At 31.7% G+C, this 57,671-nt stretch carries 51 protein-coding genes, 1 tRNA gene and 1 pseudogene; 26 read left to right on the top strand and 27 right to left on the bottom strand.

Annotation, left to right across the window (positions count from 1 at the left end):
- Positions 1 to 55 precede the first annotated feature (55 nt).
- Positions 56 to 2,383 carry a T9SS type A sorting domain-containing protein gene (locus HM985_RS09430; protein WP_179376028.1) on the top strand — a complete coding sequence of 776 codons (2,328 nt, stop codon included), beginning with the start codon at positions 56 to 58 and terminating at the stop codon, positions 2,381 to 2,383.
- Between the two features lie 384 nt (positions 2,384 to 2,767).
- Here the strand turns inward: HM985_RS09430 and HM985_RS09425 are convergent, their stop codons facing one another.
- Positions 2,768 to 4,096, bottom strand: a complete 1,329-nt coding sequence (locus tag HM985_RS09425) for a sodium:proton antiporter (RefSeq protein WP_179376027.1) — start codon at positions 4,094 to 4,096, stop codon at positions 2,768 to 2,770.
- 282 nt (positions 4,097 to 4,378) lie between these two features.
- Here HM985_RS09425 and HM985_RS09420 point away from each other — a divergent pair, with 282 nt between their 5' ends.
- Both HM985_RS09420 and HM985_RS09415 read left to right on the top strand, forming a co-directional pair.
- Positions 4,379 to 5,068, top strand: a complete 690-nt coding sequence (locus tag HM985_RS09420; RefSeq protein ID WP_179376026.1) for a hypothetical protein — start codon at positions 4,379 to 4,381, stop codon at positions 5,066 to 5,068.
- A 13-nt stretch (positions 5,069 to 5,081) separates the two neighbouring features.
- Positions 5,082 to 5,483, top strand: coding sequence for a hypothetical protein (locus HM985_RS09415; RefSeq protein WP_179376025.1), 402 nt, complete (start codon positions 5,082 to 5,084; stop codon positions 5,481 to 5,483).
- Positions 5,484 to 5,639: 156 nt separating this feature from the next.
- Here HM985_RS09415 and HM985_RS09410 read toward each other — a convergent pair whose 3' ends face one another.
- Positions 5,640 to 6,035 (bottom strand): hypothetical protein, encoded by a 396-nt coding sequence (locus HM985_RS09410; protein WP_173588619.1) that lies wholly within the window; start codon positions 6,033 to 6,035, stop codon positions 5,640 to 5,642.
- 151 nt (positions 6,036 to 6,186) lie between these two features.
- Between HM985_RS09410 and HM985_RS09405 the strand changes: the two genes are divergently transcribed.
- Complete coding sequence (locus tag HM985_RS09405; protein WP_179376024.1) at positions 6,187 to 7,179, top strand: hypothetical protein; 993 nt, start codon at positions 6,187 to 6,189, stop codon at positions 7,177 to 7,179.
- Between the two features lie 57 nt (positions 7,180 to 7,236).
- Here HM985_RS09405 and HM985_RS09400 read toward each other — a convergent pair whose 3' ends face one another.
- The 10 genes from HM985_RS09400 to HM985_RS09355 all read right to left on the bottom strand — a co-directional run bounded on the left by HM985_RS09400 (position 7,237) and on the right by HM985_RS09355 (position 19,289).
- Positions 7,237 to 7,872: a response regulator transcription factor gene (locus HM985_RS09400; protein ID WP_179376023.1), complete on the bottom strand. Its 636-nt coding sequence runs from the start codon at positions 7,870 to 7,872 to the stop codon at positions 7,237 to 7,239.
- 5 nt (positions 7,873 to 7,877) lie between these two features.
- Complete coding sequence (locus tag HM985_RS09395; RefSeq protein ID WP_179376022.1) at positions 7,878 to 9,845, bottom strand: tetratricopeptide repeat-containing sensor histidine kinase; 1,968 nt, start codon at positions 9,843 to 9,845, stop codon at positions 7,878 to 7,880.
- Positions 9,846 to 9,868: 23 nt separating this feature from the next.
- Complete coding sequence (locus tag HM985_RS09390; protein ID WP_179376021.1) at positions 9,869 to 12,118, bottom strand: tetratricopeptide repeat protein; 2,250 nt, start codon at positions 12,116 to 12,118, stop codon at positions 9,869 to 9,871.
- Positions 12,115 to 12,774, bottom strand: coding sequence for a DUF1266 domain-containing protein (locus HM985_RS09385; RefSeq protein WP_179376020.1), 660 nt, complete (start codon positions 12,772 to 12,774; stop codon positions 12,115 to 12,117). Before HM985_RS09385 ends, HM985_RS09390 begins: the two co-directional genes overlap by 4 nt.
- Before the next feature lie 3 nt (positions 12,775 to 12,777).
- Entirely contained in the window at positions 12,778 to 15,264 is a 2,487-nt protein-coding gene (locus HM985_RS09380; protein WP_179376019.1) for a hypothetical protein, read from the bottom strand.
- A 56-nt stretch (positions 15,265 to 15,320) separates the two neighbouring features.
- Positions 15,321 to 16,382: an SMI1/KNR4 family protein gene (locus HM985_RS09375; RefSeq protein WP_173588626.1), complete on the bottom strand. Its 1,062-nt coding sequence runs from the start codon at positions 16,380 to 16,382 to the stop codon at positions 15,321 to 15,323.
- A gap of 92 nt (positions 16,383 to 16,474) precedes the next feature.
- Positions 16,475 to 16,891, bottom strand: a complete 417-nt coding sequence (locus HM985_RS09370) for a hypothetical protein (protein WP_179376018.1) — start codon at positions 16,889 to 16,891, stop codon at positions 16,475 to 16,477.
- A gap of 47 nt (positions 16,892 to 16,938) precedes the next feature.
- Positions 16,939 to 18,072, bottom strand: a complete 1,134-nt coding sequence (locus tag HM985_RS09365) for an adenylosuccinate synthetase (protein ID WP_179376017.1) — start codon at positions 18,070 to 18,072, stop codon at positions 16,939 to 16,941.
- Positions 18,073 to 18,936 (bottom strand): hypothetical protein, encoded by an 864-nt coding sequence (locus HM985_RS09360; protein WP_179376016.1) that lies wholly within the window; start codon positions 18,934 to 18,936, stop codon positions 18,073 to 18,075.
- A 2-nt stretch (positions 18,937 to 18,938) separates the two neighbouring features.
- On the bottom strand, positions 18,939 to 19,289 hold the full coding sequence (locus HM985_RS09355; protein WP_179376015.1) for a hypothetical protein: 351 nt from the start codon (positions 19,287 to 19,289) through the stop codon (positions 18,939 to 18,941).
- A 162-nt stretch (positions 19,290 to 19,451) separates the two neighbouring features.
- On the opposite strand from HM985_RS09355, the gene HM985_RS09350 reads away from it, so the two are divergent.
- The 19 genes and pseudogenes from HM985_RS09350 (at position 19,452) to HM985_RS09260 (ending at position 33,704) form a co-directional block, all read left to right on the top strand.
- Entirely contained in the window at positions 19,452 to 20,357 is a 906-nt protein-coding gene (locus HM985_RS09350; RefSeq protein ID WP_179376014.1) for a DUF6892 domain-containing protein, read from the top strand.
- Between the two features lie 21 nt (positions 20,358 to 20,378).
- On the top strand, positions 20,379 to 20,915 hold the full coding sequence (locus tag HM985_RS09345; protein ID WP_179376013.1) for an HD domain-containing protein: 537 nt from the start codon (positions 20,379 to 20,381) through the stop codon (positions 20,913 to 20,915).
- Positions 20,916 to 21,049: 134 nt separating this feature from the next.
- The gene (locus HM985_RS09340; RefSeq protein WP_179376012.1) at positions 21,050 to 21,691 is read left to right on the top strand and encodes a hypothetical protein; all 642 of its coding nucleotides are present in this window, start codon (positions 21,050 to 21,052) and stop codon (positions 21,689 to 21,691) included.
- A 45-nt stretch (positions 21,692 to 21,736) separates the two neighbouring features.
- Positions 21,737 to 22,993: a hypothetical protein gene (locus HM985_RS09335; RefSeq protein WP_179376011.1), complete on the top strand. Its 1,257-nt coding sequence runs from the start codon at positions 21,737 to 21,739 to the stop codon at positions 22,991 to 22,993.
- A 197-nt stretch (positions 22,994 to 23,190) separates the two neighbouring features.
- Positions 23,191 to 24,324, top strand: coding sequence for a hypothetical protein (locus tag HM985_RS09330; RefSeq protein ID WP_179376010.1), 1,134 nt, complete (start codon positions 23,191 to 23,193; stop codon positions 24,322 to 24,324).
- A 76-nt stretch (positions 24,325 to 24,400) separates the two neighbouring features.
- Positions 24,401 to 25,150 carry a DUF1963 domain-containing protein gene (locus tag HM985_RS09325; RefSeq protein WP_179376009.1) on the top strand — a complete coding sequence of 250 codons (750 nt, stop codon included), beginning with the start codon at positions 24,401 to 24,403 and terminating at the stop codon, positions 25,148 to 25,150.
- Positions 25,151 to 25,183: 33 nt separating this feature from the next.
- Positions 25,184 to 25,609, top strand: a complete 426-nt coding sequence (locus HM985_RS09320) for a DUF2262 domain-containing protein (protein WP_179376008.1) — start codon at positions 25,184 to 25,186, stop codon at positions 25,607 to 25,609.
- A 14-nt stretch (positions 25,610 to 25,623) separates the two neighbouring features.
- Complete coding sequence (locus tag HM985_RS09315; protein WP_179376007.1) at positions 25,624 to 26,343, top strand: DUF1963 domain-containing protein; 720 nt, start codon at positions 25,624 to 25,626, stop codon at positions 26,341 to 26,343.
- A gap of 14 nt (positions 26,344 to 26,357) precedes the next feature.
- Entirely contained in the window at positions 26,358 to 26,879 is a 522-nt protein-coding gene (locus HM985_RS09310) for a hypothetical protein (protein WP_179376006.1), read from the top strand.
- Positions 26,880 to 26,903: 24 nt separating this feature from the next.
- The gene (locus tag HM985_RS09305; protein ID WP_179376005.1) at positions 26,904 to 27,659 is read left to right on the top strand and encodes a DUF2314 domain-containing protein; all 756 of its coding nucleotides are present in this window, start codon (positions 26,904 to 26,906) and stop codon (positions 27,657 to 27,659) included.
- 20 nt (positions 27,660 to 27,679) lie between these two features.
- Entirely contained in the window at positions 27,680 to 28,087 is a 408-nt protein-coding gene (locus HM985_RS09300) for a C40 family peptidase (protein ID WP_173588639.1), read from the top strand.
- 19 nt (positions 28,088 to 28,106) lie between these two features.
- Positions 28,107 to 28,712 (top strand): SMI1/KNR4 family protein, encoded by a 606-nt coding sequence (locus HM985_RS09295; protein WP_179376004.1) that lies wholly within the window; start codon positions 28,107 to 28,109, stop codon positions 28,710 to 28,712.
- Positions 28,713 to 28,801: 89 nt separating this feature from the next.
- Complete coding sequence (locus HM985_RS09290) at positions 28,802 to 29,407, top strand: SMI1/KNR4 family protein (protein ID WP_179376003.1); 606 nt, start codon at positions 28,802 to 28,804, stop codon at positions 29,405 to 29,407.
- Positions 29,408 to 29,431: 24 nt separating this feature from the next.
- The gene (locus tag HM985_RS09285) at positions 29,432 to 29,887 is read left to right on the top strand and encodes a hypothetical protein (protein WP_179376002.1); all 456 of its coding nucleotides are present in this window, start codon (positions 29,432 to 29,434) and stop codon (positions 29,885 to 29,887) included.
- Positions 29,887 to 31,110, top strand: coding sequence for a hypothetical protein (locus HM985_RS09280; RefSeq protein WP_179376001.1), 1,224 nt, complete (start codon positions 29,887 to 29,889; stop codon positions 31,108 to 31,110). Before HM985_RS09285 ends, HM985_RS09280 begins: the two co-directional genes overlap by 1 nt.
- A gap of 17 nt (positions 31,111 to 31,127) precedes the next feature.
- The gene (locus tag HM985_RS09275; RefSeq protein ID WP_179376000.1) at positions 31,128 to 31,913 is read left to right on the top strand and encodes an alpha-ketoglutarate-dependent dioxygenase AlkB; all 786 of its coding nucleotides are present in this window, start codon (positions 31,128 to 31,130) and stop codon (positions 31,911 to 31,913) included.
- Between the two features lie 19 nt (positions 31,914 to 31,932).
- A pseudogene (locus HM985_RS09270) lies at positions 31,933 to 32,445 on the top strand (endonuclease V); the annotation flags it as partial.
- A gap of 20 nt (positions 32,446 to 32,465) precedes the next feature.
- On the top strand, positions 32,466 to 32,897 hold the full coding sequence (locus HM985_RS09265) for a hypothetical protein (protein ID WP_179375998.1): 432 nt from the start codon (positions 32,466 to 32,468) through the stop codon (positions 32,895 to 32,897).
- 390 nt (positions 32,898 to 33,287) lie between these two features.
- Complete coding sequence (locus HM985_RS09260; protein WP_179375997.1) at positions 33,288 to 33,704, top strand: DUF4168 domain-containing protein; 417 nt, start codon at positions 33,288 to 33,290, stop codon at positions 33,702 to 33,704.
- Positions 33,705 to 33,937: 233 nt separating this feature from the next.
- On the opposite strand, the gene HM985_RS09255 is transcribed toward HM985_RS09260, so the two are convergent.
- From HM985_RS09255 to HM985_RS09190, 14 genes are all read right to left on the bottom strand, one after another.
- Positions 33,938 to 34,708: a hypothetical protein gene (locus HM985_RS09255; protein ID WP_179375996.1), complete on the bottom strand. Its 771-nt coding sequence runs from the start codon at positions 34,706 to 34,708 to the stop codon at positions 33,938 to 33,940.
- Positions 34,709 to 34,741: 33 nt separating this feature from the next.
- The gene (locus HM985_RS09250; protein ID WP_179375995.1) at positions 34,742 to 37,117 is read right to left on the bottom strand and encodes a leucine-rich repeat domain-containing protein; all 2,376 of its coding nucleotides are present in this window, start codon (positions 37,115 to 37,117) and stop codon (positions 34,742 to 34,744) included.
- A 68-nt stretch (positions 37,118 to 37,185) separates the two neighbouring features.
- Positions 37,186 to 37,560, bottom strand: a complete 375-nt coding sequence (locus HM985_RS09245; protein WP_246284988.1) for a hypothetical protein — start codon at positions 37,558 to 37,560, stop codon at positions 37,186 to 37,188.
- 77 nt (positions 37,561 to 37,637) lie between these two features.
- On the bottom strand, positions 37,638 to 38,261 hold the full coding sequence (locus HM985_RS09240) for a hypothetical protein (RefSeq protein ID WP_179314256.1): 624 nt from the start codon (positions 38,259 to 38,261) through the stop codon (positions 37,638 to 37,640).
- Positions 38,262 to 38,477: 216 nt separating this feature from the next.
- Positions 38,478 to 39,110 carry a DUF1444 family protein gene (locus HM985_RS09235; RefSeq protein WP_173588650.1) on the bottom strand — a complete coding sequence of 211 codons (633 nt, stop codon included), beginning with the start codon at positions 39,108 to 39,110 and terminating at the stop codon, positions 38,478 to 38,480.
- Between the two features lie 183 nt (positions 39,111 to 39,293).
- Positions 39,294 to 39,908 (bottom strand): DUF1444 family protein, encoded by a 615-nt coding sequence (locus tag HM985_RS09230; RefSeq protein WP_179317837.1) that lies wholly within the window; start codon positions 39,906 to 39,908, stop codon positions 39,294 to 39,296.
- 199 nt (positions 39,909 to 40,107) lie between these two features.
- Positions 40,108 to 40,809: a hypothetical protein gene (locus tag HM985_RS09225; RefSeq protein ID WP_179317838.1), complete on the bottom strand. Its 702-nt coding sequence runs from the start codon at positions 40,807 to 40,809 to the stop codon at positions 40,108 to 40,110.
- A gap of 90 nt (positions 40,810 to 40,899) precedes the next feature.
- Positions 40,900 to 41,517, bottom strand: coding sequence for a hypothetical protein (locus tag HM985_RS09220; protein ID WP_179375994.1), 618 nt, complete (start codon positions 41,515 to 41,517; stop codon positions 40,900 to 40,902).
- A 261-nt stretch (positions 41,518 to 41,778) separates the two neighbouring features.
- On the bottom strand, positions 41,779 to 42,294 hold the full coding sequence (locus tag HM985_RS09215; protein WP_179375993.1) for a GNAT family N-acetyltransferase: 516 nt from the start codon (positions 42,292 to 42,294) through the stop codon (positions 41,779 to 41,781).
- 108 nt (positions 42,295 to 42,402) lie between these two features.
- Positions 42,403 to 43,134, bottom strand: coding sequence for an SIMPL domain-containing protein (locus tag HM985_RS09210; RefSeq protein ID WP_179314251.1), 732 nt, complete (start codon positions 43,132 to 43,134; stop codon positions 42,403 to 42,405).
- 66 nt (positions 43,135 to 43,200) lie between these two features.
- Positions 43,201 to 43,686 carry a phosphoribosylaminoimidazolesuccinocarboxamide synthase gene (locus HM985_RS09205; protein ID WP_179317841.1) on the bottom strand — a complete coding sequence of 162 codons (486 nt, stop codon included), beginning with the start codon at positions 43,684 to 43,686 and terminating at the stop codon, positions 43,201 to 43,203.
- A gap of 24 nt (positions 43,687 to 43,710) precedes the next feature.
- Positions 43,711 to 44,034, bottom strand: coding sequence for a hypothetical protein (locus tag HM985_RS09200; protein WP_179314249.1), 324 nt, complete (start codon positions 44,032 to 44,034; stop codon positions 43,711 to 43,713).
- Between the two features lie 8 nt (positions 44,035 to 44,042).
- A complete protein-coding gene (locus tag HM985_RS09195; protein ID WP_179317842.1) occupies positions 44,043 to 44,456 on the bottom strand; it encodes a hypothetical protein in 414 nt (137 codons plus the stop codon).
- Between the two features lie 118 nt (positions 44,457 to 44,574).
- Complete coding sequence (locus HM985_RS09190) at positions 44,575 to 49,578, bottom strand: DUF4132 domain-containing protein (protein ID WP_179375992.1); 5,004 nt, start codon at positions 49,576 to 49,578, stop codon at positions 44,575 to 44,577.
- A 243-nt stretch (positions 49,579 to 49,821) separates the two neighbouring features.
- Here HM985_RS09190 and HM985_RS09185 point away from each other — a divergent pair, with 243 nt between their 5' ends.
- The 3 genes from HM985_RS09185 (at position 49,822) to HM985_RS09175 (ending at position 57,543) form a co-directional block, all read left to right on the top strand.
- Positions 49,822 to 52,335: a leucine-rich repeat domain-containing protein gene (locus HM985_RS09185; protein ID WP_179375991.1), complete on the top strand. Its 2,514-nt coding sequence runs from the start codon at positions 49,822 to 49,824 to the stop codon at positions 52,333 to 52,335.
- Positions 52,336 to 52,413: 78 nt separating this feature from the next.
- The gene (locus HM985_RS09180; RefSeq protein WP_179375990.1) at positions 52,414 to 54,936 is read left to right on the top strand and encodes a leucine-rich repeat domain-containing protein; all 2,523 of its coding nucleotides are present in this window, start codon (positions 52,414 to 52,416) and stop codon (positions 54,934 to 54,936) included.
- Between the two features lie 81 nt (positions 54,937 to 55,017).
- Positions 55,018 to 57,543 carry a leucine-rich repeat domain-containing protein gene (locus HM985_RS09175; protein ID WP_179375989.1) on the top strand — a complete coding sequence of 842 codons (2,526 nt, stop codon included), beginning with the start codon at positions 55,018 to 55,020 and terminating at the stop codon, positions 57,541 to 57,543.
- Between the two features lie 55 nt (positions 57,544 to 57,598).
- On the opposite strand, the gene HM985_RS09170 is transcribed toward HM985_RS09175, so the two are convergent.
- A tRNA-Gly gene (locus HM985_RS09170) sits at positions 57,599 to 57,671 on the bottom strand.

The following is a 57,671-nucleotide window of genomic DNA, read 5'->3' as shown; positions in this document are numbered from 1 at the left end:
GTGCTAACGATTCGTTGTATCTATATTTATCGCCCTAACTTAAATACAAGATATTATGAAACAACGAATTACTTTACTATTTTTTTTCTTAAGCGTTATTATTTCAATCAAAGCCACTGCTCAAATTGAATTTGAAGGAGCAAACGCTTATGGACAATTACTTGATGTTACTTATAGTAAAACGCAAGAAGATGTCATTTATGCGCTTACCTTAACGAATCATATTGTAACGTCTACGGATGGTGGTGATACTTGGACTGTTTTGTATTCAGACCCTTTAGATAATTATGCAAGATTATTAGATCTTAAACTTATTAATGAAGGGGCTGCATTAAGTTTTAATGTTAGAGCAGAAGGTACTGATTACAACAAGATAATCATATTTGATTTAGCTACAGCTTCTATTGTGCAGACGTTTTCACCACCAAACTCATATGAATTTGATATTTTAATTGAATCCTATGATATTTCAAATTCTAATAATGATGTGGTGTTAATGCATACGACCTATTCTTTGGCAGGTGCCTATACTCATGAGGTGTTTTATACTTCTAATGGTGGTTTAAACTGGAGCTCTGTTTATTTTAGTACTATTAACGATCATGTTGCTGTAAACAATGTAAGTATTTCTCCTAGTGATGATAACAAGCTATTTCTTATGCGAGGTGGTTCTACAACTAGAGAGTTAGGTGGAGTCTTTGTTTCCTTAGATGCAGGACAAACTTGGGAAAATAAAATACCAGGAAACACTTATGATGCTATAGCTTTTAACCCAGATAATTCAAATGATATATTATTGGGAACGGGTTATGGTTACGACACTCATATAGAAAACTTATACCGTTCTTTAGATGGCGGATCTACTTGGGCCATTGTACCTATTACGTGGACCACAATGTCTACTGATAATATTAATAAGATTGAGTTTAACCCAACCAATGCTAATGAAATCATCGTTTTAGAAGAAAATGAAATGGTTGTGTCTTCAGATAATGGAGCTACTTGGGAAAACTATGTTTATAGCGAAATAGATCCAGAAGCCTATTACTATGGTCTAGCAGCATCTTATAATCCTTTTGTGGCTAATGAACTCTTAATTACAACTAATTTTTATCCATTCTTAACGACAGATGGAGGTTTAACGCTTAGTAAATTAGAAAACCCTTTTATTAATTCAACAGGAACTATTGCCGCTTTCTCTTCTGAGAGCGAAAATCACGTTTATCACGGTATGCGTTTAGGTTACATGCATAAAGATTTACAAAATGATACTGAAGAAGGCTATTTTCTTCAATCGTTAACTCAAGGATTTGGATCTGGTGTAAAAGTGTTTGCTGATCCTGTTGTACCTGGTCGTGTATTTATCGGTAATAGATCATCGAATACATCATATATTAACGTGAGTTCAGCACATGGTGCAGATTTAAAATTGATTGCGAGTTCAATGTTCTTCTTAATTTTAGAGGACGTATCTACATCTATTGCCAACCCAAATATTAGTTGGATATCTACAGGTATAGAAGTACATAAAGTAGATTTAACCGATTTGGATAATATTATTGATGAGAATATTGCTGTCCCTGATTTAGGCGAGGTTATAACGGCAGTACAAGTAGATAGTGATGCTGCAACTACTATTTTCATTGCACAAGGTGTTGATTTTTATAAATCGACTGATGATGGTGCCACTTGGAATATAAGTACTGTTGGTTTAGAAGCTTTAGAAGTTGGTGATCATTTAATAGTCGATATAGAGCAAAACCCTTTAAATGCAAATCAGTTGTTGTTATCTACTACTGCAGGTATCTATTTATCTGAAGACAAAGGAGATTCTTGGGTTTCTATTTCAACAGAATTTACGGATAACGTTGCCTTTTCATCTGTTACAGAGAATACCATAGTAGGAGTTACACATTACTCTGATGGATTTAACGTGCCGTTGCCAGTGGCCAAAGCAAAAATTATCATCAGCACGGACTTAGGAGGTACTTGGACTGAAATATCACCAGGGAGGTTAAACTATCCTTTTACAGAGTCTTCTGCATTTATTTTTACTGAAGATGCAGTAAGTGTTTATTTGGGAGTACACGATTTAGGTTTAATAAAATATGATATTGATTTAGAAACCTTATCCGTTAATTCTGAAATATTAAATGATACCCCAATTCAATTATACCCAAACCCAACCAAAAATAGCTTTTCAGTACACAGTGATGCTAACGTAATAGCTGTTACTATTTATACTTTAACTGGTCAAGACGTTAAAACTGTTAAGAACCCTAATGATGAGATTAATGTTAGTGATTTATCACCAGGAGTATATTTGGTAAATGTAAAAACGACTAAAGGTAGTATTACTAAGCGATTACTAAAGTCTAATTAGTGTTATAAGCTTTCCCTAAAAGTTTTATAGCTTATTAGTTTTTGTATCACTTAAGAACTGAAATTGATTAGGAACCCATTTTATGTAATGATCATCTCATTATTTAGAATAGGGTTCCTTTCTATATCATATAGTTTGTGGTTCTATATACTATATTTAATTTCACAAGGACTTAAAAAACAATGCAACTTCTTCTTCAAAGATAACCATCGGAATACACCGTAATAGATTATTAAAGTTTTAGATAGATTATTCAAATTTTGTTGTTACTTCAAGAATAATTCGATTTTTATTGATTTAATATTAATTCACTTAAATAGATAAAAAAAGCTCATATGAAAAATAGGAGCTTTTTTTTATAAACGTTCTGCATTATAATCACTACTACATAAATATAAGTTGCGTAAGTATATATATAGGTAATAAAATAATTAATGAGAATTTAATCATATACCCAAAAAAGCTGGGCATTTTAATCTTATGATCTTCGGCAATAGATTTTACCATAAAATTAGGTCCATTACCAATGTAGGTTAATGCACCAAAGAAAACAGCACTTGTCGCTATAGCACTTAGAATACTTTCTGCTACATTAGCAACCAATGGAATACTATCAGCATAAGGAATGCTTGAAGCTACACTATGAAAAGCTACAGCCGTTGGTGTATTATCTAAAAAGGCACTAAGAAAACCTGTAGCATAATAGTAGTGCCAAGGATCAGTAAGTCCCATATTTGGGGCGTGTTGACTTAGAAATATTAGGGTTGGTGTCATAGTAATAAATATACCAATGAATACAACAGCAACTTCTACAATAGGTCCCCAAGAAAATTTGTTACTTTCTCGTATTTTATTTGGTGTTGTAAAGTAAGCAAGTGCTGTTAATGCTATTAAAACAATTTCTCTTAAATGCTTAAGCCAATAGGGAGCATTTTCTTCACCCATTTCAGGAATTACATCATGATTAATAAAGGCTACAGAAAAAACAACACCTAGTAAAAAAATGAAATTAATAGCACCTGTAATACGTATAGGTTTTATTTCGGTTGCATCAGCAGATAAGTTTGCTGCAGGTTCTTTTTTATAATAGTAAGCGTCAATAAAATAATAAGCTGTAAGCAATAATACACCTACAAAAGCCCATTCTGGTAATAAACTAAAAAACCAAGTAAAACTAGCGCCTCTTAAATATAGCATAAGTAATGGAGGATCTCCAAGCGGAGTTAAAAGCCCACCACAATTGGCTACTGCAGCTATAAAAAATAGAATAGTATGTACACTAAATTGTCTTTGTTTGTTAATATTTATAACAGGTCGAATTAATAACATGGCAGCACCAGTAGTTCCCATAAAAGAGGCGAGAAGAAATCCAATTCCTAAAAAAAAGGTATTTACTTTTGGTTTTGCTTTTATATCTCCACTTAGGTGTATACCGCCTGTAATCACAAATAAAGATGTTAATAGCACAATAAAAGGCAGGTAATCTCCCAATATCTGATGCTTTAAATGTTCAGTGAGATCCATGTGTACTAGATAGTATATTGTAGGTACACTCAGCACTGTAGAAATAATTAATTTGTTCTTATTATTTTCCCACCAATGCTCAGCAATTAATGGTCCGACGGCTATTGCTAATAAGATTATAAAAAAAGGAATTGAGGGCCAAAGAGGGATTTCTGTGGCTAACTCAGGGTTACTATTTATTAACAACATAGGGTGTGTTTTAATGGACTATTTTATGTAGTACTAATTTAAGTATTTTAACTTAAATGATCTTGACATTGAATATTTAATTTTAACACTTTTGATTAAAAAATTAATTTATTTAATAATTGTTTTCTAAATGTTAAGATTTAAGTGTGTTTTAAGTTTTTTATTAATATTTCGTTCTTTCTAAAACACTTTTAATTTCTACATGTTTACAATATCCCTGAAAACAGTTAGAAATATTTAACGCTATTACTCCAACTTTGTATAAAATAAAAAAATACAATTATGGATTTTAAAACAATGTTACAATTACCAGTATTAGATACTAATGCCGTTTTAAAGATAGTTCAAGAAATAGCAGACATAGAAAGAAAAGAAGATAGACCTCGTATGCCTAAAGTTTCAATATCTACACATTCAGGTAGTGCTTCTGGTTTTTTTGTAAATCATGATGCCGAAAAGAAAGTTGTTTTATTATGTGATATTTATGATCGTGATGCACAATTTCAATATATAGAAGTAAATTCAATTTCTTCGATCTCTTTGAGTAACATTAATAAGTATGGTTACCTTTTATCGGATGGGAAAATTCCTTTCGTACCAAGCGCAGATGAAATTCCTACTGTACTTCAACTTAAAAAAGATATAAAAGCGTTAGAATTAGAAGTTAAAGCAGTTTTAGAAAAAGAAATTTCTATAGTTTATATCCATGAAGGTACTCCCGAAGATCTTGATAAATTTTATGCTTTAAAAATAGTTTCGTTATTAAAAGAAACGCTTTCTAGTATAGCAGCTGATAATTTAGCAAAAGAAGCATTTTCAGAATCTATTTCAACAATAAATTTTAATTTAGGTAGCGAAAATAAATCAAGTTTAGAAAAAGATGTACTTTCGATTACTGTAGATACATCTAAAGGTTTAAAAAGCTTCCCGAAGGCAAAAGAATTACAAACACAAATAGAAAAGCAATTGTAAAAACACGAATGATATGAAAGAATTAAATGTAATTCAGCGTATAGAATTAAGAATTAAAAAAGACGAACATAAAGAAGAGCTATTTAAGCTTTCGCAATGTGATTATAGCTTTTCGTCTACATACTATCCAAACGAAGAACAAGAAAGAGGGGTAGATGTAAATTTATCTGGCGCTATGAGGAACGAGATGAGCACGCTATTTTTAGAATGGTTATCTCATAAACCAGGCGATTGGTCAGGTAGTTTGAAAATTTATTATCAAAACCAAGAAGAACCTGTTGTTAGTTTTGTATTTGATAATGCTATAATTCATAATTACAGTCAGTCATTTTCAGAGAACAATGTACAGTCTCAAGATTATTACTTTAGTGCGATATTAACAGGTGTCGTTTTAAATGATGTAAAACTAAATTAAGCACAACATATTACAATAAAAAAAGCCTTTAAGAGATAAATCTTAAAGGCTTTTTTATTTCAGATATCAAAAAATATTGAAGTATACAAAAAGGGAAAGCGTATTACGTTTTCCCTTTTTGTATTGATACTTAGACGTTATAAAAAAAATATAATTCTATAAGTTGTTTTCTAAATACTCACGAATGGTTAAATCTATAAAATAACCACTGTGGTGCCCTCCCCAACATGCTGTTAATGAAAATACGCCATCTTCTAATTTTAATTCTTTTTTAGCTTCAGCACCTTCGTTTGGGATGCAATAGACTTCAATAGCGTTTATACTTTCTGCGACAGCTTCTTTTCCCATGTCGTCTTTGCAAACTAATTTTAGTCCGTCTGTAAGGCGTTGTAAACATACACTTGGTACAAATTTAATAAAATCCATTTCAAAGGTATCCCAATTGATATTTATTGGTAATTCTTTACCAACAATCTCATTAATTTCTTTTTGGTAATTTCCTAAATATTGGTCTTCTATTGATTTTGCAGCTCTTTTTTCCTGTAATCCCATAATATGTGGTTTTTAGTTTTATTAATGTCTCAAAGGTATAGGATGTATTAATAGTAAAAACACCACTATTAAGGGAATGTGCAAACTCACTGAATTCCGTGAGTATTTGCTACGCGTGTTATGCTACATTTATTTTTTAAACAAAGAAAGGATGAAAATTACAATTATAAGTATTATTTGTATTCTAATTATAGGACTTATTGTTGCAGGCTGTGCAAATTACATCGGAATTCCTAAAAAGAAAGCTGCTGCTAATTTAGAAGAATATTTACAAAAAAAATATAAAGGAAGACTTACCTTTAGTGATTTAAGCTTGTTTTTCAATGCAGCAACTATGGATCCTAATATGTATGGTATGCTTATCTATGATAAGGACATCCCTGAAATTGAATTTTATACACATCTTAATCTAAAAAACATATTAGAAAACGACAGCTTGCCAATGTACCCTACTGTAGATTCAATGACTGTTGACGATTTATATAAAGGTGCCGTAAAGCGCTATGAAGCGAGACAAGCTGTTAAAGCCGATTTTAAAAATGAAATTCCTGAAATACATTTTTCTACAGAAATTATTGATTTAAATTTTAAGGCAGATGTAAAACCAAATGAACTAGAAGCTATCGTGGCACGTTTTATAGATCGGTTAAGTCAATCTATAGAAGAGTTAGATTCTGCATATCAATTTAGTTTACGGATTAGAACAGCGAGTCATCCAGAAGGTTTTATGATCATTCCGCTAGAAGTTGAAGATAGTAAATGGCAAGCTAACCCAATGTTATTGTCCGAAAAAGCAGTGGGTTTTGAAACTTTAAAAACAATGATTCTAAAAAATATACAGGCAAAAATAGAAATACCATACCCTTATTTTAAAATTACTGAAAGCAGCAAAATTTATATGGATAAATCTTCTTTGTCTAGAGGTGCTTGGATACAATATTTAGAAGATAAAAGAATTGTAAATAATAGAAAAGAGAAATGGAGAAATCCACAGACCGGAATTTATGTTGTCTATTTTGATTTAGATACCAAATTTATTTATCGAGGAGAATTGCTAACAGAAGAAAATGATAAAGATTCTTACGTTGAAGAACTAAGACAATTAATAAAGACGGTAGAAGCAGAGGGGATAAGAACAAAATAAATGATCTTTTAGTGTAAATAAAAGCGGCTTGAAAGTGGTATTCAAGCCGTTTTTATATTAATCAAATAATCCAGATTCTATAGCGTATTTTACAGCTCCGGTTGTGGTTTTAGAGCCTGTTTTTAAAAGAATATTTTTTCGGTGTGTCTCTACGGTATTAACAGAAATAAATAACTTTTCTGAAATTTCTTTAGACGTTAGCTCATCTGCCAAAAGCGCTAATACTTCTTTTTCACGAGGCGAAAGTTCTATGTTTTTATACTTTTTACGTTCAAAAACACTTTCCATATAACGTTGCTTAATCAATTCTGAAAAATATTGTTCATTACCTAAAACGGTAAGCACTGCTTTTTGTAACTCTTCTTTACTCGTAAATTTAGGTACAAATCCATCTGCACCTTTCTGAATGACTTTATGTACCGTTCTGTGGTTATCTAGCATACTCAGCATTATAATTTTTACACTCGTATGTTTTTTCTTAATCTCGGTAAGTAACTCTATGCCGTCCATTTTTGGCATACTAATATCACTTATAATTAAACCAATTTCAAACTGATTGAGTAATCTAATTACTTGTTTGCCTTCGGTAGCTAAATGTATCTCACCAATTTCTTCCATATCGCTTAATATGGTATTTATGCCTTCTAAAAACATAAGATGATCGTCTGCTATAATGATGTTTGTTTTCTTCAAAATCTTTAAATTATAGGAATATTTATGGTAATCGATGTTCCGTTACCAGGACTACTATCAATATCTAAATCACCTTCAACTTTGTGTAAACGTTCTTTAATATTACGAAGTCCTATACCTTGTTTTTTATTCTTTTTAAAGCCTTTACCATTGTCATTTATTACAATATTTAAATGGTCTTCATGCTTGGTCAATTGTACGTCTGCATGTGTAGCCTCTGCATGTTTTAAAATATTATTTATAAGTTCTTGCACAATACGATAAGCATCTGCAAGAAGTAATTCTGGTAATTGATCGATTTCTTCTTCAGGAAAAAAGAAGGTCTGAATTTCGATAGGTGATTTTGTTGAGATTTGATCAATAAAATCATTTAAGAAACTGGTAAATCCTATTTTCGAGAAAGAGAGAGGATGTAGTTGATGAGAAAGACTACGTACATCTACACAAGCACTACTTATAGCTTTTGCTATTCTATTTGATTGTGATTGATCGTGATTACTTTCAACATAATGTTCAAAAGCTATTTTTATTCCTGCTAAATCACTTCCTATGCCATCATGTATTTCTCGTGCTAATCTAGAGCGTTCTTCATCCTGGCCTTCTTGGTAACGCTCAATAACAGATAGTTTATGATCCTTCATCATTTCACTAATCTTTTGCTTGGCATTTTCTTCCTGTTGTAGGCTTAATTCTTTTTGCACACGCAAACGTTGAATATAGAAAAGTCTTAAAATTATTAAGGTTAGTAACACTAGGCCAAACCCAGCAATAAGCACATTTCTAATTAATTTTTGTCGTTTTACAGTCAGCTCTACTTTTTGCAACTCGGCATCACTTAATTTTTGCTCTTTTTCTAAAAGTTGAATGCGGGTTTCCTTTAATTCGGTTTCGTAACGTTCTTGAATGTTAGCGACATATTTTTCTTTGTCTAGTGAGTTTTGTTCTTCTCCAGTAATAACCCCTTTTTGATAAAATTTTAAAGCATTTTCGTAATCGCCATCTTCTTCGTAAAGTTGTGCTAAATTTTTATAAATATCAGAATTATAAAGCTGAAGCGATTGGTTTTGGCCTATAGATAAGGCTTTTACAAAGGCTGCAATAGCTTCTTTTCTATGTCCTAATTTACTTTCGCATAATCCTAAATCATTTAATACAATAACAAGATCTGAATTAAATTTAAGGGCTTCTAAAAGCGACATTGTTTTGCGTAAAGCAATCACTGCTTCTTTACAACGGCCTTCTTCAACAAGCATTTGCGAAAGGTTAATATTAACATAAGCAATTACGGCTTTATTACCTTCTTTTTCTCTGTAGCCTAAAACCGTTTGGTAATGTTCTCTTGCTTGGTCAAATTTCCCTTCTTCTTTTAAAATATTAGCAAAATTAAATAAGGTAGTAAGTACCCCATCATCATCGCCCAACTCTCTGTAAAGATTTGCTGCACGATCTAAGTTTTCTGCGGCTTTTTTATATTCTTTTTGAAGTAAATAAAGTGTTGCTATATTTTGATAGGCATTGGATTCTTGTACTTTATTCTTTGTTAGTTTAGCATAATTTAAACACTGAATAAAACTATCCATAGCTTCAGGATATTGCCCTAGGTTTTTGTAGCCTAAGGCTAATATATTATAGCAAGCTGCTAATCCTTTTTCAACTTTAACAGCTTTAAGTAAGGTAATTGCTTCGGTAGTGTACGTTATAGTACTTTTATAATCGCCTGAAATATTTCCTAAATTTCCTAAAGCATACAAGGCGCGAGCCACTTGTAAGTCCATTTCTAAAGCTTTACTCTGTTCTAACCATTTTAAAGCTGCTTTTTTAGCGACTTGTGGGCTTTTATATAGATTATTGCTGTAAACAATAGAAAGTGAGTCTATTTTTGATGTATTCTGTGTTGTTTGTGCAACAACGACATTAAATACGTTCAAAAAAAAGAATAAAATAAGTAGGTTATATTTTGAGTGAATTTTCATTTGACGAGCGAAATTAATGACTTTTAAACGAAATAGTCTGCTCTTATTCTAGTTTTCATTTCATTTAACATTTCTAGCTCTCCGTTTTCAAATTCTATATTTCGTTTAGAAATGCTTTCTAGTAAATTATGTTGAAGAAAGATATCCTCTTTATGATGTTTTTGTGCAATTTCTAAATGCTCTAATAGGGCCGTTTCAGACGGATTGTCTTTACTTAAATACATGGCATTGTATTTTGTGTAATCTTCTACATTATCCAAACCTTTATCCATGTTTTTTATAGCTCTTAACATGACATGATATTGGTCTTTTGGGAAATTAATAAATGTTTTTTTAGGATAACTTTGCAATAGATTTTTATACGCAATTTTAGCATCTTTATATCTTTTATCTTGTTGTAAAGTATTGGCATAATCAAAATCTAGTTGCCAATCTCTGGCTTCTGGCACCTCTTTTTTGATGGTTTCACAAAGGGCAATAGTTGTTTTATTATCAAAACCTGCTGTTAAACAATCTAAGGCTAATTTTAAATAACAGGCTTTGTTAGTTGAAAGCTCTGCTGCCATTTTTAAAGATTCTGCCCCAGCAGTATTATCTCTTAACATCCATTGAATGAATCCGTTATTTCTGTACTCACTGAATGTTGTTGGGTTATCTATTAAATCATCGGCAGTGGCTTTACCTAATTCTTCTGGGTGTTCTAAAAACGTATAATAACAAATCCATTGAAAAACAGGTTTTAATTCTGTCGGTAACTGCTCTTGCTCAAAATTATAAATGGCGTATTTATGGCATTCTTCGTAATCTCCCATTTCTACAAGTACTTCAATACACATATTCATTGTACTAAAATAATCCGAATCATCATCCTCATAAAAGTTGATTTCTTCTTGCATATCTTCAAAAAAGGCCGTGTAATTATGGTTTATTCTATGAATATTCATTCGTAAATTATACAACCAAGGCGCAAAAGAATGTTTTGGTAACGGAAAATCTGCAAGCGCTTCATTAATCACCTCTAGCGCTTCATCAAATCTATGTAATCTAAATAATGCTCGTGCTTGAAAAAATAAGGTTTTAAGCGTTGGTGTTTCTCTGCGATGAAACTGTACAACGATATCTAAAATACCTTGCCAGCTTTCTATTCTACCATTAACCTCTAGTAAATATTGTAAATATTCACTCATTCTTAATCCGTTTCTAAAAGCCTCGTGGTAGGCAACTCCTGTTTGGTTATAGTCTTTGTCAAGGAAATAAGATTTTGCTTTTAGAACATGAAGTAACGGGTTTTTAGGGTTTAAAGCTAAACCGCGTTCTACACAAGCCTCAATAGTTGGTTTGTGTTTTGTATGATAATATCCTGCATTTCCTATCAACACATATTGATGCTGTGCCGATTGCCAACCTGAGTTTGCTAAGGCTTTCATATAGGTTTGATACTCCTCAAAATTGCTGTAGTTTTCCTCTGGAAATTCCGGTTCAGGCGGTGTTGCTACTATTTGAGATACAAAATCATATCTCATAAAATTCTTAGCAAAATCAGCTAATAATAAGCGTGTGTGATCTGTTAAATCGAAATGTTTCCATTCTTTATCCCATAGCTTTTTTATTTCTGCCGACCATTTTGACCAAATCTCGACTTGTATCATTGCTAGGTTTTTACCAGCTTGATCTAAACGATCATCTAATTGTAAGCCTTTTAGAACCGTTTTATTATGGGTAGCCGATGCTAAATCTAATAATTCAAAACAATCTGCTTCTTCGGAAGATGCGCATAACTGTTCTAACTGAGCCGATTGAATATCCCAAAGTAATAAACGTGCTTCTGTTAACGCAGGATAACATTCTAAAACATATTTAAGTGTGATAATAGCTTCTTCAAATCGTTTGTCTTCTTGAAGTTTTAACGCGTAATGGATATGTAAGGTTTCATTATATGAATACGTCATTAATGCCGTTTCATATACCCATTCTTTACACTCTTTATAGTAACTACAAACATATTCGTAATCGGAAGGTAATACTTCATTTATATCTATTAAAGCTTGTAAATAAGACTCCATAACGTCCATATTCATTTCTTCAAAAGCACCAAGATAAAGCATGTAAATACGATAATATCTGGCATTATCGGCAAGATTGTTATCTCCTAATACGTCAAAATTTTCTTGAATATTGCTTATTACAGATTGTAAAGGCGCATAAAGGTTAGCTTTATAAAGTGCTTCTGCATGCTCAATTTGTTTTATAACTTCTCTTCTTGTTAAACTCATTTTTTCCATGTTTTAAACCAGTCGGCATGTTCTATATGTAAACGTTGGTAGCAGTCCCAAAGCGTCGCTGTTCCTGGAAATTTACTCACATCTTGTTCTGTTGCTCCCAAAGCGTATTCGTCTCCTAAACATACGTTACGATGAAAATCACTCCAACTAGAAAAGGTCGATTTTATAGTGTCATTAGCTTCTTCTAAACGTAAAATCATTTCATCTGTATCCATAAAACCTAATACGTGACCTAAACGCATTTGAAAAATATAAAAGGCCATTTCGTACCCCATAAGTTTTTCTTTTTTTAGACTAAAGCGGTATTTCCATACCATTTTATAAATGCCTTTGGTTCTTGGGCTTTCTTCGGCATTATATTTGGCATCAAAATCGGTTGTGGTAATCATACGAAACTCTGAAGCCAATTTTTCAAAATTATGAGATACCATTTGTCCGTTTTCATAGCGTTGTAAACTATTGCGTAAGTGCAAACCAGATTTTATGCCAAATAAACTTAAAAGGCGTTTGGCTTGCTTTACATGCATTTGGTTTTCTAAATCGAAACCAGACCAACTTGTTAAATCTGCGTTTTTATAATTTTTCTTTAAAATCAAGGCCGATAAATTTAATTGGTCTTGTATTTCGGGTGTGATCTCTTGTGTCATTTTCTAAGCGTTTAAATCATCAACGACTTGTAATAAAGCCGTCGTTAAATCTTCTGAATAGGCTCCAGATTTTGCCATTGCCTGTAATCCCATGCCATATGAAGCTGCCATTTGAGTACCTTTTACTAAGTGTACAAATAAACTTCGGCAAAGATTTCCGTAGGTTTCTTGTGCTGTTCCTGGCGCTAAATTGGTGTTTAGTAAAGTCATATAAAGTGCTTGCCCCATCCGTACTTGCATTCCTGTTTCATCATCAAGTAACCAGGTTTTAAATTCTTCTATTTTTTCATCCAAAGGCTGTAAAAGTTCGGTGTCGTAACTTCCAGTTTCACTATAATGTTCTAGATTATGAAGTACAGCATCTACATATTTTTGGTTAATTTCTGTAACTTCCATTTCAATTGTAATGGTTTGAGAGTTATTAACAGCTGTGGGTGTTTCTGTGGTTGTTTCTTCTTTAAAATGAAAATTATAAAAAGCTTTAATAGCAGTTACTAATTCTGTTTGATCATTAAAATCGGCTATTGTACTTTGACTATAATCAGAAAGATATTTAGTGGTGTTTACGTTTAGTTTATCTTTTTTTAACGCCCCTAAAAAGTCGGTTAAATACACTTCAATTTCTGTTGAAATTTCAGCTAAAGCGACATTTTCAGAAGCTTTAATTTTACATTTTTTATGAAAAGTGATGATACGATTGATCGCCTTATCTAAAAAATAACTAAGGTCATCTTCACGATCATTAAAATAGGTAGCTGTCCTTACGCCTTGGGTTGTTAAAAGATTAGAAACCCAAACGGCTTCTTGTCTAGAACTGTAATAAAAATCGCCTAAATAATTAAACCACGCTTGAATTATATTTAGTTCTAACGGACGCGCTTCATTGATATAATGTCCGCCAGCAAACGTGTTACAAATTTTGGCCACACAAGCATCAATACTTTTAAGAGCGCCAATTTCGTTTACACGAGAATAATTTCCTGGTTCCGCACATAACGTAATGAGCGTTTTTGTGATTAAAGGCAAGTTTTGTTTTCTAATATCATCTCTAACATCTCTGGTAGAATAGGCCATTTCTAACAAATACAATTGTAAAATCTCTTGTTGTTCTGCGTTGTATAAATTAAATAATTCCTCGCGAGCATCGTAAAACGTACGAACTAAAAACTGATTTAATGGATTTTTAATACTTTCTTTAGTAAAACCATGAAGGAACCCCTTTAAGTTATCTTTAGTTTGAAAAACGTTTTTAATTAAAAATTCACCCGTCATTTGAAAACCCTTGTGATCAAAACGCATTATAGGAAGTTTGCCTTGGCGTTCTTCAATCAATAGATCTGAAAAAATGGTATTGTATGTTTCTGTTTGGTTTTTAATACCTGTTTCTGGATGGCATGTATTAAACCAAAACGGAATGCATTGCAGCGGAAGTGCTTCTGCTGTATTTTCTGTGAAAATGAGTTTGCCATAATCTTTAAAAGCTTCCGTATAAAAATTACTTCCGCCATCGGCAGTTAACCAATCTATAAATCTTAAATAGCAAACGTCTAATTGTTCTTGTGGTATGTTTTTATCACGATTATTAAATAATAAGGTATCGCCAGCATCCCAAACTTTAGGACCTAAAGCAGCAATTAATGGGTAGAAACCTTCAGCCGTTTTTAAATTAAGTAATTCTAAACTTTTAACGTCTCCAAAAATCAAGCGTTCTTTTATCGCTTTATGTGCTTCATAAATAACTTCTAAGCTATTATAATAATAGGCTGCTAAATCAGTGGTAAACCAAGGCAGCATTAAATCGTAAGCACCAGTAACGTATACGCGACCGACGGGTAATATACGATGAAATTGAGTGATGAATTTACTCCAATCATTCTCAAAAAAATACTGAACAAAATCGTTGTTTATTTTGAACGGAAATTTAGTAATCGTTTTATCTGACTGGACAACGGAATATGTTTCGTTTAAAATTTGATATCTAATACAAAACTGAATTAAAAAATCGGAACTCAATACATCTCGAATATCAAAAATCCGGTCGATTAAAAAGCGGGCGATAGGAAGAGAGGCTTCCGATTCACTTTGTACGAGCATTTTTAAAACCTGAAAAATTTGTGTTTTTAAATCTTCAGAAACGGCATCGGTTTGTAAATAACTTAGACTAAAATTTAAAAACTCGACGAGCTTATTCGTGCTTTTTTCATCAGGAAATAATCCTTTTTGTAATAGTGGGTACCAAGACCCAATAAGCTCTAAACCTTCCTGTTCATTGGCAAAAACCTTAGGGTGAAAATAGAGGTGTTGCGCTGTGTTTTCTGTGAATTCATCAGTTACACCTTCGTGTTTACTACTGTTTACAGTATTTCTGTAAACATCGGTATCTGTAGCGTCCATTATCTCTAAAACTTGAAGCATTGCTTTTACTTCAGGTGGGGCTAATGATTCTAACTTTAATTTTGGTACTATTTTTTCTTTAAAAATCGCAGACATGTGCTGGGTATTATTCAAATTATATTGTAATGTGTTTTATTCTTTTTAAGATGATTCTATTCGACGTAAAACCATTCGTTTTCTTCAATTTCGCCTTCGTTACCCATTAAACTTTTCAAGAAGGTATTTAAATCTTCGGCTTCAATATATCCAATTTCTTGATCTGCACCATAACGAATAATTTGTCCGGCTTTTCCTTTTGTATTTGGTGCAAAATCGAAAGCTAAAAAATTACCATTTTGTAAATCGAAAAACGGAATCCAATAGGGTGTGGTGTACATTAACAAGGCTTTACCTTGGTTGGTTGAGTAGGTGTCTAACAGGTCTTCTTGCGTCCATTCATCGTAAATATCTTTCCATTGTTTCCATTCTTTATATATAGCTTCTGCGCCCATTATAGCACATCTATCAATACCATTATGCAACGTTAAGTATTCTTTTATTATTGTAGGAAAAGGAAAACCGGCCTCTTTTTCAAATTGAGCAAAAATGGCATCATTGTTAATTGGTGGCTTTAACTTTAATCTTTTTTCTGTAATTAAAGCGATAAAAGATTGTGTAACCTCTTTCATATTAATTTCAGCTTCTAACTGAATAAAAGGCTTTAAGAAATCGGCTTTTTCTTTTGCTAATTGTTCTGCTATAAATTGATTAGGAATAAATTCATTAATAAAAGCACCTGTGTTGTCTTGAAACGTAATATCTTTAAAATTAGAAACAGGCTGAGAACTATACAAACTCGTACTAAAGTTATAAACAGATTCTACAAAATTTTTAACGACGTCATCACTTCTAAAACGCTGAATATTTATAAACCATGCTTTAAATAGTGGCGTATTTTCTATTTCAAAAGTAGCAACAGTTCTGTCTTCTAAAAATCCAATTCCGTAAAATTTGGTATTAAATTTATAATCTGGTGTAATAAGTGATAGTTTGAATAATTTTTTCCCAGAGCGGGTTTCAATAGCCTCTAAAAGTGCATCTCTAAACGTAAAAGAATTCTTGTAATGTTTTGGATCTTCAAGAGTTGGAAGTGTCTCTATTTTGATAGGTTCAAAATTGAAATCATCCCATTTTAATAATTTGAAATCTTCTGAATACGTTACGTAATTATTCATGTTTTCTTAATTTTTGGCAATGCTAAAGTACTCTAGAAAACTAAAATTTTTATCCCTGAAACTAGTGATTTTATAAAAATGAAGGTATTGGTTTAAAACCTAATCTTACTTTTTAAAATGTCTTCTAATAATGGAAATTGTGTTGGTTCAATTTGACTGACCTGAATTCTTATCTTTTTTTCTTTTTCATCCGGGGTTTGATAGGTGATAATCATAACCTTTCTCTCAACAACATAAGATTTAAGGGCACTATAAGACACCTCTTTTTTACCTATAATTCCGGCTTGAAATACAAAGTGATGTTCTGAAAATTTAAACACTTTAAGATTTTTGTTGAAGGCATATAGACTAAAAAATATTATACAAAATGCTATTGGAAAGACTATTTCTATTGATGTCGCTTGTAGAGTTATTAGGCTTAGTCCTATCATAAATAGTGCAAAAATCAAAGGTTTGTTTTTTGCTTTAGAACTTAGTTCAATTTCAGATTTAGTGTTTGTTTTGTGCATACGTTATAATATATCTTCTTAGATATTTTTATTATGGTTTTATAAAATCAATTTTGAAGTTTCTCTATGCATTCTCGTCTAGGGCCGTAACTTCCGTGAACAGATTTGAATGTTGTATCTAATTTTTGAAGTAAATTCTCGTAAGAAAAACCAGGTAACTGGTCGAGACAGGTAATCATTACATGCTTTTGAGGTTTTAAATCTTGATGATGAATGGCATCAGAACTTAAAGCATAATTAAGTAATTCTGGATCTAAAGCTTGTGTTCTAAACTCCCCTTGAAACTCGTTAGTTACATTCGCTTCATTTTCATTATTCTGAAGTGAAACAGGTTTTATGTTAGACATTGGTCCGTTGCCATGTCGTGTTTGGTAACAGCGCGTTATGTAATAAATATCTATTTCTACTTCAGCTTTTAAATGTGTTTTTATAAGCTGAATAGCGTTTTTAGACGTGGTATAACTCCACGTGGTATGCGGATGAAAACCATGTTGTGTATCTAATAAAATACCTTGACTGCCTTCAAAAATAAAATGCTCGAATGTTTTTTTTAACTCTGAAAGAGAGGTTAAACTATAATACTTTTTAATATCTAAACAACTGTCAGTAAAATAATCTTCGTTGTAATCTTTAAGTTCGTTTTTGTAATAATCTTGAATCGATTTTGGCTGACTTTCTAGTTTCGTTTCATAATACAATTTTATACTTTCTAAACGTTGTTTTAAAATCCATTGAAATTGTAAGTCGTTAGCATAAAGATATACTTCTGCTTTATTTCTAGCGATGGTTGTACCGAAACCCAAGCCGCAAGAGCCGTGATTTTGTTGTTTTTCAATCGCTCTATTATAAGCAATATCGTAAAACGTAGTAATCATCGCCAATGGATGAAAATACAATTTTGGCTTGTAGGTTTTTAAGAAATCACCTTCGTCTAAAATGGCAGGAGGAAATAGGGTAGTGTGCTCCGAATAATAAGTTGGCACACCCAATAAAGTCCCAGAACCAAAATTACTGAACGTATGGGTAAGCGTGTCTGTACTTACTGTATGCCCAATTTGATGACCTCCTGAAAACCGAACCACTACACTTTCTTTAGGATTTTGTGATGCCAGGAAATCGGTCGTTAACCCTTTTCCAGCATCACCAAAACCTAAATCTATAACCAAACTACACTTTGTCATTTATAGCATATTTTCTACTTCTGTAGTGTCAGAAGACGTATTTGTATTTATTGTAGCACTATATGGTTTATGATTTTGAATCACCACCTCTGCAATACGTTTTGCTACGGTTTTAAAATCAGGAACTTCTATAAAGTTTTCTCCCAAAAGTGTCTTCCAATTACCTTTACGACTATCTTGTTTTGACCATTCGTTATGCTCTAAATGCATATGGAAAACATTATATTTTTCTTGTGCTTCTGTAATAATAGCTTCTGTAGTTATGGTTTCTGCTTCATTTGTACAGGTATATCTTTTAATGATTTCGGCTGGAATAGTAGGGAAAACAGGTTCATCTCCAATAGTGAATAAAAAGCCTTTTTGTTGTCTTTTTTCCCAACAATCAATAGCGGTATGACGTGCAGCAAACAAATGTGCCAAGTTATACCCTTCTTGATTGTTTCCTCCACCGCCACCTTCTAAATAGACGCGTGTTAACCAACGGTCTAACAATTCTGCTGATGATTCAAACTGTCCAACTTGTAAAGGTGCTCTATCATAAATAAAATCTCCAATGCCTAAAAATAGTACTTGCGGATCTTCAATTCCAGCTTCCATTAATGAGCCAATAAGATCTGGTAAGGCTTCTTTTACAATATGTTCTGGTACAAAACCCATACTTCCAGTCACATCTAGAGCGACAATAATAGATACTGTTTCTGGATGCTCTTCAGAATCTCTTGATTCTCTGACAAGTGCTTTTGTAGGATCCATTTCTGGATCTATGTGTCTGGATGTAAATATTTCTTCTCTAGACTTGTTACCATAGTCTTTCATTTTCCGTAAACGCTTATAGGCGTCGTTACTAAATCTTCCTCCTCCCATAATTATAGTTCATTTATTATTCCACCAAATAAGTGTGTATAGCGCTTTTTGGCTAATTCTAATTTAATTTCAAAATTTCTAATTTTCACTGACATTTCTAAGTCTTTGGCTACATAATCTTTGGCATCAAAATCTGAAGCTAAGACCAAACTATTTGCATCTGTAGGGCTCATATCTAGCATATTTTCTTGCTCACGTTTTAAACGTTTTAAAGACAAAGCTAAATCTTCTGTTTCGCGTTTGTACATGAGTTGTGCATCTTCTGCAATAGCATTGGCACGATCATCTCTTATTTTTTCGTTATTACGTTTTAAGGATTCTAAAAACGCAGCACTTTTATTTTGATCTTCCATAAAAAAGGTTTTCAACAAAGTTAAAAGAAGCTATTGTTTTTTTTATCCCTGATAACCGTGATATTGTTTTGAGCTTTCTTATTCCGAATAAAAAATCACGGAAAACAGCCATTTAAACTCTTAAGGATGTTGTTATCTTTGGTCTTTTAAAAGCATGTAATTATGACGACAATACATTTATCTTCAACAGGTTTAAAAATTAATTTAGTGTCTATAGAATTTCCAGTTTCAATAGAAACTTTAAAAGATGGTTTAGATGCGAATTACAGAAGTGTAAAACTAAAAGAGAACACCATTTTTACTTGGGATGATTTAGGGATTTTAGGCTATTCAGGCGATGGAGAACATATCGATTCTCTAACGTTAGAGTTAGAACCTGATGCTTTTGAATTTAGTCCGAAAACCAAATTTTCTGGAACATTTTATTTTAATGATGAAGAGATTGTTAATTATTATAAAACTCACAAAGCAGAACGCGTAGAACTTTTTGAAGGTGACGATTGTGGTGCTTTGGTACAAAATAATATAAGTGCTTGGTTTGATGTTAATGATAACCGTATTAGTGCCATTGAAATAAGTACTTATGAAATTTATAACCGTTGGGAAGGTATTCCAGAAGATAAGTACAGTATTAAACCACTGAATGAAGAAGAAATCACCTTTGTAGATTTTGGATTTAAACTGTCAATTATTGAAGAACTGATGTATGTTAAAGGATTATTAAAACCTCTATTTGATATACACGAATTTGCAAGATGGTATAAAGAACGTGACATTGATATTAATGAAGAAGGCTACGAGCCGATTGCAGAAGTAGAGCAATATTTTAAAGATTTACCCATCCCAAAACGTTTAGCTTCAGAAATCACGGAGATTTATCAAGATGGTGGAAACGATATTTATATGAATTTATCTCCATTTTCAGGTGGGGCAGTAGAGTATTGGGATATAGAATCTGCAGAAGATGCTAAACAGTTTCCTAATTTAAAAAAAGCAACATTATGTTATGCTAAAGATTGTGTTTATGATGAGTTTTCAGCACTAGGAATTGATGCAGAATCGTTATAGAATATTAATAAATTAAAGCCTATGATTCAAGATTTATATCAAAAAGCCATACAATTTGCAGGAGAAAAACATCACAATCAAAAGGTGCCAGGAAGTAATTCAAATTATGTATTGCATCTCTCTAATGTGGCGATGGAAGTTTTAATGGCTTATCAAAACGAACCAGATTTTAATTTGGCTTTAGCCATACAAATAGCATTATTACACGATACGCTTGAAGATACTGATACGAGTTTTAATGACTTAGAAACTATATTTGGTTTTAGTATAGCCGAGGGTGTGCAAGCATTAACTAAAAATAATACCATTCCGACTAAAAGTGAGCGCATGCTTGATAGTCTAAACCGAATAAATAGTTTAGAGAAAGAAGTTGGTCTTGTAAAATTGGCAGATAGGATTACAAATTTACAGCAACCCCCAAGCTTATGGAACCCTGAAAAGATAAAAGCTTATCACGAAGAAGCCATTTTGATTGCATTTAAACTTCAAGATAAAAATAACTATTTAAATGTCAGGCTTCAATTTAAAATTGATGATTATGCAAAGTATGTTCATTAGGCGTGAGAGGCTTTTTTTAGTAACGAAAAAATGAAACAGACTAAATTCAGTAAAAATAAATATCACTAGTTTCAGGGATAAAACAAAAAACTATTAATTCTAATTTTGTCTTGTAAAATAAAAACAACAAGATAATGGGATTAGCAATTACAAGTGGAATATTAGTAGATTTCAAGGAAAACGAACCAGAAGGTTACGAAGCTTATAAAACATACTTCAACAATATAAATATAATATTAGCAAAAAATAATGTAACACCTCACCAAGAACCAGATGTTTTAGAAAGGGCACCTCTATCCTCAGGCGGTTTTCCTTATAGTTTTTTGCATTATTTAAGACGTTTTGCTGCACATGTATGGGAGAATGAAGGTAATGATAATTGGAAGCCAATACTTTTTTCACAAGATGATGAGCCTGGTGCAGATTCAATTTTAGAAGATCACTATTCTTATATGTCTAGTCATCTTTTAACACATTCAGATTCAGAAGGTTTTTATATTCCTGTAGAATTACCAGAAATTCTTTTTGATAACGATGAAGCACCCGTTCCTGGGGCAATGATTGGTTCTTCCTACGATCTTTTAAGGGAATTAAAAAGCCTTTCAAAGCATTTAGGAATTACATTAAACGAAGATGATATTGTCTCAAATTTACCAGAATTGAATGAGAAAATTCAAGCTAAAGGTGATTTTTGGGTAGAGACATTGGTTTGTGCTACACTTTTAGATGCTTCAAAATTTAGCATCACTAACAACACAGCTATCGTTTTTAATTAAATAGAAACGCTTTAAACTAAAGATATTTCTAAGTAAAAAGGACAAATGGAGTTAATAAATAAAAATATAGAAAACACTAAACAAGACTGGAATACTTTAGGAAGTAAATATGCTTCTGATGTAAATAAAATGGTTGCCTTTGGTGAAACTAATGGATGGGGAAATTGGAAAGGGGAAGAACCTAAAGATGAAAGAGATCATTTGGCAGATATGGTCTATCAATTTTTAAAAGAAGCTAACAAAAATAATACGGTTGCTCAATTTAGAACAGATTTTCCGCCCGCACACACTCCTTTTGTTCAATTTATGAAAGAAAAAGGACAAAGTGTAGAGCAATTACATTTTATAGATCATCAGAAAATTGTTTTTTTAACCGGAACAGCTTATCAAAAAAGGCAAGCTTATCTTCTTAAAGACGGTGAGACTTTAGAGCTTGATTCATCTATTAATGCTATAGGGAAGTCTAAGCAAGATCATGTTTTTGCCATTGCCGCAAATAATACGATTGTAACTACACAAGGTTGGGAAGGTGAAATTATTGCAACTTTTACTTTAGATAAAGCTAAAAATATAGGAATTACAGAATTGATTCCTTTTAACGACGGACTCAAAGTTCTTTTAGTATCAGCAGACGGTATTTATATTATTTCTAACGATACTGAAAATTTAATTCATCCTTTACCAGACCCAGAAGATGATGAGTGGGAGCCTTATTTGGATATGGAAAATGCAACGCTTTCTAATGATAATAAGTATATCGTTGTGGGCGATCAGTGTTACGATCATAGAATTTTAGATCAGAATGGAACTGAAATTGGGGAAATTGGTCCGCAATCTTCTTATCCGGATTTTTGTCTTTTTTCTAAAGACGATAAACAGTTAATTACAAATTCGTGTCACTTTTATAATGGTATAACTATTGGTGTAGATACTTCAAGTTTAAAAAAACTTAGTATACCTGCTTATGACGGAAGTGAAGATAGCATAACTATAGATTCGGAGATGAGAGTTTATTGCGGCGTTTCCACTTCAGAATTCTATATTTTAGGAGATGCATTCGGGTATATTAGAGCTGTAGATACCAAGGGTAATTGTATTTGGAGATATTTTTTAGGATCTACAATTACAGGTATTACCATTTCTGAAGATGAAAAGACGCTTTGGGTTGGTTCTGCTTCAGGAATGCTTCATAAATTACAATTAGAAAAGGGACTTAGAGATAAGCACACTATAGGGACTGGTAATCATTACGAAGAATTTAGGCTTATTTTATGGAAAGATGAACCTATAATGAAATGGTAAAAAGGAATCCATAATTATTTCACTTTACTAATCGTATTTAGAGAAAAAAGCACGTCTATAAAAGCGTGCTTTTTTTATTATTTGCTAGAGAAAAAATAAAACAACCTGAATTCAGTATGCATAAATCTCACTAGTTTCAGGGATAAAATAAAATGGCATTAGTTCTAATTTTGAACTGTAAAACAAATACATTCAAAATGAAAAATACTCTACTTTATTTCGTGCTAATGTTAAGCCTATTATCTTCTTGTAGCAAAAAAAGCTATACAGCTTTATATAAAGAAGGTAGTACATTAACACCTAATGAAACTAAATATCACTTGTCTAAAAACCTTTTAAAACTAGAAGTAATTTATACGTTAAATGAACCTAGAGTTTTAAAAAATGGTATAGATCAAGCATTAACATCAAGTTCTACTAAAGTTACGATTGAAGACCCTATTAAAATCACAAAACTTTTAGTTGCTGATCAGTCACAAACATTTGTGGTTACCGGTAAGCAATTGTCTGAAACATCATTTGTAAATACAGGAATAAATGGAAAGAATAGTATTCAAGAACAAACAATAAGTATTCCTTCTTCAGAAATAATGGCACGTAATACATTGCCAGCAGCTTCGCTTACAGATTCTAGTATTGAAGCAGAAGCTTATTCTGCAATTTTAGAAATGAACGATAAATTAAATAAGGTTACTACTAAAGATCAGGCAGAATTAGCTTTAAATTTAATCTCTTTCTACAAAAGTCAATTTAAAATGTTAAATGAAGACTTTAAACCATACGTTAAAAAATCGAAAATAAAATACACAGTAATTATAGATCCAACAGCATTATATTCTGAAGAAAATCGTTGGTCAAATATCAAAGATGATAAGATTTATCATACCATTTACCCAAAGCATATCTTTGAAAATAAAGGCGTGTTAAAAGATATCTTAACATTAGAAATTCCAAAACCAGAAGCTTTATCAACACCACCTTTAGAAAATAAAGAAGGTATTATCTATCGTAGTCCGTCTACAGTGAATTTTACGCTATCGTTAAAAGATGTGTTTATTGCTTCAGATTCTTTAGCATTAGCGCAGTCCGGAACTGTTAAAACAATTTCAATTAAAGATTTAGAAAATGCAGAAGGCGTAGCGGTACTATTATTTAAGTCTAAAAAATCAGAAAGCACTCAAGGATTTCAAGAAAAAATAGAGCCATTAGATTTTGATTATAACGAAACTATAGAAAACTCGCAAGAAGTAATTAAAAGCGAATACGAAGAAAAATTAAAAAATATAGATTTGTTAATAGATAAACTTCAAGAACGTCAAGCAGAATTATAATATCACTGAAAACCGTTACTCAAAAACCTAAGCAAAGCTTCATTTTTGTAATATATCAATAATAAAAAATAACTTTATGGACAAAGCTAAATTTGAAGAGATAGTTAAAATTGAAAAATACGATTTATATAAAAAAGAAGCGTATTTAAGATCTGTAATGTTACCCTCTATTAAAATAGTAGGAGAAAATCGCAGTAAAGAAAATGTAGGTTTAAGTAAACAAGGAGGCTATCCAGAAGTACCTGAAGATTTTAAATGGCCTAAACACGAGTTTGGTGATTATCGTTTTGCATTACAAATTAATTTAAGTGAAATTAAATTTGAAACGCCACTACCAAAAACAGGAATGTTAAGCTTTTTTATTGCTAATGATGATGACAAAAATGTATTTTTTGGAGCAAAAGATTATGCGAAAGTCTATCATTTTGAAGAAGGTACACCCTTAAAAACCTATGTAAATCCTAATTTAGATTACTTCTATGTAGATCATTGTATACGCATTGATTTACTCGAAAATGTAGATATACCTTACAGAGAAGAGTTATACAAAGATAAAGGATTAAATAAAAGGCAACTAGATTACGTTTGTAGCAAAGTACCAGATATGGTAAGCAAAAAAACGTTCAGCTATTTATTTGGATACCCATATTTCAACACCTTAGCTTATGATCCTCGTAAAACTGATGAATGGACGTCTTTACTTACTTTGCGATGGAATAATGTTTTTTCTTGGGACTGGGATATGGATGAGTTTCTAATGTTTTTTATTGAAAAAGATAAACTTGCCAAAGAAGATTTCTCTAACATTAGAACCGATTTAGGTTAATAATGCAGCGGTAATTTTTAATAACATGCACTAATGAAAATAACCAAAGATACGCTCAAAAAAGATCCACGAAGCGAAGATTGTTATAGAACAACAATTTTATTTGGGCAAAATAAAATTGATATCAGCCTAAATATCGAAGACATTAGTTTAGATGACATGATTGCTTTAGGAAATTCATTTTTAGAAGATTTTGAAGATAAAAAGAAAAAAGCCACAGATGAAATCGTAAATGCGTTTTACGAAAATTACAATGAAAACTGGGTCGATGAAGACAATGGATATCCAGAATTAAGCAAGCCAGAATTCAGACAAAAATTAACCATAACAGCTATTCATTTTTACGCCAAAGATTTGATAGATGTCATTTATAATGAAGATGGAATGTTCGGGAATCATTATTTAATCGCGCAATCTTACGATGGTGAAAATTTTGACGATAGCACCATGTTTGGTTAAAAAAAACACGAAAAATGACAGTAAAAGATCTTAAAAATAAAATATCTAAACCGGTTACTAAATTTAACACAGGTGGCTTTAGACCCAAAAATACGATTGAAGAAAGTTGGATCGGTAAAGTCTTTGCTTATAATGAAGATGAAGACATTCCGTTAGATAAAAACGGAGATCAAATGTTTCCGTTGGCGCAATTTTACCTTCCTAATTTGCCTTACGTTCATCCAAGTCTTAAGGATACCAAACTCATCACTGTTTTTGTTTCTGCAGAATGGCCAGAATGTTTTGACGATATGGGAGACCATTGGGTGATAAGAGAATATAACAACTTAGAAAATATTCAAATTAAAAATATAGAAAATTCAGACTCGTTTATAAATGCTTTTCCGTTACACGCAGAATTAGACGAAAATGATTTCCCGTTATGGGATGGTGGCGGTTTATCTCTAGAAGATGAAGCAGAAATTTTAAAACTAGAAGACGAAGGTGTTATCGACGATTATTTTGATATCACAGATGAAATTACAGCACATATTTACGACCACAAAATAGGTGGTTATCCTTCTTTTTGTCAATCTGGAATAGGCGATGCTGATGGTTTTGGAAAAGGCTTTCAGTTTGTGTTTCAAATTTCATCAGATGAAAAAGCAAATTTTAACGTGGTAGATAATGGTAGTTTAATGTTTGCTAAAAATAACGACACCAAACAGTGGAGTTTGTATTACGATTTTTATTAATTGAAAATTTCAAAATGGAAAACATAAAAATAGAACAAGCCTACCAAAATACATTTTCAGGTTTAACAATGTATTATAGAGATTGTGAGCTTTCAGAGGATTTGGTTACGCGCTATAAAGTAGACCAAATTATACAAGAACGTGGTTTTACAGATGTCTCTAACCAGGCAGAAGGTTTAGCTAAAAATGTACGCTTTGCTATCGCCTCTAATTCGGCTTCTAACTTAGGAGAAATAAATCCGGATGTAGCAAAATATGGGTTTCATTTAATTGCTTCTGGAGCTTATTTTAAAGTGCTAGATATTTATACAATTGAGAATAAAACACAGATAATGCTAATGCATTTTAATGAAGCCTATTTAGAAATTTTCAACAGTACTAAATCTAACATAGAAGACAAAATAGTACTTGTGGGTAGAAAAAGTTTAGATACCAAAATAGAAATGCAACCTAATGCTATTTTGAATAACGAAGAATGGACAGTACGTACGCAACACCCTATCGGAATGTCTGAAACAGGTACATTCTTTCTTTAAAAACATAAATAAAAAACAATTACTATGAGTCAAGATAACAATATCGTTTTTGCTAAACAAAACGAAAAAATGAAAGCGGCTTACCTTAAAGCACAAGACACGTTTAACTATTTCTGGAGAGAAATATATTGGGAAGCAAAACGTGTGGTTCCTGCGCATAATTTGTCGTTGGTAAAAATTCCTTTTCAACAAATGGCTGAAGGTGATGACCAACCTACTGTAGAACATATGTGGATTAGCGAAATAGCTTTTGATGGAGAACATATTACAGGTGTTTTAATGAATTCACCTAACCTATTAACCAATGTTGCCGAAGGTGATACCGTAACTAGAAAAGTCTCAGAAATATCAGATTGGATGCTAGCTATAGACCGAAAAACTTATGGAGGTTATACCATACAAGTCTTACGTTCGGATATGACGGAGGAAGCAAGAAAACAACACGATGAGGCTTGGGGATTAGATTTTGGAGATCCTAATAATATTCTAGTGGCTTATCAGCAAGAAGACAATGAAGAGCACCTTATTGAACACCCAATGAGTAAAGTAATGGAACAACCTGCTAGAGATTATTTTGAAGCTAATCTAGACGTAGTAAAGGCTGTAGATGAAAATGGAGTTACTAGATTACACACAGAAACCATTGCAGGAAACAAAACAGCAGTAGATATTTTATTGGAATTAGGCGCGGATAAAACGGCTAAAACCAATACAGATAAAACCGCTTTAGACTTTGCTACGGCTTTAAATTGGTCACACCTTATACCTGTTTTAAAATAATGTAACGCATCATTTTTGAAATGAAAACCACATTTACATCCATTTTTATAGGAATTTTATCCATACTTGCACTTTCTTGGTTGTTTATTAACCATCAGGAAGATGTAAGCATGGATTTAATTTTTGATAAAAAAATTATAGATGGAGACCTTGTTTTTCGCTCTGTAAATACTGGAACTTTAGACGCAACACATTATAATGAATTTGGAATTATTGAAAAATCTTTAGGAAAACTATATGTTTGGGATAACCAAAATACAATGAAAAGAAGTTTTCAAGACTGGGTGAAAGAAGGAAACGGTGGGCATATTAAAGTTTATAGTATAAAATCTTCAAACTTTAATATCAATACCTTAGAACTTCAAAACGGAACTTATAGCCATGTTATGAATTCTGAAGCCTTAGAGTTCGTAACTGAGAGTAAGTGAAAAATTTAAAAAATCTAAAATGGATACGATAGCAAATAAATACATAGCAACACTCAAATGCGCTTATTATAATGCAAAAGGAAAAGACATTTGGGATCATTTTGAGAGCGTAAAACACGGTGCTGCATCCGAGCATTTAGATCAGGTAAAACTCATCTTTCCTGAGGTTCCTGAAGCACTATTGCATTTACTAACGTTTGTAGATGGCACGTATTGGAGAACGTATGGTGATGACGATATTATTTTGTTCTTTTTAGGTTCAGACATGGCTGAATATCCGTATTATTTATTGTCTTCAGAACAAATTATTGAAAATGAAAATGTAGCAGCAAGCTATTATTCAGATTATATAGAAAGAGCTTATGAAGGTGTCGATATTGATGAAAAAATCACCAATAAATCAGAAAATCTAAAGTGGCTTCATTTTTCAGATTGTATGAATAATGGCGGAACGTCTCAGTTGTTTATCGATTTTAGTCCTTCTGAAAAAGGAACAAAAGGGCAAGTTGTGCGGTTTCTTCACGATCCAGATGAATTTAAAGTAATAGCAGATAGTTTTGAAGACTATTTACAAATGATGATGGATAATGAAATAGGGTTTATTAATGAGGATAATTTAGAATAAGTCTAGTTTTTAAATCCATTTTAAAACGGAACTTATAGCCACACAATGAATTCTGATACCTTAGAATTTATAATTGAAAAAACAATAGAATGAATAGCATTGCAGATAGATACATTTCAGAACTTAAAAAGGCCTATTATAAGGCTAAAGGCAAAGCTATTTGGGACCATTTTGAGAGCGTAAAACACGGTGCATCTCAAGATGACATTAATGAACTTAAAGCCGATTGTCCTGCGATTCCTGAGGCCTTAATTCATCTATTACAGTATGTAGATGGTACGTATTGGAGAACGTATGGCGATGAAGATATTGCGTTAACCTTATTGGGGTCAGATCTGTTTAAACTTGATTATTATTTATTGTCGTCTCAACAAATCTTAGAAAATCAAGGTGATGCACCATATAATTTTCAAGATTATTTAGATGGAGAATACGATGGTGTAGACAGAGATGAGAAAATCTTATCAAATGCAAAAGACCTGGATTGGCTTCATTTTGCAGATTGCACAAATTACGGCGGAACCTCTCAGCTTTATATAGATTATAGTCCTTCAGAAAAAGGAGAAATGGGTCAGATTGTGAGGTTTCTTCACGATCCTAATGAGTTTGAAGTCATTGCAGATAGTTTTGAAGCCTATTTACAAATGCTGATTGCTAATGAATTTTCTTTTATAAGAGAAGGCTATTTAGAATAGAATAATCTTTAAGCAAGTCATAAAATGAATTTAGAAAACGCCATCACACAAATTAAAAACTTCCAAGTTAGTGACGCTATGGAAGATTATGATATTAGTGAATTCTTTGATGCTATTGGCGATGAATTAGAAGCTATAAATCGTTTTACAGATTCACAAAAGCAACAACTCATTCAAACACTTTTTAATTTTTTAAAACGTCAAGATCCAGAATTAGATGAAGATTTTTCTTTCATTCATTTCATAGAAGCTCTAGATCAACCCGATTACAAAATTTATAATGCTGAATTGCTGAAATTCAATACAGAAAACGGTACGATTACTTCGACACTTTTATTGAACCGGTTTATTAATGGTTTAAAAGAAGAAGAACGTATAGAACACATCGATTTATTAAAATCGATTGCAGATAATGCGAATTACACCGATTTAGTGAGAGCTGAAGCATTAAGTTATTACGAACATCAAATGGAAAAATAATGTACATAGAAAACGCACTCTCAAAAACTAAAAATATTTTACTTAATTTAAGTACTTCAGAGACTAAATCAGAAGCATTAGATTACTTGTTAGCCAACTTTAACGGATGTGTAGTAACACGTTTTTCTGATATTGAAAACACAGAAAAATCAATCCGAATTTTTGCTCTGGGAGATATAACTTTGTTAGACGTTAAATCTGAAGACGTTTTCATTATCAAAGAATTTTCTTCTCATTACGAAAACCATTCTACGTCAAATTTGAAGATGATTAGTGAAGGACAAGTCCCAATAAATGTACACAATGCAGGTGTGTTTTATCGTCAGTTTTTTGAAGACGAGAATTACTTTTCTAAAATAGAGACAGAGCATCAATTTCAACATTTAACAGAATCTACCAAACAATCTGTAGCTTTAAGAAAAGGCATTTATTTAAGTGAAATCACCAAAGAAAAATCGACTAAAAATGAAGAGCAACTTCATTTTAAATTATTACGATGTTCTACCAACTTAACAGGACCAACAGATAATTTTAGAGCTACAGATACGTATATAGTCAACAAAATTAATGAAGCGGTAAAATTTGATTTTGAAAAAGAGACCGAATTAAACCACGTATTAGCTCAGATTTACGAGAATAAAAAGAAAGATAAAGACCATCCAAAAGATGTAAAAGCGAAGATAAAAGCACATTCCGACAAAACGAAAGATATGCCAAAAGAAGGTTTAATTGCCTTCTGTACGTTTTATGATACAACTAATTTTGATAAATTGAGTCCTTCTAAAACGAATAAGTTTGATAGAGTTTATGGCAAATCTAGCGGATTAAGTCGCTTACTTTTCAAACTTAAATCGTCTGTAAACGATGCTACTTTAGTTAAAGAATTTTCGGTGACTTTATATCCGAATTCTGTGTTTTTAATTCCGTTGTCTACCAACAGATTATACACGCACGAGATAAGACCATCGGTTTTAGATATCGATTTAATTCCGATTAGAATGGGGTATGTTATACGCTGTTCTAATCTAGAGGCTGTTTATACAAACGGTCAAACCTATATTAAAAATGAAGACGAACGGATTAAGTTAGAACCAATGATTTCCGAAAATCTAGAAGATTTAAGAACGTCTTATTACGAAGAAAACAAGACCGTAAAACGTGTAGATTATGGTAAAGTTCACTTTAGTATGAATACAGGAGATTATAAAAAACCAATCTATTAATCTGAAAGCATTATTGTATGAATACGTATCCGTTTTATAAAACGACACTTCCTTTAAAAACCAATTGTTTCGAATCTTTATCTAAAGAAATCAGTTTTGAAGCCTTAGGCAAAGGACGCGTTGGAAATACTATAATAAAGTGCTTAGATAAAGGTATTCCTGTAGTAAGAACAACAACGAAGTTTAGTATTCCTGCTCATTATTTTACTGTAAATCATCTTGATATTTTAAATCATATTAATAACACATTAGAAGCCGAAAATCAACCAAAAACAGCTTTTAACTGTGGACTTATTGAAATATATGACGAGAATTATACCAAAATGGGCTATCATTCCGATCAAAATTTAGATCTAGAACAGAACTCTTATATTGGTTTGTTTTCATGTTATAAACATCCTGAAACGCTTACAGATGCATCCATTCGTATTCTCAGAATTAAAGATAAATCTACCGAGGAAGAATTTGATATTAAGCTTACGCATCATTCTTTCATTTTGTTTTCTGTGGAAATGAATGCTAAATATTCACATAAAATAATTTTAGAAAACCCAAACCGCGAAGCACTAAAATTAGCCGATAACAAATGGTTAGGCATCACTTTTAGAACCTCTAAAACCTTTATTGAATTTAAAAATAACAAGCCTTATTTTGAAGATAGTGCAGTAATGGAACTCGCAAATGAAACGCAAGAAAAAGAATTTTACAAATTGCGGGGTCAAGAAAATAGAAGTCTAGATTTTACATATCCAGAGATAAAATATACGCTTAGCAAAGCTGATTTAATAAAGCCTATTAGCTAATAATAAAACTAAAAATGAACTTATGATACTCGCTTTTGACACTTATTATTACGACGGAAAAGCCAAAACCATAGCGGTAAGTTTTAACGATTGGGAAGACGACGAACCAACAAAAATTTACACCGATATTATTGAAGGCGTAGAACCGTACGAGCCAGGATCTTTTTATAAGCGCGAATTGCCGTGTATTTTAAGTTTACTAAAACAAGTGAATTTAGATGAGGTAGAATTAATTATTGTAGATGGTTACGTGATTCTAGAAGAAAAACATTTGGGTTTAGGTGGCTATTTGTACCAAGCTTTAGAGCATAAAATTCCGGTTGTTGGAATTGCGAAATCTGAGTTTGTATCTAAAACTTCTGTATTTAAAGAAGTGTGTCGTGGCGAAAGTAAAAAACCATTGTATGTGACCTCTATTGGTACAGATAGAGATGAGGTTTGTAACGCCATAGAATGTATGCACGGTAAATACCGAATGCCAACGCTATTACAAATTGTAGATACAAAGACCAAAGAAAATACTAAGAACTAATATTAAAAAAAAATATAATTATGAGTACAGATTTTATTATAGAAAGCATTGATCTTGCTAAGAACCTGTTTAGAAAAAATTATAGAGATTTTATTACAGAAAAACAGATAACGGTTACTATAGAAGATGAAGATTTTAAACTATATAGTTTTGATAAAATGATTTCCTTAACAAATATTGATGGTATGGAAGTGAGTGAAGCTCGTGCCTTAAGAGCTTATGCCACTACATTAAATGATGTTATGGGACCGACAATGTACGACCAAAAAGGAAAAAAATGGCAGACGGGAATGTTATCTGCGAGCATCACTATTGGAAAAAATTCAGAAGGGGATTTGTTGTTTGTTGATATACACGATGGTAAAACACTTTATATTTTTCGTCACGATGACGGAGGTTTATTTAAAACCAAAATGACGTTATACAAACTTATTAAAGCCTATTCAGAATAAATTTAAATTTATAGAATATTCTTTATAAAAAAAGCTCAATTACAAATTTATAATTGAGCTTTTTTATGTGCTTTAATAATCAAATTTGGAACAATTAAAAAGTTGATTTTTTTTATCTATACCGTCGTTGATTCATTCTTTAAGCTAGAAAGAAGTTGTTGTTTTTTATGATAAATATTCTCAAGATCATCATCGTTAGTTTAGATGACTCAGCGTTTCCTAAAAAAAATATAAAATCGCGATAAAAATTATAAAGTAACGTTAAGAGGTCAGTTTTAATTGGAGGTGTATAATTTAACTTATAAGTTTGAGTCAATCTTTAAAACAATAATTATGATCAAATCATGTAAAATCAAAAGTTTATTTTTATTTATGTTTGTTTGTGGATCGATGAGTCTTATGGCTCAAGTGGCTCAGGAGCAAGATGTTTCAGATAAGGAATTAGGTCAGTTTGCTGATGCCTATACAGAGGTTCAAATGGAAAATCAGAAGTCTCAGCAAAAAATGATAGCTATTATAAAAGATGAAGGGTTAGAGGTAGAGCGTTTCAATGAAATTCAACAAGCTGAAATGGATCCAAATAAAGAATCGGATGCTACAAAGGCAGAAAAAGAAAAGCATGGAAATGTAACTACTAAGATACAAGAGTTGCAGCCTGAAATGGAAAAAAAGGCAATTGCTAGTATTGAATCTACTGGGATTACCTTTGAGGACTATGAGTCATTAGCTGCAAAAATACAAAATGATCAAAGTCTTCAGCAAAGGCTACAAGCTATTATAGTAAAGCGACAAAGTGATAAGTCTTAATATTTAAAAAATATTCTAATTTTTTTTATTTAATTATAAATGCCAGGTTTCTTACTTAATAAAGAAACTTGGCATTTATAATTTACATAAGTTTTAGATCGAAAATAAATGAATGTTTCAATTCAATTTTAAAGAACCTGAACGCCCATCTCCTTTATTCGATTCCATTTATCCAAAATTTTCGATTTATAAACAACGAAGATATTTGTTATCTACTATTTTTAATCCTCAAATTATTCGGTGTATCTTAAAAACAAATGCTTTTTATTTTTAATGATGTCTGCTAGTTTTTCAAATTCTGATTCGGTGGTGTTATACAACTTTGCCAAGTCGGTTACCAATGCTTTTAATTCATTGTCTTTTAAGGGGTCATTTTTAATAAACCCTAAAAAGGAAGCGCCTATTCCAAAAAGTTCAAGATTATAGGTGTCAAATAAGTGTTTAGATAGCGCGTAATTCTCAAAAGGACTAAAGTCGGCATCAAAATAACCATTCGGAAACCCGGTAAGTCCTTCGTATGGTTGTTCTACAGGAAGAATCTTCAGGACAACCTGTTGGTCTAAAAATGCTAAAGGGGATTCATTAATATTTTCTAAATCTAAAACATCGTCTTCAGAATTGCTAATGTCTTTTTTACAAACGGTTTCAAAATCAATTTCTTTTGTTTGTTTTAAAAAGTTTTCTCTTATAATGAAATATTCAGATGGTGTAGACAAATGCCCCAAATGCTCGTTATCTTCATCATAGCACGCTTTATCAAGTCCAGATAAATCATAACCTTCTGTATCCAGCAGAGAATTGTAATCACAAGCGTGCCCACTAGTATATTCGGCTTGACCTAAATCATCAAGGGTTAAAATTATAGTCTTGTCAGGATGATTTTGTTTATAGGTTTGATAAACCTCCATAAGTTCCTCGTACGATTTTATTTTTTCAATTAAGAAACTGTCAAATAACCTTTCTTGGTAAGGCTCCCGAGTTCTAATTAATTTTTCTATATTCATAGCTTTGGTTTAAATACTAAATAGCATCAAAAATTACACATTTGATTCTTTACTGAACTCTTTTTTCAATTGGGTATAACCTGGCGTTATTAAGTTCTTGTATTTTTCTGGATTCATATTATGTCTGCCAAAACCAGAGAGGTAATATTTTAGTTCTTTCAGTTTTAGTTTCTGAAAATATTCAGGAACTGCATTTTCAAATTTACAATTGTCAATATCTAAGCGTTCTAAATGAGGTAAATCGGCTATCCAAGTCGGTAAATCTACAAAGTCATTTCCGCCTAAGGATAAGGTTTTTAAAGTTTTAATCTGCTGAATGAATTCTGGCAATACTTCAAACTTATGGTTGATTAAAAACTCGGTTAGTTTTAATTCTGAAATACTTTCAGGAATGCTGTTTACATCGTCGCCAATGCCCATAAAACTTAATTTTTTCAAGGCTTTAAACTGATTTAGTTTTGCATAGCCTGCCATTCCAAATTGATAACTTAAGGCAATATATAGAGATTCTAAAACGGGTGCTTCTAGAGTTTCAAGGCTTTCAAAGCTGGTGTAACTTAAATCTAAAGCTTTTAAATTCGGCAATGTCACTTTAGGAAACGTAGTTGAAACGTCATAATGTGCCATATTTAAGCCCTCTAAATTGGGCATATTTTTAATAATAGATTCTAGGTTATCACCTCTATAAAAGTCTAATTTTAAATATTTTAATTGAGGCGTGAGTTTAGGTGTTAAAGCCACAGCGCTAGCTTCATTATTATCTAAATGTAAATGCTCTAAATTGGTACAATAGACCAATACATTTTGAAAATGACCTGTATTTGTATAGGCTTTTAGGGTGGTTAACACTTCCGGTTTTGGTAAGTATTGTGTTATATCTTCTTGGGTGTTTTCGCACTCGTTAATACCCGAAAAATGAAGTGATGTCGTGATTAAATTTTGAAACAAAACTTGAGGTGCTTCAATCGCTAAATTCCCAAAATAAGCTTGTTCTGTTTCTAATAATTTTTCTGTGGCAACATATTCTTTAATGTCAAATAGATGCAAGTCTTTAATCTTTGAAGGCAAATTCTTAGCTTCTAAAACTAAATCACGACAACTGTTAAAACTTAAATATTCTAAATGCTGTAAGTCTTTTAAACCTTCAGGTATGCTTTCAATAGTAACACCATACAATTTTAAATAGCGTAATTGCGTACAGTTTTCAATATTTTGAAACAGGGTTTCGGTATGACTTCCTTGATGAATATCAATAGATTCAAGTGTTGTTAATTGTCCTAAGTTAGCTGTAACCTCATAGAAATTAGTGATGTAATGAATTTTTAACTTTTTTAGATCGGTAAACCGTTCAGGGTGCAATAAAACGTAATTTAAAATTTTGACATCTCTGATTAATAATTCAGAATTTGAAATTGGTGATGTACTAGGTATTATTTCTATGTTGTCATCTAACGTAATATACTCGCAATTAGAAGTAAATATTTGACTGTCTTTAATGGTTTTAATTAAAGGAACTGCTTTCAATTTAAATACAAAAAGCTTGTGCAATTTATCAAATCCGCTAGGTATCTCATTCAGATTTGGACATTTAAAGAGGTTGAATTTTTCGAGATGCATTAGTGTTGAAATGCTACTTGGTAGTTTGGTTAAATGTTCTAATCTTATAAAATTCAATTCCTTTAAACTTGTTGGTAATTGCAGTTGAGATGCGTTTTTTAAATTGACTAGAATGAAATCTAACTCTTCTAAATTTGTAAACTTTTCTAACTGAAGTGACTCTTGAAATTCTGTAGTAATATTGCTTAATTCTAGTTGCTTTATGTTGATTAAAGACCAAAATGATTCTGGAAATGTTGCGAGTTGAGGTAATTCTAGAGTAACGCTTTCTAACTGTTGTAAATTTCCAATAGAAAATGGCAACGCTTGGTAATCGCCTTTAATTTCTAAAGTCGATAAAGAGGTAATATCACAAATTTCCTTTGGTAAACCGTTGCTAAATACATCACTTACTTTTAGGTGAGCAATACCATTTAAACGTGAAATAAGATCAGGTTGCTTTTCTAGTGTTTCTGCAATCGCTTCCTGTCTTATAGAAAGTGATGAAAATTGAAAAGCATTGTAGATTTTACCTATAGGAAATAATGGATCTTTAAGTCCGTATTTGAGTAATGCTTTTAAAACTTCTGCAGAATTTTCACCATCTGCAGGCAATTTATTACGGGTGTTAAAAGCGCTAAGAAGTTCTGGGGTACCGTGTGTTTCTAAGATTTTAGAAATCTCATCAACAATAATAGGATCTCTTGAAGTTTTACCAACAGAAAAAAGCTCATAAAGATAAGCTTTTGGATAATTTGGTTGCGTTTTTAATTGCTTGTAATATCGATTAAGGTTGGAAGGGGCTAAGATCATTGTATAAATTTCTAAAGTAAAACGTTGATTTTTTTAGTAACAGAATTCAAAAGGAATGCGATGATATTTTAAGCCGACATTCGGTTAATAGCTTCCATACGTTTTAAAATAATAGGTACAAACAAAGCGAATTTAGCATTAAATTCTTCTTGAGTTTTTGCTGTATTTAAGTTTTCACCCATCGATACCCAAGTCACATACAAAGCGTCTTCAATATTAGATTCATCAGTATCTATATTTAAAGCTTTAATAAGACTAAAATTTTCATCCTGACTGTAAAACCCAGACTCTTTAACGATTTCAAAAACGAGTTCAAAAATGCTTCGGGTGTCTAAAAGTTCATTGATTTTAACTTCTGCTTCTTTTGAAACACTAATCGATTCAAAGACATCTACCATTAAATTTTGTACTCTGCCGTTGATACTAAAGTCTAGATTTTTCAATTTTTGTGTTTTTAAGTTGAAAAAATAGTCACCGATGCGTGTGCACAGGTAACTATTTGTTTATTGATTTCTGAAAATTATAAAGGGATATGTCCTACAATGTCACAGTTTGTTACTGAATACACAAGGTCTGCGATACGTTCGTTAGGATTTTCATCATCATTCCAATTGTACTTATGTAGGTAAGCAAACTTATCTTTAGTTTCTTTATCTGCGTGTTGTGAAATAATCATTAGTTCACCATATTTAGATGTAGACACAAATAAATCTTCTGAATCTAGCATAGCGTGAGCTTTTGTCATTTCTACTTTGCTAAAGACGCGTTCACTAGCAAAATACGTATCAATAGAAATAAGTGCCTTATTGTCTAACGCTTCGGCATATTCTAAAGTAGATTCTAAATCGTCTAGGTTTTGATACGCGTCATTAAGTAGTGTTGTTCCATCATAAATTTCTAAATCGGCCATCGTTAAGTACACAAAACCATCTGGTGTGTCTATTCCATACACAGCAACTATTTTAGAAGGATCCTCTTCATTATCACCTTTTATTGCTGTGGTTTGTAGAATTTCACCATCTAAGCCTTCCCAAGTTCCTGCTTTTACAATAGGATAAACTTTATATTCTCCTTGGCTTGCTTTTTCCACGATGGTTTTAATCTCGGCTAAATTTTCTTTTCTATTAAGTGTATTAATTTTCATGTTATTTGTTTTATTATTTATGACAAAATTAAAGACACATAGAAGTTTTTTTGTCACTGTATTCAGCCATTTGTTTATTTAGTGGTATATCTTACAAGATCAATTTTGTTCTGTTTAATGCATAAAAAAAGGTATTCACGTTTTTGTAAATACCTTTTTGTTGTTCTTCTTTTTGTTCGGATTTAATATTGAATTTTATTGAAGCATTATGTTTTATTAGTATTCAGACAAATTATCTAAGGCTATGTGTCCAGTAATATGTCCTCCTTTCATCGTAAAAAGGATATTGGCTATTGGCGCATTACCATAACTATCATCTTTCCAAGCATCTTTATGCATACTTAGAAACGCGCCAAGCAACTCGTCGTCTGAATCTCTTGAAATAACCATCATACAAGAACGCCTTGGTACGGAAACAAATAATTCCTCGGCATGTAACATAGCGTGTGCTTTTAGCATATGTGCATTAGAAAGAATGCGTTCACTAGAAAAATCATGGCCACTAGAGGTTAATATTTTATTTTGAAACGCTTTAGAATAGGTGAATTCTGTTTCATAATTTCCTAAGTTTCTAAAAGCTTCATTTGTAATTTCCTTTTGGTCCATAGTTTCTAAATGTTGTTGCGTTAAAAACACAAAATTATCTGGCGTATCTATACCGTAAGCAATAACTACTTTTGGCCCAGCTTCTGTTTTTATTAAATTAGAATTTAATGCCCCAGCTTTAAGTCCAACCCAATCACCTGGTTTTAAAATAGGATAGATTTTTTGATCCCTATTTTTAGTCTGCTCAATGATTTTTTCTATTTCTTCTTGAGATTTTTCTTTTCCGTAAAGTGTACCGCTCATAGTGTTGTGTGTTTATTGTTTGCTGCAAAATTAGAGTAGCAATTGTCATTTTTTATCACGGTATTCCGCTATTTCTAAGTGTACTTAATTAGTTATAACGCTTATTTATATAGCATTGAACCCATAAAAAAGGCATTCTTAAAATTAAGAATGCCTTTTTTTATCTGTTTTTTTTAATTGAATTTATAATGGAATATGTCCTACAATATTACCATCTTTTACAATAAAAAATGAATTTGTTATTGGTGCGTTACCAAAACTATCATCTCCCCAAGTATGATTGTGTAAAAAAGCAAACTTATTAATGGTATCTTCATCTGCTTGTCTTGAAATAATAGTCATACAAGTTCTTCTTGGAATAGATACTAGTAATTCTTCAGCGTCTAACATAGCATGTGCTTTTAACATATGGGTTCTAGAAAGAATTGTTTCACTAGAAAAATCGTTTCCGTTAGCACCAACGGCTTTATTATCTAAAGCTTCAACAAATGTTAATCCTGGATCACATTTTTCTAAATTGGTGAAGGCTTCTTGCGTAATTTGTTTAGCATCCATAGTCTCTAGGTGCTTTTTAGTTAAAAACACAAAGTTATCAGGTGTATCCATACCGTATCCTATAACGACTTCAGCTCCATCTTCAGATGGTATTAAAGTAGAGCTTAAAGCTCCTGCCTTTAATCCAACCCAGTCGCCAGGTTTTAAAATAGGATAAATCTTTTTATCGCTATTCTCTGTTTGTTCTACTATTTTAGCTATTTCTTCAGGTGTTTTTTCTGGGCCATGAATGGTATTACTCATAAGATTATATGTTTTTTATTTATTTCAAAATTAGAGATACATCTCAGTTTTTTTATCACGGTATTCAGCTATTTTGAAATATAATGGTTTGTCTAAACAGTGATTTTTTTTACTTTTTCATAAAAAAAGAAAAGGTGCTCTTGTTGATAAGAACACCTTTATTATTTGTGATAATTAGCCTGTTTTAAACTGAAGTTCTTTACGGACAATCTAGTAACTCTATTAAAAACAGACCGTCTTGATTTTTTATAATTGCGATACTACGTGTTATACCTATGCCTTTAAAAATGTATTTATTGTCTTTCTTTTCTATAAACTCAGGCATTAAAATAAAATTTCCTTTTGAAGTGATATCAATATTAGGATTATGGACTGGTAGTTGCTGGTAGACTTCATGCAATGTCATATGTTTATATAGGTAAGTATTCTCAAAACAATCATTAAAATCTGTATAGGTATGAATTATATGGTCATAGGTTGCTATCTCTTCTTCAATTTCAAATGGCTTGTCGTTAAATTTTTCAATTCTCTTATCCGTTGTTTTATGTATTATTTTTCCTTTAAAATTTGGAATCATAATACCATCGTAAATAGACTCTAATTGGGGTCTAAATGTTGTCAAGTCTGAACTATGAATAAATCCAGAACAGACTTGATTTTTTACTTTAATAAAATCCCCTTGAAGTTGAAAGCCTTCACCAATGTGTAAGGATTGTTTTGTTTCAATAATTTTCTCTGCAACAATTCTTTTTCCAACTGCAATGCGCTTTATCAATTTTGAACCTAACGAAGGTTTTTCATAAAGTTTAGCACCAAAAATATTGATGACAAAGAACGTATTCTTGTCACTTTTTTCTTTTGAAGAATTACCCGTTGTAGTTTTAAGACCTGCGCTTTTCATTGTTTCAATGTTCTTAATTGAACACCTTTTTTGTAAGTTGTTTCCTTAGAAATAAAAAACGTTACTAAATCTACAATATAGCGTTTAGATTTATAGATATACGATTCCTTCTCTATTACCACTTTTTATGTATAAAAGTATATTAGCGATATGAGTATTGTCGTTAGTTTTATCGTTCCAATTATGTCTATGCACGTATAAAAACATATCTAAGAGCTCTTTATCTGAATCTTTAGGAATAATAAGGATATTACCACGTCTAGGTATAGATACAAATAATTCTTCTGACTCTAAAAAATCATGAGCCATACGCATCTGTGTATAACTAAGAGCTCTTTCACTAGAAAATCGAGTACCATTAGAACTCAACACTTTATTATCAAATTCTTTTTCAAAATTAAATGCTTGTTCAAGCTCGTCTAAGTTGTCGCTAGCTTCTTGATATAAGTTTCTATTCCCAAAGAATTCTTTATGTTTCTTTGATAGATATACCAAACCATTTGGCGTTTCTACGGCATAAGATTTAACAACTAAAGGGATATGATCATCATTGTCTTCATAAACTTCTACATTATAGAGCGCACCATTTTTAACACCAGGCCAACTTGCTGGTTGTAGCACAGGATAAAGTTTGTATTCTCCATCTACAGCTTTTTGTACGTCTTGGTCTATTTCTGCTAAATATTGTTTTTTTTCTTGATCTGTCATGAGTATAGAGGTGTAATTAATTTAAAACAAATATATAAGCGTATGTGATAGGTTTTATCACTGTATTCTGTGATATAAAAAACTCGTAAAACTATTATTAATTTCCTTTGTCTATAAAATACATTACTATTCTAACAACTTTTAGAGCTAATGATTCACTTAAAGAAGTAAGCTAATGTTATTTTGAGTTATAAAAAAAAAGTATTCTTAGCATAAAAGCTCCTTTTGATAATAGAAAATTAGTCTATTATAGGATAAAAATTAATATTTTAAATACATAATATGATTGGGATTACTATGCGTCTCAGATATTTTGAAATCATAAGCGCCGGCAATTTTAAAATTCATTTTTTGATAAAAATGTAAGGCCTTTTGGTTTTCTGTCCATACGGCAAGCCAAATGCCATTTTGTTTATTTTTTATAGATAATTCGATATTAAAATTAAATAGTTGAGCACCTAATTTTTTGCCCTGAAACGATTCTAAAATATATAATCTATCAAACTTAGAAATATTAGTATCTGCTATGTTTTTGTTGGTCGTGTGCAATTCTATTTTAGAAAATCCAGCAATAACTCCATCGCAATATATAAGATGATAATGTACATTGGTATTATCGAATTCTTTTAGAATGGCTGCTTTATTATACGTTCTAGAAATATAATCCTGTATATCTTCTTTAGAAGCACTATGTCCATGAGATTCTAAAAACGTTTGTTTTCCTATTTCTACAATGAGTTCAGAATGTGTTGCGTTTGCTTTTGTAATTTCAACCATTTCAATTCGTTTTATCTTTTGTTCTTTATATTAATTGAACTTAATAGATAAAGAAAGGTATTCTAGTGGATAAGCATACCTTTTTTAACATATAAATCGAGTAGGGGATTAGTCTACTTTATAAACCAATTTCATAGTAATTGAAGCTGTTTTTTCTCTATTAGCCGTATTAAAAGTTCCTCCCCAAGAATAATCTTCTCCTGAATTTTGACCTGTAATTTGAAAAATTCCCATTTTAGCAGATTCTAAAGTGCTTAAATTACCACCTGAAAATTTAGCTATATTTTCGGCACGTAATCTGGCATCTTCTGTAGCTTTAGAGATCATTTCAATCTTGAGATCGGCAAGTTTGGTGTAGTAATATCTTGGTGCTTGCGAATAAAACTGAACGCCTTGATTTAATAATTCTGTAATTTCTCGAGATACTTTTTCTATTTTATCGACTTCTTTAGATTCTATTTCTACAGACTGTGTAAGCTCGTAACCTACAAATTCTTCACCTGCATAATCGCCAGTAGGGGTGTATAATTGTTTTGTTTTTTGGTTGGTAGAAACGGCACTATATATAAGCTCTTCTGGTTTAATTCCTTTTTTAGTTAAATAGTCGTTTATAGTTGCTTTTTTTTGTTCTAAAGAGATGTAAGCCTGTTTTAAGTCGGTATTTACAGATCCGAAACTACCTTCCCAAACAATTAAGTCTGATGAGAAATCTGTTTTACCTAAGCCTGTAACCTCAATTTTTCCGTCTACTTTATTTCTATCTGTATAGGCTTTTCCTAAGAAGATTGAAGATGCAACGATTGCTATTCCAAAAATAATTGCATTTGTATACTGTTTCATAATATGTAATGTTTTTTTGTTTATTTTGATGTTTTTATAACCTTTTTTTAATGTGGTCTTCACATTTTATTCATTTAATAACTTCTCTTCTTTCATTATTGTTTTTGCTATTTCAGTTTCTTTTTTTCCTTGATGCATTACACCAGGTAACATAATTATGCGTTTCTTAATTTTTTCGTTTTCATCTTTAAAAAGGATTTCAAATCGAGAACGTGTTATTCCTAATATTGCCTTTTTAAATTTGATACTTTTAATATCTTTTCTTTCGATTATTGGTGTTGCAGAATTATTAATGCTTGTAAATATTCCATACATAAGAAATAAACCAATTATTGAATAAAATATTGATATCGAAACTTGACCTGTTTGAAAGCTATCAAATGCTGAATAAAGTAAGAAAGCAGAAATTCCTCCATAAATTATTAAAACTCGAGTTATGCTTTTTCCAACAGCCACTTTTGCTACATTTCCAATAATTCCATCTCTTGTGAGAATAATTTTATCTGGTAAAATATGACAAAATCCTGTTTTAGTTTTAAATTGTTTTTCCATTAACTTTCTATTCGTTTCTAAATCCTACGCTTCAATTTTTAGTTCTGTAAGATGAATTGTTTTGTCATCTGTAAATTGACAACTTCCTTTGCCAGAAACTTGTTTCGTTAAAATGCTAACATCATCTCCATAAGAAATACCCGAATTTACATCGCATATAAATTTGGCATTTTTAAAAGTGAAAGATTTATTATTAACTTCAACAGAAATGTTGATTGGTTCTAAAGTAACATCCCAATAACTGGAAGCTTCATTTCCAAAATCTAGATTGGCTAATAAATGTCCCCAGCTTTTATTATGGTTAGCGATGTGTTCTGCTAATTGAGTTTGAATGTTTTTGAGTTCCATATTAAAAACTACCAATACGTACCTACTAGAAACGTCATTCTTATGAATGCAATGATACTTTCTGAAGTCAGTTTTAGCGGTGCTTTTAAATCGGTAATTTCATCATCGTCTACAAAAACAACAAATAATCCGTCTTTAAAAGCTAACAATACATTGTCTATTGCCTTTTCTAAATTTGCTAAATCGGTATTAGCTAATTCGCCAAATTCTACTTTTCCGCTTTGGGCTTTTTCTTGAATTTCTGCTGGACTTAAAAACCCAATGACATTAACTTCTGTTCGTTTTTTATTAAAGGCTTCCACTTGATTTTTTACACAACCAATTAATAAATCTTCTAAATTTTTCGGGTTTTCTTCTAGTGTAAAAGGGACTTGTTTTACCTTTTTTTTACCTAATCTTTTTAGTTGTAATGTTAGTTCCATTTGAATACGGATTTTTTTGCGTTAGGGATTGCCGTGGAAAGCCCACAGTGCGCTAGCCCGCGGACTTGCAACAGAAAGCCCGACCTCGCCTAAGCGAGGTAACGCCCTAATGCTTGTATTAACTATTAATTTGTGCCAAAATGGTTGGATCTTGGATTTTATTGTCTTCTGAAAGTAATTTCATTTTAGAAATAATTTCTGCCGATTTTGGATCTTCATCTACGAAAGGCAAGAACATACGACCGCGATGCTGACTATGTACCGGAATGATGGATAATGCCAATCCGTTTTTGCTAACCTGTCCGCTTCCTAAATGAATGCTGTATTCGCCAAGTTTTCCTTTAATAAACAGGTGACGTTCTTTAACGGTAATGTTTTTAAGTTTGAATAATCTTGCAGATTCTTCGGCCAAGGCAGCACGCATTTGCATGGTACTATGACTTGCTTCTGGATCTACACCACCAACATGCGCAACACTGACCACAAGATCTACGTCTCGCATAATTTCGCTAAAAACTACGGATGGGATCTCTGTAAGCGGAATTTTTTTGTAAGTATCTATGGAATGGAAACAGACATCTTCTAGTGTTGGTGCTTCGGCTTCAGACGGCGAATACCAATCTGCCATGGCGTACATGGTTGCTATAAAACCACGTTTATGATATACTTTTTGTAAACCTTCTTCCATACTTACCGTCCAACCGCGAGTTCTTAAAAGTGCTACGGTTTTTTTAGGCTGAATTTGGTGTCCTTGGTAACGTTCGGAACGTGTGCTGTGTTCGCGTTCATCATCGGTAATTAAATACAGCTCTCTAAACACTTGTTTAAAGGGTTGTACTAAGCGTTCTGCAAACAGGTGTTTTTGATAAAGATCCCATTCTACATTTTTGTATAAATGTGAAGCGTGAGCAATAAGTAATACATCGTCTTCTGCTAATTGGTGTTTTTTTCCTGTGGCATCTGTTAATATACCTTCGTTATAAAACCCTGAAATTTCTTTCTCAGGAACGTACATAACCAAATTGCTCAACATCACTTTAACGATAGGATGTTGCATCATATTATGAATTTCTTGTGCTGTAAATTCATCTTCGTTTACCATTGCGTTTTCTAACGATAAACGTGTTCTGCTGTATTGTCTAGATAGGTATGTTTTGTTTTCTTTTAAAGCAACAACTTCTTTGTGTTTTCGTAATTTGGCAGGAATATTTTTTAATGATTTTCCGGCTTTAGTTACTTTAAATTCTGTTTTGCCAATACTGTTAATTATTAATTCTATCTCTGTTTCTTCTATAGAAACTTCAGCATTTGCCATAATGATTTCTGTAGCTTCTGCTTCCATAGCCCAACTGAAACGCACACGGTCTTGGTAACCTGCGGTTCTTGATAAATTGTCTAAACCAATTTCTACAGCGGTAGCTTCACTTTCTTGGCGTTGTGCCCCAAACTGTTTGCTTTCTTTTAAGAAATCTTGCAACAGGTTGTATCGCTTTAATAAATCTTTTTCTGGTATGGTTTTACTTAACGGAATTAAACCTAATGCACGTACGTAATCTTTATCGCGCTTGTCTTTGATTTTCTTCAACGTTTCGGTGATTTTTACTTCGCCTAGCATTACGCTAGAATAGAGTTTTACTTGTCTGTGTCCATTTCCGTCTGTAATATATTTTGCTGCATCGTGTAGTAGTTTCCAATTGGCTTTCCCGATAGTTTTATATACTCTATTAAACCAATCGACATCTATAGCACCAAGGGCAAAATCACTTTTTGGAATGTTAGAATAACGCGAAATAATGGTTTCTTTTTCAGAATTCATATAATCTGAAGCGTGTGCCTGAAACCACCAGACTGCATCTTCAAGTTTTTCTAACCCTAAATATTCACCAATTACACCAGTCCATTGTGTGGCATAACACGCCAATTCTATTAATCGTTTTTTAGTTACTTTAGAAGCATCTGCACGTGCTGCAAAATCGGCATAACTTTCAGTATCTTTAAAAATTGATTTTTTTAGAAGACCACTAAATATTGTTTTTTTACTATCGCCGTAATAGCTATAACCACGTTCAAAATTATCTTTTCCTAAACGTTCTAAAATTCTAAAGACATAATCGACACCTTCTATGCTGTGAATACCATTCATGTATCCTGTAGCAGTAGTTTCTAAATCGCCACGTTCTAATTCTGTTTCTAATAAATTGATTTTTAAAGGTGCTAATACGTGTTTAGGCACGCAATCTCTTTCTATCCATTTATAATTCATTCTGTAATTAAAACCACCGTCCATAATGACCATTAACTCACGAGAATTTAAGGCTTGAAAAAGGATGTCATCCTCATTAATTAAGCCTTTTTTGTAAAGTCTTAATGTAACAGCAATACTTGGATATGGAACTATTCCTGGTCTACTGAATTGTTTTGTAATTACCTTTACATCGTCAGTTGTATTAGGATAAGCTATATCTTGAGCTACTAAATAGATATAAGTTCCCCAATATTTTTGAAGTTGTGCTTCTGTGAGAAGCTCTAAATTATTCATACTTAAACTTGGTACAAGTGGTAAAATAACATTTGTCCAGTTAAACGTTTTTTTATTATAGCGATAATTAGAGGTTCGATACTGTATTGCCTTCAGGTTTTTAGGAAAATTAGCAATCATATCTTCCATTATATCTAGCTTAAAATTAGCTATAATTCTTTCTTCTGCATAGACATTAAACAGACGTATTAAAATTTTGTTATAGGCATCAGATTTTGAATTGTACCGATCTTCTTTATCTAATTTTAAGCCACTTAAATCTGGATAATACTGTCTAGCAAAAGGCTCAAAATCTTTATAATCTCCAAATGGGTTATTATGATTCTTAATGTAGCGAATTGCAGCATACATTTCAAAATCATTAAGCTTACTTTGCTCGTGCCAAGCGATCCAAACTTTAGCTAAAGGAATGTTATGTAACAGTTCTTCTGGTGTTGCATCATCGCCTAAACTTTTAATATCACGAATGCCTTTTTCTATGTAAGTTGTTGCTATTTCTCCTTGATATACCTCTGTTTGATATTCGTGATTTCTGTTTTTAGTTACAATATCAATTAACGTATTAACTGCTCTAATAATTTTATTTGCATCTATGAATTCTTTAAATTTAAACCCTGAAGATTCTGAAGTGGTAATTCCTAATTTATCGAAGAAACTCGTTTTTTTCTCAAAACGCGATTGTGGAATATATAATGGTGTTAAGTTGTCATAATCAATAGCTCCAAAACCATTACTGAAGTCGAATTCTTCGGCGTTATCTTTAAATTTATCTAAATAGACTTGTTCATTTTTGGTGATTTTAGGGCGTTCGTTATAGAGGCGAATTTGGTCTTCTACAAAATTAGACTGTTTATTTTCGTCGTGTAGAAGTGTTAACATCTCTAAACCTGCTATACGCTGATCTATACTTTTTGCTGTTACTAAATTTGTAGCACTTGTTCTTAAACGGTCGGCAGGTAATTCTACTAACAATTTAATTAATGAGGTCCGTAAGCTTTTATGTTTTCGTCTTAATAAATCTTCAGCAATCTCTAAATCTTTATCATACAAGTGCATTCTACTAAATAAGTTAAGTCCTGTAGCCATTAATAACTCATTTCTGTTGTAGATTGCTTTTCTAGCTAAAGCTCTTTTCCAAGAGTTTTCATCGTAATTTAAACGTTCTTTTTTCTCTGTATTTTGTTCGTAATTGTAAAAAGAATAGCTGTAATCTTTAGGGAATACTTTACGGATGTAACTTTCTCTAAATTCTGTTGGAAGTATGTCTAAATCAGTAGCCATTAATTCTAATTGCTGCTCTGTAGCTTTATTTAAAAGACATCTATAAAAATAATTAGAGCTAGGTATAAAATTCCAATAATAGAATATTCTAGTTTCGAAATTTTTCCCTTTTTCATCTGCGAATTTTGCTACTTCAAATAATTTTTGAAAAGTTTTATTATCTAAAGTAATAGTAGGTAGGTTTACCAACATCCAATGATCTAAGGCATAGTCTTTACCTACGTTATTTATAAAATATTCAATTAAAGAATCATTAGTTCTCCCTGTTCTATAAACAAAATATAAGGCTAAAATCTTTTTATTTCTATCTTCGGATGTATAAACAATATCTAATGCTTTTGCATTGGCTTTGTCTACATCTAAAATAGCAATAGACCATAAAGCGACTAAAATTTCTAAATTATCTTTACTTTTAAGAAGTGTGTCTACTTCTTTTAAATTAAAAATTAAAGATTGTGCAAGTTCTAAAACTCTATTGATTGGGGCCTTTTTTGGCGACCCCCAATGCATACCAAACCAGTTAGTTACTGCACTAGTGACACTACTAAAACGAGCAAGGTCATTTTCTAAAATAACATTAATCATATATTTTAAAGCTCCAAGACCACACTCATCTAAAGCTTCTAAAATGGTTTGTCTTAAACCTTCTTGACGTTGCGCAGCGAGTAACAATTTGGCTACCATTTCCCAATGTTTCTCGTCTTCAGAAAGTAATAAGGCTTTTATGATATCTGCACTTATACCTCCAATTTCATCTTCTGCTTGAAGAATATCATCTAAAAGTTCATCAAACATACCATTGCCATTATGCAATAAAATGGCTAAAAAATAGCTGTTTCCGTGTGGGAAATAGGTGCTGTATTGAAAATGTTCATGTAATGTTAATCCGCCAAACCCCTTTCTGCTTAAACTTAAAAAATGCGTAAAAACTTGTAATTTATTACGTAATGTATCTTCAGTTTTTACAGATCTAAATGCTTTTCTATCATAACCTCTTTGGTAAGGAAGTGTATCTATAAAATCCCAGATATCTGCTAAATACGGCGTTTGAATAATACCAAATAACTGCATTCCTAAACGCATACCTTCTGGAGTTCGCCAAGGATTATTATTAATAGCATCTTCAGAAACCGCAATGTAATCGGTGGCACTATAATAGGTTCTTCTTTCGCCTTTGTCGATACGTCCTAAAATTTTAGCTAAAACGCGATAAGGTTCAGAATATGCACGAAATTCAAACCGATCTACATCTGGTTTCTTATTTTTTTCAACGTATTTAGTTGCTTCTTCTATTGGAATCATTACTTTTTCTTATTAAACTCTTACTCTACTAAGACGAGTTGTGATTATTGTTTCAATTTATTTCTTTATAAAAAAGATTACTCTTAATGGTTGGCAAGATAAAAGTAATTCAAGTTTTTTTACTCACGGTATTTAGGGATGTTTTTAGTTAAATATTTAGATGGAGTTTTTAAAATCACAGAATACAGTGACAAAACACAGCTACATTTAAAATAGGTTTGTAACATAAAATTAAACGGCCTTATGATACTTGCTAAACACAAATTTGGTTTCAACTTTTATGAAGACGAAACATCTTTTGAAAAAATTAAAGGGTGTAAAAATTACCCAGAAGATTTTTATAACGAGATTTTTGTACTTGCTAAATCTACTAAAAACAAGCAGATTAGAACCGAATGTGCCAATATCATAAAAAAACAGGCACCAGAAGCTTTACAACTCGCCTTTAAGAGTCGAAAAAAAATAACGACAATACAAGATTCTCAATCTTTTAACAAAAAACTGATTGCTATATTAGAGTACGGCGTACTTTCAGAAGACTTGGACCTCTTTAAACTATACACACTTGTTTGTAAGCGTTTAACGCTTTCGCTTGAATATAGAAGTAAAGAAGTCATTGAACTTTTCATAGAAACACCACGTCTTTTAAGTCAGTTTAACGGTGTTAAAGAATTAACAATTAGCACCTCTAGACAGAAAGAAAGTTTTAGTAGCGTTGTAAACAACATAACGCAACTTACTTCATTAGAAAAACTTGAGCTTGAAATTGATTATAAATACATACCAGAAGAACTAGAACGATTAGTTAACTTAAAAGAGTTTATTCTAACAGCACCTAACTTAGTATGGATTCCCGTAGGAATAACCAAGTTAAAAGCACTTAAAAAGTTGGAGTTTAGAGGGAGTTTTCCTTTTGGTGATGACGATCCTAACGCTAACATCGTTAACTTTACTTGGCTTACAGAACTGACAAGTTTAAAGCATTTAAAAATAGGTTCTTTTACGGTACAAGACCTCTCTGATGTTGAGCTTCCGGCAAGTTTAAAAAAATTAGAGCTTTTTAGGTTAGAAAATCTAACCGCTTTACCAGAAACACTTGGTCACTTACCAAAACTAAAAACATTAAGGCTAAGTGGTATGAGGGAGCTAGAACACTTTCCTGCATCTGTTAGTGAATTTAAAACCTTAGAGGTTTTAGAAGTTATTCATTTATCTAAATTAAAAAAAGTTCCTGCATCCTTTATTTTTGGACCAAATATTAAACGTTTACTAGGTTTGTATACAGAGTTTATGCCTTATGGAGTAACCCCTGTAACTAAGCTAAAAAGAATCGTTTTCACCCATCCAGAGCTTCTTAGTTTTGTATTAGATAATGCCTTGTCTTTTCCTAATTTAAAAGAGATAGAAATTACTTGTGATGCACCACAAAGAAGAAGTGCGCATACGCTTTCTGCATTTAAAAAACTTAAAAACCTTAAGTATAAGTTAGCACATCATTTAGAATGGGTTTTAGAGGGTATTCACGAATGTAAAAAGCTAGAAGACGTTTTTATTTATGGTATATATAATGGAGCTGATGCTGAAATAACGAACGCTAATGTTGCTAATTTTCCTCAGTCATTTTCTAGAATAGAACATTTGCAAACCTTAAAAGTGCACAGTGCAAAAGCACTTGTTTTAAATACAGATTATTTACCTATAAAGACAGACAGTCTTACCATTACAGATATAAAAGTCATTGAGCCGGGTATTGAAAATTTTGAGGTAAATCATATAAAAGTAACAGATACACCTATTACCGCATTACAAAAGTTTTATTCAGTAATACGTGCTAAAAAAATTGAGTTAGACGATGTAAACAGTGTTAAAAATGAGACTTTAGATTTTGATACTTTTAAAGCCCCTGAAAGCTTTAAAGATTTTATATTTAATAGTAATGTAAAAGGTTTAGATAAGGCATTAAAAGCACTTTGTAATTTACAATCACTAACCATTGATTTTAATAAAGATAATGCCAAACAAAACAACGGTTTAACCGCTTATACACACCATAATTTAAAGAACTTGACTATTAAAAATTTTAATGGTGACACTAGTGTTATTAAATTATTATTAGAACATACGCCTCATCTAGAGTTTTTAGAAATTTACGATTGTATAGGCCTTGTAAATCTTCCTAAGGTTACTTTAAATAAACTAAAAACGCTAAAATTATTTTATAGCGATGATATACAGTCTATAGAAAACTTAACAGTGCCCAACATAGAACTTTTTAAAGTTTTATCGTGTGACAATTTTGGTTACGATGCTATGGTTACGGCATCGCATTGGAAAACGCTTAAGTTTCTTTGGTTACAGAACATTAGTAGAGCTCTTGAAACCTACCCGGAGACCATTGCAGACTTAAATTTAGATACCTTTTTTATTGATGGATTTTTAACTAAAAGACAAATACCAAAATGGATAGGCAGAATGAAATCCTTACGAGTTCTAGGAATAGAACAGTTTTATTATTGTCCATTACCGGAAGAATTAGCCGAATTAACCCAATTAAAAATAATGAGTATCAGAGGCTGTGATTTTACAGAACAAGTATCTGATAAATTTAAGAATCTGAATTTAGAGGATTTAATTTACAGGTATTCAAAATTTAATGGAAACAATATGAAATCCTCTAAATTTTACGCATTAGCTAAAAATAAAATCTTAAAAGAGGATTTTGATAACAGATATGAAAAATATGATCTGTACTGTTAAAGAAATTAAAGCACAACGTACTGTATCTAAAAAAACTGTTTCCAAAAGAAATTTATACTTTAAAAATTAACGATTATTATGACAAAACCAGCAGAAACACCTGTTTTCAAGTTTTATACAATGGATGAGTATTATGAAGACATTAAAAAGTGTAAAAACTTTCCAGAGGATTTTTATTATGAAATTTTTGTGATTGCAAAAGCAACATCTAATAAAAAAAATAGAACAGAGTGTGCTAACATCATAAAAAAACAAGCCCCAGAAGCCTTACAAATAGCTTTTAAAAGTCGAAAAAGAATAACACAAAAAGGAAAGCGTGTAGCCAGAATGATTTCTATTTTAGAATATGGATTGCTATCTAAAGACTTAGACCTTCTTAAATTACATAACCTAATTGGTGGAGGAACAAAACTATGGTTTTTACATTCTTCGACAGATTTTTTAAATCGCTTGTTAGAACATCCACATATATTAAGACGATTTAACGGCGTAAAAAGTTTAGAAATCCATTTAAAAGGAGAAGGCAATACCTATGATAGTATTCTTAATGAGATATCAAAATTAACGTCTTTAGAAGAAATAGATCTAGAAGGTGATTATGAACAACTACCAGAGGATTTTGGTAATTTATTAAATTTAAAAAAATTAAAGCTTGTTGCGCCTTATTTAAAAAGGTTTCCAAGTACAATGTCTCAGTTAACATCCTTAAAAAAAATACGTATAGAAGGTGATTATTGGATTGGAAAAATTATTCCTAATATGAATCTAACCGATTTTAATTGGCTTACAAAACTTAATAAATTAAAAGTGTTCAAACTACGTTATGTAGGCGTGCAAGACCTATCTCAAGTCGTGTTTCCTGCATCCTTAAAACGTATAGAATTGTTTTACTTAAATGAATTAACAACATTACCTAAAGATGTTAGTCATTTAAAGCAACTAAAAAAGTTTCAGATTTTATCTAAAAGCATAGATAACTTACCAAGTGGTTTTGAAGATTTACCAAAATTAGAGCTTTTTGAACTTAACGCCCCTAAGATAGATTCCATATCATCTACCTTATTTTTTGGCGATGCGTCTAGATGTTTTGAAGAAAGGCCTAGACCTGAATTAATAACAAAAATTACATATAGCGAAACTAATATTTCACCAATGACGGAAATTAGTCTGCGAGAATCTATAGAAATAGATTCGCCTAAACTACTTCATTTTGTGTTAGATAATGCATTATTTTTCCCTAATTTAAAGACGATAACAGTAGATTGTGAAGCACCAGAAATTCCACATAAAACATCGTTAGCTACATTTAAAAACTTAACAACGCTTAACTACAAACTAGAACATAAACTAGATTGGCTTTTTGAAGGTATTGAGCAATGTACAAAACTTAAAAATATTGAGTTATACAGATTTCAAGAATGGCATACTAAAGATATAAAATTAGCTGTTAGAATTTTCCCTTCAGTATTTTCAAAAATTGAACAGTTAGATAACCTGACCATTAAAAATGCGAGTGCTTTAGTTGTAGACACTGACCATTTACCTAAGCAGATTACCAATTTAACTATTTCTGAAATTAAAGGCATAAAAGCAGGAACAGAACAGTTTGATGTGTTTAATGTGGAAGTTAAAGCCACACCAATTCTTAATTTACAGGAATTTTATGCACTAATTAGTGCGGCTAAATTTAATCTTGGACATAGAAATAATGATGTAAATAATGTTTTAAATTTTGAAACCTTTAGACATCCTGAAAAAATTGAATCGTTTGATTTTACCAGTGATGTGAGTCAGTTAGATAGCTTACTTAAAAACTTCATAAATTTAAAAGAGCTTACCATTACGTTTAAAAAAGCCAATCCCGAACATAACAATGTATTAACGACCTATAAACACAACAATTTAAAAGTGTTAAGAATTGATGATTATAACGGAACTACCGAAGCCTTAGAGCGTTTATTAGCCCAGATACCAAATCTTGAATTTTTAGGGATATTTGAAGCCAAAGGCTTTGATGCTTTTCCTGCTGTAACCTTGCCTCAGCTTAAAAAGTTAAGAATGCAAAGTGTAGCTTTTAAAACCATAGACAACCTAAACGTTGAAACTATTGAAGCGGTAAAACTGATACATTGTGATAACATCAGTGATAAAAGTATTGAGGTTATATCGCGTTGGAATTCTTTAAAACACCTTTGGTTAGAAGGCTTAGATGAAAATGGAGGTATATATCCTGAATCGATTTCTGAGTTGAATTTAGAAACCCTTTTTATTAGCGCACATAACAGAGAAGAAAAAATACCAACTTGGATTGCTCATTTAAAAAATCTACGTGTTTTAGGAATAAACAATTTTAAGCAAGTTCTTTTACCGGTAGAATTAGCGTCATTAACACAGCTGGAAGTATTAAGTATTAGTGGTTGTGAATTTTCAGAAAAAGTTTCTGAAGACTTTAGAAATCTTAATCTAAAGAAATTGGTGTATTGGACTTCTAAATTTAATGGTAGTAATATGAAATCTGAACTCTATGAGCCATTGGAGAATAAGTTGGTGTCTCAACGTAATTTTGATGATATAGATAGTGAAGTACCTTTTAGGGTGTAGCTAAAAAAAAAATTAGAGCGAACCGCAATCTAAAAACCCTATTTCCAAAAGAAATTTATACCCTAAAAATTAAAGATTACTATGACAAAACCAACAGAAATCCCTGAATTCACCTATTATAAAATGGATGAATATTATGAAGAGATTAAAAAGGGTAAAAACTTTCCAGAAGATTTTTATTACGAAATTTTTACGATTGCAAAAGCAACAACAGATAAAAAAAATAGAGCAGAGTGTGCTAACATCATAAAAAAACAAGCCCCAGAAGCTTTGCAACTAGCCTTTAAAAGCCGAAAAAAAATAACACAAAAAGGAAGGCACGACGATAGAATGATATCTCTTTTAGAATATGGATTGCTATCTAAAGACTTAGATCTTCTTAAATTACACGATCTAATGACGAGAAAGAATAGAGAACTGGATTTCTTTTGGTTTTCGGTACATTTTTTAGATCGCTTGTTAGAACATCCTCATATAATAAGCCGATTTAACGGTGTTAAAAAATTCACAATCCATTTAATAGGAAAAGGCAATAGGTATGATAGTATTATTAAAGAAATATCAAAGTTAACGTCTTTAGAAGAAATAGATCTAGAAGGTGATTACGAACAACTACCAGAGGATTTTGGTAATTTATCAAATTTAAAAAAATTAAAACTTGTTGCTCCTTGTTTAAAAAAGTTTCCAAGTACAATGTCTCAGCTAATATCCTTAAAAAAACTACGTGTTGAAGGTGATTATTGGAATAGAGCATGTAAGGACAACCTAAATTTAAATGATTTTAATTGGCTTACAAATCTTACGAAATTAAAAGTATTAAAGCTGTACCATGTTGGTGTTGAAGATATGTCTCAGGTCGTGTTTCCGGCAACCTTAAAACGTATAGAATTTTTTTGCTTAGGTGAATTAAGAGCATTACCTAAAGATGTTAGTCATTTAAAGCAACTAAAAAAGTTTCAGATTTTATCTAAAAGCATAGATAGCTTACCAAGTGGTTTTGAGGATTTACCAAAATTAGAATATTTTGAGCTTATTGCACCTAAGATAGATTCCTTATCAGCTACCTTGTTTTTTGGCGATTCGTCTAGATGTTTTGAAGATGTACCTAGACCTAAATTAGTAACAGAAATTACATATAGCGAAACTAATATTTCACCAATGACGGAAGTTAGTCTGCGAGAATCTATAGAAATAGATTCATCCAAACTACTTAATTTTGTGTTAGATAACGCGTCGTTTTTCCCTGATTTAAAGAAGATAACAGTGGATTGTGAAGCACCAGAAACCCCACATAAAACAGCGTTAGCTGCATTTAAAAACTTAACAACGCTTAACTACAAACTAGAGCATAAACTAGATTGGCTTTTAGAAGGGATTGAGCAATGTACAAATCTTAAAAATGTAGAATTATACAGGTTTCAAGAGTCAGGTACTAGAGATATAAATTTAGCTGTTAGAGTTTTCCCTTCAGTATTTTCAAAAATAACGCAGTTAGAAAACCTTACCATTAAAAATGCGAGTGCTTTAGTTGTAAACACAGACCATTTACCTAAGCATATTACCAATTTGACTATTTCTGAAATTAAAGGTATAAATGCAGGAACAGAACAGTTTGATGTGTTTAATCTAGAAATTAAAGCAACACCAATTCTTAATTTACAAGAATTTTATACGGTTGTTAGTGCTGCTAAATTTGATTTAGGACATAGAAATGTTGATGTAAATAATGTATTAGATTTTGAAAAATTTAGACATCCAGAAAAAATTGAATCGTTTGATTTTACCAGTGATGTGAGTCAATTAGGAAGCTTGCTTAAAAACTTCGCAAATTTAAAAGCGCTTACCATTACGTTTAAAAAAGCCAATCCGGAACATAACAATGCATTAACTGCTCACCAACATAAAAATTTAAAAGTATTAAAAATTGATAGTTATAACGGAACTACCCAGGCTTTAGAGCGTTTATTAACACATACACCAAACCTTGAATTTTTAGACGTATTTGAAGCCAGAGGTTTTGATGCTTTTCCTGCGGTAACATTGCCTCAGCTTAAAAAATTAATAATGCAGAGTGTGGCTGTTAAAACCATAGACAATCTAAAAGTAGAAACTATTGAAGCGGTAAAACTGATACATTGTGATAATATCAGTGATGAAAGTATTGAAGTGATATCGCGTTGGAATTCTTTAAAACACCTTTGGTTAGAAGGTTTAGATGAAAATGGCAGCACGTATCCCGAAACGATTTCCGAGTTAAAATTAGAAACACTTTTTATCAGTGCACATCATAAAGAAGAAAAAATTCCTATTTGGATTGCCAATCTAAAAAACCTACGTGTGTTAGGAATAAATAATTTTAAACAAGTTATTTTACCTGTAGAATTAGCAACACTAACACAACTTGAAGTATTAAGTATTAGTGGTTGTGATTTTTCTGAAAAAGTATCTGAAGAATTTAGAAAACTTAACCTACAAAAATTGGTGTACTGGACGTCTAAATTTAATGGTAGTAATATGAAATCTGAACTCTATGAACCTTTAGAAAATAAATTGGTACCTCAAAGAAATTTTGATGATGAAGATAGTGAAGTCCCTTTTAGGGTGTAATTTGAATTTAATTTGTGGAAAAAAAAAGCGCTTCATATTTCTATGAAGCGCTTTGAGCGAGAGACCAGGTTCGAACTGGCGACATTCAGCTTGGAAGGCTGACGCTCTACCAACTGAGCTACTCTCGC

The sequence above is a fragment of the Winogradskyella wichelsiae genome, from assembly GCF_013403925.1.
Lineage (GTDB): Bacteria > Bacteroidota > Bacteroidia > Flavobacteriales > Flavobacteriaceae > Winogradskyella > Winogradskyella wichelsiae.
Note: the sequence above shows the minus strand (reverse complement) of the source record. Positions and strands in the feature narration are given on the sequence as shown.

Excerpts from the sequence above, each read along its gene's own strand:
- HM985_RS09175 (WP_179375989.1), top strand. The coding sequence starts at position 55,018 with ATGACAAAACCAACAGAAATCCCTGAATTCACCTATTATAAAATGGAT.
- HM985_RS09190 (WP_179375992.1), bottom strand. The coding sequence starts at position 49,578 with ATGATTCCAATAGAAGAAGCAACTAAATACGTTGAAAAAAATAAGAAA.
- HM985_RS09335 (WP_179376011.1), top strand. The coding sequence starts at position 21,737 with ATGGAGTTAATAAATAAAAATATAGAAAACACTAAACAAGACTGGAAT.
- HM985_RS09220 (WP_179375994.1), bottom strand. The coding sequence starts at position 41,517 with ATGACAGATCAAGAAAAAAAACAATATTTAGCAGAAATAGACCAAGAC.
- HM985_RS09255 (WP_179375996.1), bottom strand. The coding sequence starts at position 34,708 with ATGAATATAGAAAAATTAATTAGAACTCGGGAGCCTTACCAAGAAAGG.
- HM985_RS09330 (WP_179376010.1), top strand. The coding sequence starts at position 23,191 with ATGAAAAATACTCTACTTTATTTCGTGCTAATGTTAAGCCTATTATCT.
- HM985_RS09180 (WP_179375990.1), top strand. The coding sequence starts at position 52,414 with ATGACAAAACCAGCAGAAACACCTGTTTTCAAGTTTTATACAATGGAT.
- HM985_RS09360 (WP_179376016.1), bottom strand. The coding sequence starts at position 18,936 with ATGGGAGGAGGAAGATTTAGTAACGACGCCTATAAGCGTTTACGGAAA.
- HM985_RS09310 (WP_179376006.1), top strand. The coding sequence starts at position 26,358 with ATGGAAAACATAAAAATAGAACAAGCCTACCAAAATACATTTTCAGGT.
- HM985_RS09340 (WP_179376012.1), top strand. The coding sequence starts at position 21,050 with ATGGGATTAGCAATTACAAGTGGAATATTAGTAGATTTCAAGGAAAAC.
- HM985_RS09205 (WP_179317841.1), bottom strand. The coding sequence starts at position 43,686 with ATGGAAAAACAATTTAAAACTAAAACAGGATTTTGTCATATTTTACCA.
- HM985_RS09430 (WP_179376028.1), top strand. The coding sequence starts at position 56 with ATGAAACAACGAATTACTTTACTATTTTTTTTCTTAAGCGTTATTATT.
- HM985_RS09215 (WP_179375993.1), bottom strand. The coding sequence starts at position 42,294 with ATGGTTGAAATTACAAAAGCAAACGCAACACATTCTGAACTCATTGTA.
- HM985_RS09195 (WP_179317842.1), bottom strand. The coding sequence starts at position 44,456 with ATGGAACTAACATTACAACTAAAAAGATTAGGTAAAAAAAAGGTAAAA.
- HM985_RS09420 (WP_179376026.1), top strand. The coding sequence starts at position 4,379 with ATGGATTTTAAAACAATGTTACAATTACCAGTATTAGATACTAATGCC.
- HM985_RS09415 (WP_179376025.1), top strand. The coding sequence starts at position 5,082 with ATGAAAGAATTAAATGTAATTCAGCGTATAGAATTAAGAATTAAAAAA.
- HM985_RS09265 (WP_179375998.1), top strand. The coding sequence starts at position 32,466 with ATGAGTACAGATTTTATTATAGAAAGCATTGATCTTGCTAAGAACCTG.
- HM985_RS09325 (WP_179376009.1), top strand. The coding sequence starts at position 24,401 with ATGGACAAAGCTAAATTTGAAGAGATAGTTAAAATTGAAAAATACGAT.
- HM985_RS09365 (WP_179376017.1), bottom strand. The coding sequence starts at position 18,072 with ATGACAAAGTGTAGTTTGGTTATAGATTTAGGTTTTGGTGATGCTGGA.
- HM985_RS09260 (WP_179375997.1), top strand. The coding sequence starts at position 33,288 with ATGAGTCTTATGGCTCAAGTGGCTCAGGAGCAAGATGTTTCAGATAAG.
- HM985_RS09395 (WP_179376022.1), bottom strand. The coding sequence starts at position 9,845 with ATGAAAATTCACTCAAAATATAACCTACTTATTTTATTCTTTTTTTTG.
- HM985_RS09350 (WP_179376014.1), top strand. The coding sequence starts at position 19,452 with ATGACGACAATACATTTATCTTCAACAGGTTTAAAAATTAATTTAGTG.
- HM985_RS09250 (WP_179375995.1), bottom strand. The coding sequence starts at position 37,117 with ATGATCTTAGCCCCTTCCAACCTTAATCGATATTACAAGCAATTAAAA.
- HM985_RS09385 (WP_179376020.1), bottom strand. The coding sequence starts at position 12,774 with ATGACACAAGAGATCACACCCGAAATACAAGACCAATTAAATTTATCG.
- HM985_RS09185 (WP_179375991.1), top strand. The coding sequence starts at position 49,822 with ATGATACTTGCTAAACACAAATTTGGTTTCAACTTTTATGAAGACGAA.
- HM985_RS09240 (WP_179314256.1), bottom strand. The coding sequence starts at position 38,261 with ATGAAAATTAATACACTTAATAGAAAAGAAAATTTAGCCGAGATTAAA.
- HM985_RS09300 (WP_173588639.1), top strand. The coding sequence starts at position 27,680 with ATGAAAACCACATTTACATCCATTTTTATAGGAATTTTATCCATACTT.
- HM985_RS09230 (WP_179317837.1), bottom strand. The coding sequence starts at position 39,908 with ATGAGTAATACCATTCATGGCCCAGAAAAAACACCTGAAGAAATAGCT.
- HM985_RS09275 (WP_179376000.1), top strand. The coding sequence starts at position 31,128 with ATGAATACGTATCCGTTTTATAAAACGACACTTCCTTTAAAAACCAAT.
- HM985_RS09295 (WP_179376004.1), top strand. The coding sequence starts at position 28,107 with ATGGATACGATAGCAAATAAATACATAGCAACACTCAAATGCGCTTAT.
- HM985_RS09315 (WP_179376007.1), top strand. The coding sequence starts at position 25,624 with ATGACAGTAAAAGATCTTAAAAATAAAATATCTAAACCGGTTACTAAA.
- HM985_RS09370 (WP_179376018.1), bottom strand. The coding sequence starts at position 16,891 with ATGCACAAAACAAACACTAAATCTGAAATTGAACTAAGTTCTAAAGCA.
- HM985_RS09225 (WP_179317838.1), bottom strand. The coding sequence starts at position 40,809 with ATGAAAAGCGCAGGTCTTAAAACTACAACGGGTAATTCTTCAAAAGAA.
- HM985_RS09405 (WP_179376024.1), top strand. The coding sequence starts at position 6,187 with ATGAAAATTACAATTATAAGTATTATTTGTATTCTAATTATAGGACTT.
- HM985_RS09355 (WP_179376015.1), bottom strand. The coding sequence starts at position 19,289 with ATGGAAGATCAAAATAAAAGTGCTGCGTTTTTAGAATCCTTAAAACGT.
- HM985_RS09290 (WP_179376003.1), top strand. The coding sequence starts at position 28,802 with ATGAATAGCATTGCAGATAGATACATTTCAGAACTTAAAAAGGCCTAT.
- HM985_RS09425 (WP_179376027.1), bottom strand. The coding sequence starts at position 4,096 with ATGTTGTTAATAAATAGTAACCCTGAGTTAGCCACAGAAATCCCTCTT.
- HM985_RS09280 (WP_179376001.1), top strand. The coding sequence starts at position 29,887 with ATGTACATAGAAAACGCACTCTCAAAAACTAAAAATATTTTACTTAAT.
- HM985_RS09380 (WP_179376019.1), bottom strand. The coding sequence starts at position 15,264 with ATGTCTGCGATTTTTAAAGAAAAAATAGTACCAAAATTAAAGTTAGAA.
- HM985_RS09200 (WP_179314249.1), bottom strand. The coding sequence starts at position 44,034 with ATGGAACTCAAAAACATTCAAACTCAATTAGCAGAACACATCGCTAAC.
- HM985_RS09285 (WP_179376002.1), top strand. The coding sequence starts at position 29,432 with ATGAATTTAGAAAACGCCATCACACAAATTAAAAACTTCCAAGTTAGT.
- HM985_RS09235 (WP_173588650.1), bottom strand. The coding sequence starts at position 39,110 with ATGAGCGGTACACTTTACGGAAAAGAAAAATCTCAAGAAGAAATAGAA.
- HM985_RS09320 (WP_179376008.1), top strand. The coding sequence starts at position 25,184 with ATGAAAATAACCAAAGATACGCTCAAAAAAGATCCACGAAGCGAAGAT.
- HM985_RS09345 (WP_179376013.1), top strand. The coding sequence starts at position 20,379 with ATGATTCAAGATTTATATCAAAAAGCCATACAATTTGCAGGAGAAAAA.
- HM985_RS09390 (WP_179376021.1), bottom strand. The coding sequence starts at position 12,118 with ATGAGTTTAACAAGAAGAGAAGTTATAAAACAAATTGAGCATGCAGAA.
- HM985_RS09410 (WP_173588619.1), bottom strand. The coding sequence starts at position 6,035 with ATGGGATTACAGGAAAAAAGAGCTGCAAAATCAATAGAAGACCAATAT.
- HM985_RS09375 (WP_173588626.1), bottom strand. The coding sequence starts at position 16,382 with ATGAATAATTACGTAACGTATTCAGAAGATTTCAAATTATTAAAATGG.
- HM985_RS09210 (WP_179314251.1), bottom strand. The coding sequence starts at position 43,134 with ATGAAACAGTATACAAATGCAATTATTTTTGGAATAGCAATCGTTGCA.
- HM985_RS09305 (WP_179376005.1), top strand. The coding sequence starts at position 26,904 with ATGAGTCAAGATAACAATATCGTTTTTGCTAAACAAAACGAAAAAATG.